A 47,356-nucleotide genomic window follows, 5' to 3' on the forward strand; every position below is an offset into this window, starting at 1 on the left:
GCGCCAGCTCCCAGGTGTAGCGGGGCCCGCCACCCTGCCGGTGCCAGTCCCACAGGAGAAGTTTCGGCGCACTCATACCAGCGTCCCGGCCACGGCCATCGGATTTCTGTTGCCCCCGTTCGAGATGATCGCGGCCCGACCGCGACTCCGCTGCCGAAACGGGCAGCGGGCGGATCGTGGCGGGCCATTTGGGCGGATCGATGAAGGCATGGCGCGTGGTACCAAAAAAACGGGCGAGCGGGCAGGCCCTACGAGGGCCGTTGCCGCCCCTCGTCGGCGAGCCTGCGCAGCGCCGAGGCGAGGCGCGGCCCCCAGGCGACCAGGGAATAGTCGCTCTCGACCCGCCGGCGGCCGGCCGCTCCCATCGTCGCCCGCAGCCGGGGGTCCGGCAGCAGCCGCTCGAGCGCCAGCCGCCACGCCTCGCCGTCCGCTGCCAGGAAGCCGGTGTCCGGCGTCACGATGTCGCGGTTGGCGCCGACCGGCGAGGCGACGACGGGCAGGCCGGCCGCCATATACTGGATCAGCTTGAAGCCGCTTTTGCCGCGCTCCCAGGGCCCGTCGCTGAGCGGCATGATGCCGAGGTGGCAGGAGGCCAGCACCGACTTCTCCGCCGCCTCCGACCACGCGACCCGCTCGATGGCGAGGCCCGCCTGCTCGACCGGCCCGGCGCCGATCAGCACGAGCGTCAGTGGCCGGCGCTCGGCGAGCTGCGCGAGCAGCGGCAGCACCGGACCCAGGTACTGCGAGGTCGTCGGGCTGCCGATCCAGGCGAGCCGGAGCGCGCCGTCGGCCGTGCCGTGGTCCGCCGGCGGGTAGGCCTGGTGGTCGACGACCGTGGGCACGAGCAGCGTGGCGCGCGCGCCCTGGCCTTCGGCCCAGTCCTGCAGGTGCCGGTTCGCCGCCACGATCAGGTCGGCGCGGCGCACGAGGGCGCGGAACTTGTGCCCCAGGAGCCGGCGCACCGCCGCGCGGGGGTGCTCCTCGTAGCGCAGCATCCAGGCGTCGTCGAGGTCGAGCACGACCGGGCGGCGGCTGCGCGCGAGCAGCGCCTCCTCGATAAACGGCAGGAAGGGCAGCAGCTCCTTCTCGATCCAGAACAGCCGGGTCTCGCCGGGCCGCAGCAGGGCGGCGACGCGCTGCAGATAGCGCCCGGCAAGGCCCGAGGCCGACTTCTCGCCGGAGCCGTAGAAGCGCCGCAGGTAGCCGTCGTCGAGCAGCGGCCGGTAGCGCGGCGCCAGGCCGGCGTCCCGCAGGTATGGGTCGAAGTCGTAGAGGCGCAGCCGGCTGCTGGCGCCCAGGCGGCCGTAGCGGGGCAGGGCGAGAATCGGCAGGCCGGCCTCCACCGATGACCCCTTCCGCGCGCCGGAGCCGCCGCCGGTCACACGCGGGCGCGCGCCGCGCCCTGTCCCGCCGGCCGTCGCCTCACGCCTCCGCCGGCACGCGCTTGGCCAGGCGGTCGAAGTTCATGAGAGTCTCGATCAGGGCCGGCAGCTCGGCCAGGCGCACCATGTTCGGGCCGTCGCTAGGCGCCTTGTCCGGGTCCTGGTGGGTCTCCATGAAGACGGCGGCGACGCCGACCGCGACCGCGGCCCGCGCCAGCACCGGCACGAACTCTCGCTGCCCGCCGGAGCGGCCGCCGAGGCCGCCCGGCTGCTGCACCGAATGGGTCGCGTCGAAGACCACCGGCCAGCCGGTCTGGGCGAGCACCGGCAGCGCGCGCATGTCGGAGACCAGGGTGTTGTAGCCGAAGCTGACGCCGCGCTCGGTCAGCAGGATCCGCTCGTTGCCGGTGCTGGCGACCTTGGCCGCGACGTTGGCCATGTCCCAGGGCGCCAGGAACTGCCCCTTCTTGACGTTGACCACGGCGCCGCTCTCGCCGGCGGCGATCAGCAGGTCGGTCTGGCGGCAGAGGAAGGCCGGGATCTGGATGACGTCGACCGCCTGGGCCGCGCGCACCGCCTGCTCAGCGGTGTGGACGTCGGTCAGCACCGGCAGGCCGACCGAGGAGCGGACCTCGGCCAGGATCTCCAGCCCGCGGTCGATGCCGAGACCGCGCTCGGAGTCGAGCGAGGTGCGGTTGGCCTTGTCGTAGCTGGTCTTGTAGATCACCCCGACGCCGAGCTTGGCGCCGATCTCCTTGAGCGCGTTGGCGGTCTCCAGCGCGTGTTCCCGGCTCTCCAGGGCGCAGGGGCCGCAGATGAAGGTCAGCGGGCGGTCGTTGGAGATCTCGAGGGCGCCGACGCGAACGGTCTTCGGCGAGGTCATCGCTGGCTCCTGATAAATGGCCGCGGAGCCCGCTCGGGATGCAGCGGCTCACGGGGCTCGCACGGCGGGGGTGCGTCTCCGGGCAGAGCTATCGCAAAGACGACGCGGCCGACAAGCGCAAAGTTCCCCGGCCTCACTCTCGCCCGCCACGTCCGGGAAGCCCTCTCAGGCAGGCATCGCGGCGCAGCAGCCGGCGCGGCGACCAGGTGAAGGAGCGGGCGAGCGTCCCGAGGCCCACCTGCCGCCCGGCCTGGACCGCCCGGCGCGTGCGCCAGAGCGCGGCCAGCCCGCGCGCCGAGTCCCGCAGGCCGCGCGCGACCGGGCGACAGCGCCGGCGACGCAGGCTGCTGGCCAGCTGCAGGGCGACCAGGGCGAGATGCACCGGCAGCAGCGGCACCAGCAGCGGCAGGGGCATGTTCTTGAGGAATACCCAGCTCTGGTTGCGGGCCAGGTGGTAGAGCGAGAAATCGCTGTTCTCGCCGATCGTGGCGGAGCCGGTGTGCCGGACCAGCGCGTCGGCGACCAGGACGCAGTCGCCGCCGAGCAGGCGCAGGCGGAAGGCCAGGTCGACGTCCTCGAGCAGGCAGAAGTAGCGCTCGTCGAAGCCGCCTGCCGCGCGGAAGCGCGTGGTGCGGAACAGCGCGGCGGCACCGCAGGGGGCGAAGACCCGCCGGTCCGCGGCCGGTGGCTCGAAGGGCTGGCCGAAGCCGCCACGCCAGGCGACTCCGCCGGCGAAGTAGCAGTCGCCGAGGCCGTCCAGACGACTGGGGTCGTCCGCCTTCAGCTGGACCGAGGCGAACATGTCGGCCCAGGGATGGCGCTCGGCGCCGGCGAGCATCCGGGCGAGCCAGTCCGGCTCGGCGAAGGCGTCGGGGTTGACCAGCGCGACGAACGGCGTCCTAGCGTCTTCGACCGCGCGGTTGTTGGCCGCGGCGAAGCCGAGGTTGGCGGGCAGCCTGACCAGGGTCACGCGGGCGTCCGCGATCTCCAGCGCTTCGACGGCGCCGTCGGTCGAGGCGTTGTCGATGACGACGATCTCCAGCGCCGTGACGCTCTGGGCCAGCAGGCAGTCGAGGCAGCGCCGCAGGTCGCCGCCGGAGTTGTAGGCGACGACCACGAGACGCACCAGGGGAGCGGCGGGCGCGCCGCCGTCGCCGGCGGCTTTCGGCAGGGCGGCCACGCCGCGCTCAGTAGACTCCACTGCGCAGGCAGTCGTGCAGGTGCAGGAAACCCACCGGCACCCGGTCGTTCCCGGAATCGACGACGAAGAGGCCGTTGATGCGGCTCTCGGTCATCAGCTTCAGGGCCTCGGCGGCGAGCGCGCCGGCGGCGATCGTCTGGGGGTGCGGGCTCATCACCTCCTCGACCGCCAGGTCGACGAAGTCGGGCGACATGTGGCGGCGGAGGTCGCCGTCGGTCACGATGCCGACCAGGACCTCCTGCCCGTCGAAGACGCCGACGCAGCCGAAGCCGCCGGCCGACATGCGGATCAGCACCTCGCCCATGCGCTCGCCGAGCTGCGCGACCGGCATGCGCTCGGCGCTATGCATGATGTCGCGCACGCGCTGCAGCACGTTGCCGAGACGCCCGCCGGGATGGAAGTCGCGGAAGCCCTCGTGGGTGAAGCCCTTGTGGCTGAGCAGCGCCACCGCCAGGGCATCGCCCAGGACCAGGGTGAGCGTCGTCGAGGTCGTCGGGGCCAGGCCCAGCGGGCAGGCCTCCTCCATCTTCGGCAGCACCAGGGCGACGTCGGCCCGTCGGCCAAGGGTGCTCTCGGCGCGGGAGGTGATGCCGATGAGCGGGATCTCGAAGCGCCGCGTGTAGACGACCAGGTCGGACAGCTCGGAGGTCTCGCCGGAATTGGAGATCGCGATGACGACGTTGGAGTGCGTGACCATGCCGAGGTCGCCGTGGCTGGCCTCGCCCGGATGAACGAAGAAGGCAGGCGTCCCGGTCGAGGCCAGGGTGGCCGCGATCTTCCGGCCGATATGGCCGCTCTTGCCCATGCCGGTGACGATGACATGACCTGGCGCGCCGGCGATCATGCGCACGGCCTCTTCGAACTTCGCGTCCAGGCAGCCGGCCAGCTGGCGCACGGCGTCGCTCTCGATCTCGACCACGCTCCGGGCAGCCGTCAGGATGTCGCGGTCGTTGCTCTCCTTGCCCTGGGCGCGGGCGGTACTGCTGCGGTTCATTTGCCTCTTTCCTCTGGGCACCGGGTCACTGCTTCTACCTCCTCTGCCGGACGGTCGCGGTTCGGGGGAGTTGGCAGCAGAAGCAAGTCCGCCGTCTCTCCGCCGTCGTGCAGCCAGGACAGTCTACTCGCTGGATTCGTTGCATTCACGGACCGATTTCGGTCGCGAAGCCAGTCGACTGGCCTCCCGGCCGGCGCGTGTGGAGTCCCGACAGGGTGAACGTTCCAGCCGCCCGAACGTCCTTGTACACCTAGTCCTCGATCCGCTTCAGATAGCCGAAGGGGCTGGCGCTGAGGAGAAAGCGCCGATGCAGGTCGGTGATCTCGAACCGGCCGGGGCGGGCCTCGACGAAGGCGCGGATCGCCGGCAGCGGCCCGCCGTCCATCTCGCGCAGGCGGTAGCGCGCCGGATTGAAGACGTCGACGATGCTGTCCTCGACGATCAGGAATTGCCCGCGCGATACCAGGTCGCCATAGGCCTCCAGGTCGCGCCGCACGGCCGCCTCGCTGTGGTCGCCGTCGTGGACGACCATCGTCTTCAGCCCGGCGGTGCGCTCTCGGACCTGCTCGATGACCGCGCCGCTGCCGCTGTCGCCGGTGATCTCGCTGATCCGGGGATGCTTCGCGAGATAGACCTCGCGGCTGATGTCGATCGAGAGGATATCGCCGTGCCCGACCTGGTCCAGCAGATGCGCCAGGAACAGAGTGCTGCCGCCGAAATGGCTCCCGATCTCGACGACGATATCGGGTCGGGCTTGGTGGATGATCTCCTGGTAGATCCAGAGGTCGCTGACCATCTTCAGGGTCGGCACGCCCATCCAGAAAATGTTGCGCATGAAGGTCGACTGGAAATAGCGCTGGTGGTACTCGGCCACGGTCATGCGGAAGGGGTCCCGCAGGCTTGGCTCGCCCGCCAGCGGCTGCTCCGCCTCCAGTGCCGCGGCCAGGCCGCCGCGCAGGAAGGCGCGCCAGTTCCGCAGCGCGAGCCCCAGGGCCGACAGGCCCGCGGGCGCCGGCTCGCTGCGCCCGGCCGGCGGCACCTCGGTCAGCAGGGTCGGGTTCTCCAGGGCCGCCTTCAGGCGCGCCATCGCGCGCTTGCGCTTCTGCTCCAGGTTGGTTTCCGCACCGGCCATCTCTGCTCTCGCGCCGCTGGACGAAGACGAAGGCACCGTCGCCCGGATCAGGCGATTCGCTCCAGGAAGGACATCGGATTGTAGGTGACCGCGAACTTCTCCCGCTCGAGATCCGGCCGGAAGCGCTGGTCGTGCTCCAGGAACGCCTCGACGGCGACGAGCGGACCGGGATACTTCTTGCTCAGCTTTACGCCCTCTTCCTTGAAGAGGTCTATGATCCCGTCCGTGACGATGTAGTACTGGCCGGGCGTGACCAGGTCGCTGTAGGACAGGAGATCCTGGTAAACGGCCTCGGCGCGGTGGTTTCCGTCGTGGATGATCAAGGTCTTGCGCCCGCGGCACAGCTCGGCGACCTCCGAGACGGTCGACTCCGCCTCCGAGGCCGCCGTGATGCAGTGGATCAGCGGGCTGCTGGCCTGGAAGTTCACGCGCGAGATATCGATCGAGACGACCCGGCGCTCGCCGCCGAGCAGCGACAGCAGGTCGGCCAGGTACTGGGTCAGGCCGCCCGCAGCGGAGCCGATCTCGACCACCACCTCCGGCTGGCGCTCCATGAGGATCTCCTGGAACGTCCAGAGATCCTGGGGCGCCTGCACGATCGGGACGCCGCGCCAATGGATGTAGCCGTAGCCGCGGACGACCTGGGATTGGTAATCGTTAACCCAGTCCGATAGGGATTGCTTCCAGGCGGAGCGGTACTTCTCGACGACCGCTCGAGACGCTTGTGCGCTCTTCTCGAACTTCATGGGTGACTTTTCCGGAGACTGGCGCACGGCATCGGTGCGGGGGGACGCGGCGGGATCGTTAGCGCCTCTGCCGCTGCTTGTCGAGGGTTGGGTAGGGCCGAATTCTAGAAGCAGGTCCCCGAGCCGGACCAGCTGAGGGTGACGCCCTTGCCGTCCGCCTCGGGCTCGAGGATGCCGAAGCCGGCGATCTTGACCGTCTCGCTCTTCGCCGGTTGCGCCCCTCCGATGCCGACCTGGAAGGACAGCCCGAAGTGCTCCCGGGTCAGCTGCGGGATGGTGATGCTTCCCTGGACCTCTATGTGCTGTCCCGCGGCCAGCTGCTGCCGGCCGGTATCGGACGCAAGGGACAGCCCCGAGATCTCGACCGGCGACGTGCCGATCGGCGGCTCCAGCCCCGGTCGGTGCAGGGCGATCCAGGCGCCGTCGAACTCGATCTTCCTCAGGGCGCGGAGTCGGAAGGCGAGCTCGACGGTCTCTCCGCGCGAGAAGAGGAACCAGAAGCGCAGGTTCCGGTCGACCTCCATGCCGGCGACCTGGACGTGCTCGGTCTCGAACGAGGGGCCCTTGAACAGCGGCGGCCGCATCGCGCGGACGTAGGGCGCGCGTGCGGGGCCTTCGGCCGGCTGCTCGGCCTCCGTCTCCTCTCCGGTCTCGGATTCGAGGTCAGCCTCCTCGCCTTCCTCCTCGTCGAGCAGGCCCTGCGAGGAGTCGAGGGACGCCTCGAGGTTGCCGCTCATGCGCTCGTTCTCGCGCAACTGGTCGAGGGTCAGGATCGCCTCGTCGATCGGGCCGTCGAACACGATCTGGCCCCGATCGAGCACCAGCCCGCGTGTCGCGTAGGTCCAGAGCAGGTCGCGGTCCTGGCTGAGGATCAGGGCGCTGCGCCCCTCCAGGAGCGAGAACAGGCGCTGCTGGGCCCGTTCCCCCAGGACCGGGTCGCGCAGGGACAGGCTCTCGTCGAAAACGAAGGTGTCGGCCTCCAGGTGGAGGGCGATCGAGAGGCCCAGGCGCCGGACGTGGATCGGGTCGGCGTTGAAGGTCGGCCGCTCGGCCTGGTCCCGCAGGCCCGCGAACTCCAGCACCTCGTCGGTCCGCTCCCTCAGCCACGCCCGGTCGGCGCCGTAGAGGGCGGCGCGGAAGCGCAGGTTCTCCCGCAGCGTCAGCATCGGCCTGAAGCCGCCCGCCACGGCATTGACCAGCGCCGTGCGTCCCGGTACCGAGACCCTGCCGCGGTCCGGCGGATAGAGCCCCCCGACGACGTTCGCCAGCGTCGACTTGCCGCTCCGCCGCAGCCCCAGCACCCCCACCGTCTCGCCCTTGGCTACGGTGAAGCTGACGTCGCGCAGGGCGTAGAACTCTTGCGGCCTCAGTGGTTTGTCGGCCGTCCGGCGGCGTAGCGCCGCCGGCGTCAGCAGATCGAAGAGGGCGTAGCGGCTCGACCGCCAGAGATCGGCGCAGAAGACCTTGTCCAGGCTCTCGAGCGTCACCGCCGGCTGACTTTTCTCGGCGGCGGCAGGCTCGGCGCCCTCCGCGGTCGCAGGGGTATCGGAGTCGGCCTCGGAGGGCTGCGCGGGGGAATCGCTCGGCTCAGGCAGCATGCTGGTGATGGTGGATTTCCGCGAAATGTTGCTGGGTGCGCTGGTCTAGATGTGGACCACGCCCTTCGGCATGCCCCGGTAGTAGTAGAGCAGCGCCAGGGGGGCGAGCAGCAGGAGAACGCCCGCCGCGCTCGTGAAGGCCGCGAGCTCGAAGGTCGAGTTGCCGGTCAGCAGCAGGTCGCGCGCTGCGACGATGAGGTGCGCGAGCGGATTGTACTGCGTGATGACCTGCAGCAGGCCGGCCTCGGGTGGCGGGTAGAGGACCGGCGTCAGCACCAGCAGCAGGATCAGCACGAAGGGCAGGCCGTAGCGGACGTCGAAGTAGACGAGGCTGAGCGGCGCCACCAGCGCGCCCAGGGAGAGCCCCAGCAGCCACAGCGCGACCAGCAGCGGCAGGACCAGCAGCGCCTCGAGCGTCGGCACGATTCCGAACCAGACCATGACGCCGATCAGGATCGGCAGCTTGATCAGGAAGTTCAGGACGACGTAGCCGGTGGCGCCGACCAGGATCGCCCCGTAGTCGATCGGCGCCTTGCGCAGGAAGGTCCGGGAGCGCCGGCACATCTGCTGCGGCCCGCTCACGGCTTCCGAGAAGACGCCCCAGAGGAGCAGGCCGGCGATCAGGGTCACCGGGTAGGGCACCCCCTTGTCCAGCATCTCCAGGTCGAGCTCGCGCGCCACGACGTAGGCGGTGCCGGCGATCATCACCATCGGCGCCAGCACCCAGATCAGGCTGAGCATCGCGCGGCGATAGCGCGCGCGGAAGTCGCGCACGAAGATCTGCCATCCCAGGAAGAGCGGGGTGGCCAGCCGCTCTGAGAGCGTGCGTCTGCTGTGGGCTTCCATGCCTGGCGGTGTCCGGAGCGTTTGAGAGCGGCAATCTACATGGCCGGGCGCAGGAGCGCCAAGCCGCCTCTGGCAGGGCTGCTCCTGCAAGGGCAGCACCCATGCCACGACGACGTGGCCCTCCTCGCCCAGGAGTCGCGGGTCCGCCGTCAGTCGAGGAGGTACTGCTCCCGGTAGTCGGCGAAGGAGGGCAGGGCGGCCAGCGTCGCCGCCCGGCCTCGGAATGCCTCCAGATAGGGCGTGGGCACGACGAGCTGCTGCGCCGAGCGCGCCAGCGCGGCCGAGGCGGCCACGGACCACTGGGATTGCAGCCATGCCCGCCTGTAGGCCTTCATGAATCGCTTGCCACGACGGGGGCCCAGCGCCCTGGCCAGTCTGATCGCGTGGCGGTTGGTGGCGGCGAAGACGGCGATCTGCCCCGGCGTGAGGCTGGGGTTGACGCTCTGGTGCGGCGCCTTCCGCACCTCGAGACCCAGGATTTCGCCGACGGCCCGGAAGAAGACGTCGGGCCGGTCGCCCAGAAGCTCGAACGGCAGGATCGTGAGGTTTTCGGCGTCGAAGGCCTCGCGGTAGGTCCGCACGAGGTAGTCGAAGTCCAACACGTCCAGGAACAGCGCCCGGTAGCGATCCAGGAATTCGGCGAAGGACAGCGTGCCGCCCTTCTTGACGTACTGCGAGTACATCGAGGGCAGGAAGCCGGCGAAACCGCGCGTGACGAGCAGGATCCGGGCCTCGGGAAATAGGTTCCTGAGCTGGTGGGCGGCCGCGCGCTGGAAGGTCTTGATCGGGATCGGGGCGGTTACCTCGCCGGTGTCGCCCTGGAACTCCAGGCCGAGGGACAGGTGCTCGTCGCTCAGCCAGTAGCCGGCGATCTCGCGCCGCCCGAAAGCGGCCCGGTAGATGTCGCGGGTGTTGACGGTGGCCAGGTCCCTGCGGCCGGCGAGCCAAGCCTGCAGCAGGCTCGAGCCGGCCTTGCCGATGCCGATGTGGATGAGCAGGCGCTGGGACGTCATCGCCGCTTCTCGATCCTGTCGTGTCCGGCCGGCGGGCGGCACCGGCCATTGCGTCGCCCGCGGCGTACCCGCGGGCGACTGGCTCAGGCGCTCTCGCTGCGCTTCCGCCCGATCATGTTAATCATCGTCGGAGCCAGGGAGTAGCCCGGCACCTCGACGTCCTGGCCCTCGGCGTTTTGCAGCTTCATCGCCTTGCGCTCCTGCCGGGCCTCGGTCTCCTTCGGCCGGTGCATGAAGCGGTTGCGCTTCTCGAAGCTCGCCGGCAGCCGAGTGCGGTCTCCGGCCTCCAGCGTCGAGATCCAGGCCCGCTCCGCCAGTTCCTTGCTCTCGAAGTCCAAGTCCCGGAACAGGAAGCGCACGGCTTCCGCCGTGAAGCGCCAGTAGTCGCTCGGGTAGCCGTGGTGCCGGAACACGAAGGGCACGGAGATGAACAGGTGGCCGCCCTCCTCGAGCAGGCGCGAGGTGTTGCGCGCGGCCGTGAAGATGTCGTCGACATGCTCCATCACGCTGATCGAGAAGATCGTGTCGAAGCGCTTCCCCTGCACGGCCGCGTCGATCTCCTCGAAGGGGCTGCGCAGGTCGCAGACGACGTCGACGCCCCCTCCGTCCTGGAGATCCATGCCGACGAATCGCTCGACCTTTGGGAACATAGCGCGCAGGTCGAGGGTGCTGTGGTCCTTGTAGTGCTTGGCTCCCTGTTCGAGCACGCGCGATCCCACGAAGCGCCAGTTCTTCTCGATCCAGTCCTTGATGTTCTCGGAGGCCATGCGTGCCTTGCAGCCCAATCGTTGCGGGGGAGTCGCCGGTCGGGCAGCCCTGGGTCGGGATCAGTCGCTGTCCAGTACCGCCCTCAAGTGGCGGCCATAGTCGGTCTTCGAGAGCCCCTCGGCAAGCCGGGCAAGCTGCTCTGCGTCGATAAAGCCCTGGCGGTAGGCGATTTCCTCCGGCGCCGAGATCATCAGGCCCTGGCGGCGCTCGATGGTCCGTACGAACTCCCCGGCCTCCAGCAGCGATTCGTAGGTTCCGGTGTCGAGCCAGGCGAAGCCGCGCCCGAGGCGCTCGCAATGGAGGTCGCCGCTCTCCAGGTAGGCCCGGTTGACGTCTGTGATCTCGAGCTCGCCGCGCGGCGAGGGCTTCAGGCCAGCGGCGATGTCGAGCACCCGGTTGTCGTAGAAATAGAGGCCGGTGACCGCCCAGTGCGACTTGGGATGGCTCGGCTTCTCGACGATCTCGACCGGCCGCTCTTCGGCGTCGAAGGTGACGATGCCGTAGCGCTGCGGGTCGTCGACCAGGCAGGCGAAGACGGTGGCGCCCGAGGGCCGCTCGGCCGCTTGGCGCAGCTTCTGGCCGAGGCCGGTGCCGTAGAAGATGTTGTCGCCCAGCACCAGGGCGCAGCCGCCGCCGCCGACGAAGTCCCGGCCGATGATGAAGGCCTGGGCCAGCCCCTCGGGGCGCGGCTGGGCGGCGTAGCTGAAGCTGACGCCCCACTGGCTGCCGTCGCCGAGCAGCTTGACGAAGCGCTCCTGGTCTTCCGGCGTGGTGATGATCAGGATGTCGCGGACGCCGGCCAGCATCAATACCGAGATCGGGAAGTAGATCATCGGCTTGTTGTAGACCGGCATCAGCTGCTTGCTGGTCGCGATGGTGACGGGGTGGAGCCGCGTGCCGGAGCCCCCCGCCAGAACGATGCCCTTCACCCGCTTCTCTCCCCTGTCTGCTGCTCGAGCAGCGCCACGACGCACTGCCGCAGGCTGTCGGCCAACGGCGGCGGCTGGATGCCGAAGACCCGGCCGAGATTTGTCGTGTCCAGCACCGAGTAGGCGGGCCGCGGCGCCGGCGTCGGATACTCCGGGGTCGTAATCGGCGCCAGCGCCGGCACCGGACGGCCCTCTGCCCGCGCCAGCTCGAAGATCCGCCGGGCGAAGCCGAACCAGGTCATGCGCTCGGCACCGACGAAGTGATAGGTGCCCCAGTCCGAGAACCCCGGGCGGACGACCGCCTCGGCGATCGTCAGGACGGCCGCCGCGATGTCGGCGGCCGCTGTCGGGCAGCCGAGCTGGTCGTCGACGATGCGCAGCTCCGGCCGCTCGGCGCCGAGGCGCAGCATGGTCTTCACGAAGTTGGAGCGGAAGGGGCTGAAGACCCAGGCGGTGCGCAGGATCACGTGCCGCGGGCAGACCTCGCGGACGGCGCGCTCGCCCGCCTCCTTGCTGCGGCCGTAGGCGCTCAGCGGGCTGACCGGAGCGTCCTCGCGGTAGGGCTCGCGGGCGCTGCCGTCGAAGACGTAGTCGGTGGAGAGGTGGACGAAGGGCAGGTCCGCCGCCGCGGCCGCCGCGGCCAGGGTCGCGGCGCCGTCGCGGTTCACGCGCAGCGCCTCCTCCTGCTCGGACTCGGCCTTGTCGACGGCGGTATAGGCCGCCGCGTTGACGACCACGGCCGGGGCGTCGCGGCGCAGCTCGGCTTCGACGGCGGCGCGGTCGCAGAGATCCACGGCCTCGCGTGCCGGCGCGACCAAGGGAACGCCGCGCGAGGCCGCGAGGGCCGCCAGTTCGCGCCCGACCTGCCCGGCCCCGCCGAAGAGAAGAACGGCTCCGCTCATGGGGTGTGGATCCAACTCCCGAGAATGGCTGGCTGGTGGTGGTTTCGCCGCTGCCTGGGTGCCTGCGGGGCGTGCCGGCTGCGGTACCTTCGCCTGCCGGGCCGCCAGGTCGGGGCCGGCAGCAGGCGCGAGGGCCAACACCAGGCGATCCGGCGGTGCGCCGTCTATAGCCACTCCGGCGGCGAGGCACAAGGTACCGGGCGCCGCCTGCCGGGCTCGGGCCGTCCGCCGTTCAACCGCGCCGGGGCGGCCGGCTCAGCAGCTCGGCCCATGCCAGGCGCATGCCCGTCAGGGCCGACCCGACCTCGCCGGTGCGGCCGAGCGCGAGGCCGCGCAGCGCGCGCACGAGCGGCTCCAGGATCAGGGCCGAGGCTGCGACCAGGGCGGCCGGGAGCAGGGAGAAGTGCTTCGCCGCATAGCGCACCCGGCTGGCGAGCAGGTAGCCGAGGCGCCGCGCCGGGATCTGCCGCGTCGTGCCGCCGCCGACGTGCCTAACCGCGGCCTCCGCGACGTAGTCGCTGCGCCAGCCGGCGTCGGCGGCGCGCTTCGCCAGGTCGACGTCCTCGTAGTAGAGGAAGAACCGGCGATCGAAGCCGCCGAGCGCCTCGAAGAGCGGGCGGCGGATCACGAAGAAGGCGCCGATCACCTGGTCGACCGCGCGGGTCTCGCCGTGGTCCCACTCGGACAGGAAGTGCGGCGGGAAGGCCCGCGGGAACAGCCGGTCGAGTCCCAGGCTCTGGGCGAGGCTGCGGCCGGGCGTCGGGAAGCGGGCGCAGTGCCGCTGCACCAGGCCGGCGGCGTCGAGCGTGCGCGCGCCGGCCAGGCCGACCCTGGCGTTGCCCGGCTTCTCCAGGTGGGCGACCAGGCTCGCCACCGCGCCCGGCAGGATCTCGACGTCCGGGTTGAGGAACAGGATGTAGGGCGCGCTGCCGGCCGCCGCCCCGACGTTGCAGCCGCGCCCGAAGCCCAGGTTCTCGGCGGGCGTGAGCAGTTCCAGCGGCAGCTCGCCCTCGGGCAGGGCGGCGGTCGAGCCGTCGGACGAGCCGTTGTCGACCACGACCAGGCGGCGCAAGAGGACACGATCGGCCGGGCTGGCGCCCAGGCTGGCGAGGCAGCGGCGCAGCAGCTCCCCGGCGTTCCAGTTGATCACGACCGCATCGACGCGGGCAGTCGACTCGGCCGTTCCCACTGGGCACGTGCCGGGGTGGGCCGGCCGCGCGTTCGGCTCGTGCGGCATGAATGACGGCTTGATCACTGGGCGGTTCTGTTCCAATTGGGGGCCGAACTTCGGATCGGACTCCATGCGCCTGTACCAGCAGTTCGTCAACGAACCCGACGACCGCTTTCCCTTTTCGCACGGCTCGCAGCTGACCGATCTCGGGGCCTCCGGCCTTGCCTGCGTCTGGTTCAGCGGCAGCCTGGAGGGCCATGGCGACGTCGTCGGCCGACTGTCGCGCCTGCATCCGGGCACGGACCCCCTGCTCGGCCCGCAATGGCAGGCCGGCGAGACGATCGCGGCGCACCCCGGCCGCGCCGTCGGCAACCCGGTGCTGCACCTCGGAGGCGACGGCACCTGGCATCTCTTCTACGTCGCCTTCCCGCCGCGGCAGGCGCGCGAGACGCAGCTCCTCCACCGCCGCTCCCGGGACGCCGGGTGGACCTGGAGCGAGCCTGTCGAGCTTGCGCCCGCCGGGTTCCCGCCCCGGCCGGGTCTCTGGCCGCGGCACCCCCTCCTCGTTCACGAGGGCGCCTGGTTGCTGCCGCTCTGCGAGATCGACCGGCGGCCGCCCCGTTCGCTGCTGTGGCGATCGAGCGACGAGGGCGCGAGCTGGCGGGAGCTGGCGCTGCCGAAGACCGACTCGCTGATCCAGCCGGTGCTGATCGGCACGCCGGGCCACGGCCTGCAGGTCTACCTCAGGGACATGCGCTGCCGCGCCATCTACCGGATGGTGTCGAACGACGGCGGCACCAGCTGGTCCCGGCCGCGCGCCCTGGACCTGCCCAACAACAACTCGGGGATCGCGGTGGTGCCGCTGGCCAGCGGCCGCCTGGCGCTGGCCTTCACGGACCAGCAGCGGCGCGACCGGCGCTCGCCGATCGTCGTGGCGCTGTCGGAGGACGGCGGCGAGACCTGGCCGCTGCGCCGCACCCTGGTGCCCTTCCTCGACGTCGCCGCCGCGCGCGTACAGTACTCCTATCCCTCGATGGTTCAGCGGGCCGACGGCAGGCTCCACCTGACCCTGACCTGGCGGGCCGAGCGCGTCGCCCATTTCGTCTTCGATGAGGACTGGATCCGGCAGGGCGAGCCGCGCCTGGCGAGCGTCTGGCCGGCGACGGCAGAGGCGCCGCTCGCCGCTCTGCGCCGCCTCGATCTCGGCGAGACGGTCTATCTCGCCGACAAGACGGTGCAGCTGGTCGAGGCGCCCGAGACCTTGCGCGGCGCGCTCGCGCTCTGCCCGCTGAACGACGAGCTGCGGCGCGAGGGCACGGGGCCGGAGGCCGAGATCGCCTTCGAGCTGCATCGCCCGGCACGGCTCGTGCTGGCGGTCGACGCGGAACTCCGGCGCCTGCCGAAGTGGATGGCGCGGATGAGCCCGCTGGCGGGCGAGCTGCGCACCGACAGGGCCCGCTTCCGGCTGCTCACGACAGCCCTGCAGCCGGGCCGCCACCGCCTGGGCGCCAACGCGGCACCGCCGGCCGGCGGCGGCCACGCCATGTACTTCGCCTACCTTCTGGAAGAGCCAAGCTAGCCGCGGCGGCCGAGCGCCGCCTGGGCCTTGCGCAGGACGATGCCGGCGAACTGGCGCGGGTGCCCGACGGCGAGACGGGCGGCTTCCTGGGCTCTCTGCCCCAGGCCGCGGGATGCCGGATCGCCTGGCGAGGCCGACGGCTTCGTCCCGTTTCGACGCGCGCGCTTCTGTGCCGCGCCCGCCTGCTTCCCGGCCAGGCGCTCCTGCTTGAGGGCCTGGTCATTCTGCTTGAGGCCGCGCCGTTCCTGCAGCTGGGCCGGGTCCTTTTTCTTCTTCGCCTTCTTGTTCTTCTTGCCTTGCGGCGTCTTCCGGCCCTGCGCGAGCGCCCGGACCTTGGTGCGGGCGATGCCGGCGAACTTCCAGGGATGCAGGATCGCGAAGCGCCCGACGTCGAGGGCCCACAGCACCAGCTCGCCGTCTGTCCGGATACCGCGCCGGGCGCGGAAGCTCTCGCCGCTCGGCAGCTCCCGCGGCCGCTCGGGCGCGTTTCGCTTGCGCGGCAGCGCATAGCGCACGGTGGCGATCTTGTGCAGCCGGTCGTCCGACAGGCGCACCTCGGCGAAGCGCGTGGCGGTATCGATGTCGAGGACCGTGCGCGGCAGGTCCCCGGCCGGAAGCAGGTCGTTGTCCAGCTGGAACAGCGCGGAGGGACGCAGCAGCCCCTCCACCACGTCGGCCTCGACGGCGGCACGCTCGATCTCGCCGCTGCGGACGGCCTCGCGGAACCGCTCGTCCCAGGCGCCGGCTCCCGGCGCGGTCGCGCAGTACCAGGGTCGCGCGGTCAGGCGCCGGCAGTCCACGATCCCGCCGCGCTCCGGATGGTTGTAGGGCAGGGGGCGCCAGCCGGTCAGGGCGGCGCCCTCGATCTGGGCGTCGGCAGCCTCATGGAAGTCGCTCGCCAGCAGCGCCATGGCCTTGGCTGCCAGCGCAGCGTATTCCGGAGCGCCCGGGTCGACGGCGAGCGCCGCCTGCAGGCCGAGGCGCACGCCCGGAGACAGGCGGAGCGCGGCCGCCGGCCCCTCGAAGGGATCGCCGGGGGCCGCCAGGACCATGGACTGCGCCGAGAGCCAGACCGTCGGGCCGCCGGCCGCCTCGCCGCTCAAGACCGAGAGCAGGGTCGCCAGGCGCCGTCCCGGAGCGGGTTCGACCTGCCAGCGCGTCGGCGGCGCCTTCGGCGGCAGCGTCGACAGCAGGCGGATCTCCTGCCGGTCGCCGAGGGCCTGGCGGAGCTCCTTGCCCACTAGCCTTCGCTGGACCCGACCGACCCCCAGGTCATCCACCAGGAGCGAAAAAGGGTTCATCGTCAGGCTGCGGCCTTGAGGCTGTAGACGTGCTTCAGGAAGTGCTTGTCCAGATGCCCGGCGGCGATCTCCCGAAGCAAGCGGAAGCGCGAGAGGTAGCCGGCCCGCATCGCGCGCACCAGCCAATCCGACCAGAGATCGGTCAGCGGGTGCTCCGGGCTCTTCCAGGGCTGCGAGCGGACGTGACTGAAGTGCACCAGCTTGGTGTCGTCGCGCACGATGTTGTAGTGGTTCCAGCGGGGATCGAGCGGCTGGATGCGCGACTGGTCCATGTGGTCCAGCTTCATGAAGTTGCGATAGTGGATCTGGCCCTCCGCGAGCGGCGTGCGGTTCGGCACGACCTTGTCGAACATCGTCTCGGGGTCCCAGTCGCGCAGCTTGTCGCAGTTCAGGACCATGACGCTGGTCTGGTTGGCTCGCTCGATGACCTTGCCGCCGAAGGTGCCCTCGGCGTCCTGCACGCAGGCGATGGCGTGGCTGTCGTCGATCTGCTCGAACAGCTCCTTGATGTCGGTGAAGACCAGCTGGTCGGCGTCCAGGTAGACCGCGCGACCCTGGTAGCCGCACATCGAGGGCACCATGAAGCGCACGAAGCCGAAATTGGTGCCGCCAATGCGCTGGGCCTGCTGGGTGGTCGGCAGAATCTCGGCGTCGAGCGACATCGACTGCCGGATCGAGTAGATCAGGACCTGCTGAGGCACGTACTGGTTGGCCTCGGTTCCGATGACGATCTTCATGTCACTCGCGCCCCCTCGTCAAAACGTCGTCTAGCGGCACCTCTCCGCGCAGGACGTCGTACTGGTAGTCGACCAGGTGGTAGCCGACGATGCCGGAGAGGCTGATGACGCGCACGCCCTTCTGGCGGAGGAACTCCTGGATGACCAGGCCGCCGTAGACGTAGGCGTCGTAATTCCGTTCGTTGCCGCGCTTCAGGACCTCGTCGTCGCGGAACTGGTCCTTGTCGTAGGCGGCGTAGTGCTTGCCGCCGAGCGTGCGGCTGTCGCAGCCGATCGTGAAGATCGTCGAGGCGCCGGCGATCCAGGCGATCTGCAGGGCGGCGTGAAGAGAGCAGCCCTCGCGCATGTAGATCAGCTCGTCGGTGTCCTTCGTCTGCGTCCAGATGTCGTCGATCTCGTGGGACCAGTCGAAGTAGTAGAAGAAGGGGTGATCCCAGTCCGCCACTTCGGCCCGGTTCCGGCCCGACGCCTTGACGATCGGATAGCGGATGCCCTTCAGGTTCTCGTGGTAGGGCGCGGTGATTGATCGCCCCTTGTGCGCGTAGAGCTGGTGGTGCATCAGCGCCATCGGCGTCACGGCCGGGTGCGCCTTGTAGGCGTCGTTCAGCGACAGGCAGATCTTGTCTTCCAGGAAATCCATCGGGAAGACGTTGATGCTGGGTCCGGTGCCGACGATGTAGATGTCCTGGCCCGCATAGACGTCTCGAAGCTCGCGAAGCCGCATCGCTATTCCTCGTTCGGTTTGACTGCGACGACCCGCATGTCCCGCGGATTGCCGCGCTTGAACAGCGCCGGCTCCTCGCGGACCTCGACGAAGCCGGCGCGCTCGAGCTCCGCCCCCAGCGTGCGCGGGGTCCAGCCCCAGCGATGGCACATCAGGGGATCCTTCCAGGCCGGGTCGCCGTAGAGCACGAACATGGTCGTCCGCCAGCCGTCGCTGGCGTCGGCCAGCCGCCCCTCGTCCTCGACGATCTGCTGCGCCGCGTAGGCCAGGTTCGGGCATTCCAGCTCGATACGGCCGCCAGGCTTGATGACACGGCGCCACTCGGCCAGCAGCTCCTGGACCTCCCAGTAGTAGAAGTGCTCGATGACGTGGACCGACAGCAACTCGTCGGCGTAGCCGTCCTCCAGCTTCAGGGAGCGTAGGTCGCAGAGCAGGTCGGGCGCGGCGCCCTTGCGCGAGGGCGCGACGTCGACGTTGACGTAGCCCGGCAGGTTCTTGTCGCCCGATCCGAGGTTGAGCCGCACCTTGCCGTCGTCGGGCGGCGCCTGGAACCTCGGCCGGGCGGCCTTGCCGGCCCCGGTCTTGGCCTTGCCCGCCGCCTTGGCGGCGCGCCGGGCGGTCTTGTCCTCGGCGGGTTCACCCTTCGCGGCCGCGGATGTCGCCTCGGGCGCCGTCCTGCCGACCAGTCTCTTGACCATCGTTAGCATCAGATCGCTCTCTATCCTTGCCGATCGCCCCTAGGGGTGCCGCAAGCGGCGCAGAAGCTCCAGGAAGAAATGCTCGTACACCTTGGTGATCCGCTCGATCGAGAATAGCGGAGCGGCCGAGCAAAAGCACTCGTGGATGGCCTGGCGGAGGTCGTAGTCCAGAAGGCGGTCGAGTTGCCGTTCGAGCTGCTGCTCGGTGGCGAAAAAGCGCACGCCGCCGGGGTCCGTCTCCTGGTAGGAGACGTCGGCGCTGCTGACGATGCAGGGCGTGCCCAGGGCCAGGAAGTTCGCCAGCTTGACGTTCGACTTGTAGCGGTTGGGCAGGTAGCCGGCGCTCTCGCCCTCGCGCGCCGCGAAGCCGATATCGATCTCCGCGTAGTCCGTGGGATTGACGAGGAAACGCAGGCCGCGCGCCGCGCACAGCCGCTCGATGACCTCGCGCCAGGCGCCCAGGTAGCTCTCGTTGCCCTCGTATGCGACGGTGCTCACTTCCGGGCGAATCGGGTGCGGGGCCAGGATGGGGTTCGAGTGGTGGTAGATGTAGGTCGCGTTGCGCGTCAGCGGCCGCAGGTCTGTGTACATCGCGCGGTTCGCCAGGATATGCGCGTGAAAGGGCAGCAGCTCCTGCCAGCGCTCACGGAACACCGCCTGCGCGTCGGCGCGGCTGTGCACGCGCAGGGTGTCGTCCGGCTGCGCCCAGCCGTCGACGACGTCCAGCACGAGAATCTTGCCGGCCTGCAGCAGCCTCTCCTGGACCTCGAGCAGGGGTCGCTTGACGAAGCAGAAGATGTCGTAGGCGTCGAGGTCGAGATCGGAGATGTCCTGGGCACCGTACCAGTTGGCGCGCTGCCGGCTCATCTGGGCGCCGCGCACGATCCAGGAGCCCGCGCGATTGCGGCCGGTGAAGCAGACTCGCACCGGCGAAAGGGGGGCCTCCGCCGGAGGCGATGCAGCGAGCGCAGCGGTCACGCCGAGAGGATTTCCTTGTCGTGCCGGATCGAGCGCCCGACGGGTGAAACGGAGCCGGTCAACACCCCCTGTCCTCGCCGTCGCCTACCGCGGGAGCGCCTGTCGGCCGCTCGGGTTCAGGGGCCGAGCGGCGCTCGGGAGGACGGGCGGCGATGGTGGCGGGGGCGCTGCCCTTTGATGGCGGTCCGTCTAGCATCCCGTCCGGCCGACCGCAATCGCGATTGACAGCTTGTGAGCCCCTCTGCATCAGACCCGCCAGGGCGCGCGGGCCGGCCTCCCAAGTGCCAGCGCGCACTGCGCCGAACGACAGGAACGAAGTGACCGCGATCGGGCAGGGCCTCAGGGAGAACCTCAGCCGGGCTGCCGTCGCCGGTGGAGTCGCGGCCGCGCGGCTGCGCCGCCTCCTGCGCCCGGCGCGCGGGGAGGGGGCGCCGCGGGTGGTCTTCTTCGCGCACCTGAGCCAGGACGTCGCCGTGCTGGCGCCGCTGCTCGCCGAGGCGGCCCGGCGGCGCGACCTTGTCGCCGAGGCCTGGGCGACCGCCCGCCTGCAGCAGACCCACCCGGCGTCCCTCGAGTTGCTCGGCGCCGCGGGAACCCCGGTCCGTATCGTCGGGCACCAGTGGCTGCTCCTCGGGGCGGCGCCGGGCCTTGCGGCCTTCGACGCGCTGGTGACCGCCTCGGAGTCGAGCGCGCCGCCGCACCGCGTCGGCCACGCCCTGACGCGCGTCGCCGAGGCCGCCGGCCTCGCCACCTTCACGCTGCAGCACGGACTCGAGAACGTCGGCCTCACCTACTTCGACGCCGTCCATCGCCAGGTGCGCTTCGCTTCCAGGACGGTGTTGACCTGGGCCGAGCCGGATGGGCTGCCGGCGGAGGTGCCCGAGGCGACGCGGGCGAAATGCCTGGCGGTGGGGCGGCCGGATTCGCTGCCCGCCCGAGGGCTCTTGCCGGGCGGGGACGGGCGCCCGCTTGTCTGCGTCTTCGAGAACCTGCACTGGCACCGCTACGACGAGGCCTACCGCGCGGCCTTCTTCGACGATCTCGAGCGGGCGGCGGGCGAGCGGCGGGACCTGCGCTTCCTGCTCCGCCCCCACCCGGCGATCGGCGCGCGCAGCGCGGACCACGCGCGGCGCCTGGGCGCACTTCAGCGCGTCGAGGTCCTGGAGCCCGGCGATCCCGACCTGGGGCAGCTCACGGCCGCCGAGCTGGCCGCCGGCGCCCTCGCCGTCGTCACCACCCCCTCGACCGCCGCCCTCGATGCCGCCTGCGCGGGCCGGCCGGTGGCCGTGGCGGCCTACGGCCTCGCGTTGCCCGCCTACCGGCCGCTGCCGCTGCTCGCACGATCGGCGGACTGGCTCGACTTCCTCGAGGGCGCGGCCGAGGGCCGAGAGGAGCTCCAGGCCGCGGGACGCGAGTTCCGGGACCGCGTGCGCCTGCCGGGAGACGCCGCGGCGCGGGCCCTCGACCGGATCGTCGAGGGGGCCCGGGGCTAGCGCGGCGTCACCACTCCGGGATGCCGCGCAGCCGGTCCCGGATGCGGTGGAACCAGGGCGCCCAGGTGGTGCGGCGGCGCAGGGCGCAGCGCAGCTTCCAGGACCTGTCGCTGCGCTGGTTCTGGAGCCGTCGCAGGTAGGGCGGCAGCCAGGCGCGCCGGGCGACGAGGATGCCGGCGATCGGGTGCCCGATCCAGCGCGGCAGGTCGGGGCTGACGTGTCCGGCGTTGATCTCCTGGGCGACCGTCGCCTCCGCGATCTCGCCCGCCTCCAGCGCCTCGCGCAGCGCGGCGTACCAGAGGCCGCCATTGCGGTTGTAGGGATAGACCCAGGGCTGGCGCGGCATGTCGGTATAGTGCAGCAGGGCGGTTTCGCCGGGCTGGTAGCGCTCGAGGCTGTTCCAGCGCCGCGGCAGGCTCTCGCCCTTCTTCTCGTCCGGCACGAAGCCGAGCTCGTAGACCAGCTTCTCGTAGCTGTAGCGGCCGGCCTCAAGGTCGGCGATCAGGGCCTCGACGTCCCAGTCCAGCCGCGCGCAGTCCATCAGCAGCACGGCGTAGCGGGCCAGCCGGCCGCGCGCGGTCTCCTGTGCCGTACCGAGCACGCCGAGCGGCCCCGGCATCGGCCAGCGCCACAGCTCGCCGATGTCGCTGAACACCAGCATGTCGGCATCCAGGTAGATGGCGCGGCCGCGGTAGCCGCAGTGCGCCGGTATCGCGAAGCGGTGGAAGGTAAAGCCGGTGCGCGAGCGCAGGGCGGGGTCGCGCGGCTCCGGGACCTCCAGGACGTCCAGCGGCGTGATCTCGACCGCCCGGCCGGCGTGGCGCCGGATACTCGCCGCCAGCACCTGGTAAGCAAGCACCTGATTCTCGTCGGTGCCGACGAAGACGCGCACCCGCCCCCCCGGATCGTCGTTGCCGCGCTCGGCCGGGGAGGAGGGCTGGCTCGCCACTGGCTTTTCCGCAACCACTCGGTTTTCCGCGACCACTGGGTTTTTCCGGGCTGCCAGGACTTTCCGGGACTCCTGGGCTTTTCCAGGAGGATGCCGTCCTGGCCGGCTACTGCTAGCGGCGGCACCCCCGCCGGTCAACCGGCTTGCCCTGCCCCGAAATGGTCACGACCGAGGCGGGTCCCGTTCGTTGACGGCCTGACGGATCGGGTGCATAGGGCGCCGCCTTCGCTTCGCGGCCGGAAATCCGCCCCCATGGTGTTCAGTTCGGTCAGCTTCCTCTTCTATTTCCTGCCTGCGGTGATCCTCGGCTACTACCTGCTTCGGGGGCGCAGGCTGCGGAACGGCTGGCTGCTCCTGGCGAGTCTCGTCTTCTACGTCGCCGGCGGCGGCGCCTTCGTCTTCGTCCTGCTCGCCTGCATCGCGGTCAACTACCTGCTGGGCCTGCTGGCGGGCCAGGCCCGGGACCGGCGGGACGCCTGGATCGTCGGCGGCCTCAGCGTGGCGACCAACCTCTCGATCCTCGGCTACTACAAGTATTCGAACTTCCTTCTCGACCAGTACAACGTCGTCGGCGGCGTCGTCGGCCTGGCGCCCGAGTCCTTCGCCGCGGTCGTGCTGCCGATCGGCATCTCCTTCTACACCTTCCAGGCGATGAGCTACGTCTTCGACATCCTGCTCGGCGTCTCGCGCCCGAAGCGCAACCCGCTGGACTTCGCGCTCTATGTCGCCATGTTCCCGCAGCTGATCGCCGGCCCGATCGTGCGCTTCCGCACGGTCGAGGAACAGCTCGGCCACCGCCGAGAATCCTTCGACGACTTCGCCCGCGGCGCGCTGCGCTTCTCCTGGGGCCTGGCCAAGAAGATCCTGATCGCCGACCAGGTCGGGCTGATCGCGGAGGCGGGCTACGGCGGCGAGACCGAGTGGACGAGCGCTACCGCCTGGCTGGTCGCCGTCGCCTACACGGTGCAGCTCTACTTCGACTTCTCCGCTTACAGCGACATGGCGATCGGGCTGGGGCGGATGTTCGGCTTCCGCTTCCCCGAGAATTTCGCCCGCCCCTATTCGGCGGTCTCCATGACCGACTTCTGGCGGCGCTGGCACATGACGCTCTCCACGTGGTTCCGCGACTACCTCTACATCCCGCTCGGCGGCTCGCGGGTCTCGTCGCTGCGGATGTACGCCAACCTCGCCCTGGTGTTCCTGCTGACCGGCCTGTGGCACGGCGCCGCCTGGACGTTCGTGCTCTGGGGCGCCTACCACGGCGCGTTGCTGATCGCCGAGCGGGTCACCGGCCTGCGCGTCCTGGCGCCCGAGCGCCTCGCCGGGCTCCGGCGCCCGGCGACCCTGCTGCTGGTGATCCTGGGATGGATTCTCTTCCGGGCCAACAGCATGGAACAGGCGGAAACGATCTACGATAGCCTCTTCGCCTTCTCGGGCTGGAGCCTCTCGCCCAACGTCGCGGCGGTGCTGACCAACCAGGTCCTCGCGATGCTGGCGCTGGGCGCGGCGTCGGTCCTGCTGCCGGGGGGCTTCGTCACCGGCCTGTGGCTCCAAGAGGCGAGCGGCAGGACCGCGACGCTGGCGCGAGGCCTTCTCGTCTTCGGATTGCTGCCGTTCGTGCTGATTTACGCCATGGTCCAGACGTTCAGTCCCTTCCTGTACTATCAGTTCTGAGGGAGGGCCCGATGGCCCGCCGCAATCTGAAGCGTGTCCTGGGCGGCCTCCTGGTTTCGGCTGCCTTCGTCGGCCTGCTGTCGCTGCCGCTGGCCGCGCGTCTGGCGGGGGTCCCGCCGGCGGAGGTCGAGAACCGGCCCCTCGCCGAGGCGCCGCCGCTCCAATCCGAGGATGTGCTGGAGCCCAACTACCTCGACGGCACCTGGGGCACCTTCCTTCAGGACCAGCTGGCCTTCCGGGAGTGGGCCCTGCACGCCAGGGCGCTGGTGTCGCTCCACCTCTTCGGCGAGAGCACCAGCCCGCGGGTCCTCGTCGGCGAGGAGGGTTTCCTGTTCTACGACCAGGAGATCGACCGGGGCTGCACGGAGAAGATCGCGCCGGCGGAGCAGCTCGTCGCCAACGCGCGCGTCTGGGCCGACTACTTCAGAAGCAAGGGCGGCGAACTGCTGCTCGTGATCGTCCCGGACAAGGCGATGGTCTACCGCGACAAGCTGACGCCCGGCCAGCTCCAGCGCTACGCCTGCGTCGACCGGAAGAACGAGGCGGTGCGCGCGGGCCTCGCCGCGATCGAGAGCCTTGCGCTCATCGACCTCTATGCCGAGTTGAAGGCAGAGGCGGGGCGCAGCCCGGAGCCCATCTACTTTCGCACCGACACCCACTGGAAGTGGCGCCATAGCCTGACGATGGTCGAGCGCATTCTCGAGCACCTGAAGCCCGGGCTCTTCGACCCCGCCGACATCGTCCCCATCGACTCGCAGGCGCAGACCGATCTCGCGCTGATGCTGGGCCTCAGCAAGCGCGTCACGGTCACGGAGTTCGAGGCGGAACGACCCGGCGTCGAGCTGGATGTCGTCTTTCCCTCCGATTCCGTTCCGCGCGTGGCGCGCGGCAGGGGGCCGCCCGGAACCGACTTCGCCGAGCCAGCCATCTTCCTCGCGGATTCCTTCTTCAACCGGTCGAGAGCGGCGCTCGAGCCCTACATGGCGGAGCTCGTCCATCTCCGCCTGGAAGAGATCCAGTCGCCGGATGCCGCGGCGGCGATCCGGCGGAGCCGCTCGTTCATCGTCGAGGTCGCGATGCGCAACGTCTATGAGCTCTTCACCGAGGGGCTGACCCCCGAGACGCTCGAGCGGGTCACGGCCCGGCAGGAGGCCCTGCAACCTTAGGCGCAGGCTCGCGCAGCGGCCCCATCCCTGTTGACAGCGCCGGTCGCTTCGACCACGTTCCCGGCATCCTGCACCGGCTGTGCGCTGCGCCTCGCGCCCCGCGGATCCGGCGCAGCGCCGCGACCGCCCGGAGTGCCCTCGCAATGACGATCATCGTAACCGGCGGCGCCGGCTTCATCGGTTCGGCCGTCTGCCGGCACCTGGTCGCGCAGGCGGGCCGCCAGGTCGTCAACTTCGACAAGCTGACCTACGCCGCCGACCTCGGCACGCTGGCCTCGATCGAGGAAGACCCGCGCTATCGCCTGGTCCGGGGCGACATCGCCGATCGCGCAACGGTGCGCCGCCTGATTGAGGAGTGCCGTCCCTCCGCGATCATGAACCTGGCTGCGGAATCCCACGTCGACCGCTCGATCGACGCCGCCGACGACTTCGTGCGCACGAACGTCCAGGGCACCTTCGTGCTGCTGGAGGAGGCTCGCCGCTACTGGGCGGCCCTCGAGGGCGACGAGCGGGAGGCGTTCCGCTTCCTGCACATCTCGACCGACGAGGTGTACGGCTCGCTGGGGCCGGAGGGCCTTTTCACCGAGACCACGGCCTACGATCCCTCCTCGCCCTATTCGGCGACCAAGGCGGCCTCGGACCATCTGGTGCGCGCCTGGGGGCGCACCTACGGCCTGCCGGTCCTGGTCACGAACTGCTCGAACAACTACGGGCCCTACCAGTTTCCCGAGAAGCTGATTCCGCTGATGTGCCTGAGGGCGCTGCACGGCCAGGAGCTGCCGGTCTACGGAACAGGCGAGAACGTCCGCGACTGGCTGTTCGTCGAGGATCACGTCGAGGCCCTGGTGGCCGTGCTCAGGGGCGGTCGCGTCGGCGAGACCTACAACATCGGCGGCGGCTCGGAGCGCCGCAACCTCGAGGTCGTCCACGGCCTCTGCGACCTGCTCGACGAGCTGGCGCCGCCGTTGCCGGCCGGGCCGAGGCGGGAGCTGATCCGCTTCGTCGAGGATCGGCCGGGCCACGATGCCCGCTACGCTATCGACGCGACCAAGATCCGCGAGCAGCTCGGCTGGCAGGCGCGCCACGACTTCGCCGCCGGCCTGCGCGCCACGGTCGAATGGTATCTGGCGAACGAGGCCTGGTGGCGGCCTCTGCTCGAGAAGACCAATGCCCTGCAACGCCTCGGCGCGGCCAGGCGGCAGGCCTGATCCAGCCGGCGCCGGGGTGCCGTGGCCGTCCCGTAGCTTCGCCGCGGGCGCCCGGACCTCCCGCAAGGGGGGCCGTTTCGGGGATCGACCGGAGGCGGATCGAACTTCCTCGTCAGCCGCGCCGCGGCGCCAAATCACTTCGGCATCGCAATTTCCTCGCTTCCCGGCTAAGTTCGCCCGTCCTCGGCGTAGCGTTCTCCGCGGATGATCCGGTCAGGAGGGTGGCTGCGGCGGCGGACCATGTTTTTCCGACGCTGGCCGCGGAGTCACCATACGCGAGGGGCTTGATGACTCTGCCTTGGGGAGCCACGTAGGATGCTCACCCTGCGCCAAGCGGCAATGCCGGGACTCGCCCGGCCTCTCCTTTTGTCGGCGACGATCGCCCGTTGGCGCGGGGGCCGTCGGACATGAAACTGCAAAGTGGCCGTCGGTCCGCCCCTCCGAAAGGAGCAGATCGCGCCGGGAAACGAGGACGACCCATGAAGCAAGCCGCCCAGGTTGCGGAACTCGAAGATGGCCGGGGCGACGAGCACGACTCCTCCCGCGACGCCGTCCAGACCGAGATCCGGAAGCTCGTTGCGCGCGGGCAGGAGCGGGGCTACGTCACCTACGACGAGCTGAACCGTGCGCTGCCGCCGGAGCGCGTCTCCCCGGAGCAGATCGAGAACGTCATGTCGATGCTCTCGGGCATGGGCGTCGAGGCGGTGGAGGCGGAGGAGGCCGAGGAGGCCGCCGAGGTCGATCTCGAACCGAGCGAGACCGCCGCGGCACCGGAAGCCGGCAACATCAGCGACGACGCGGGACGCAGCGACGATCCCGTCCGCCTGTACCTGCGCCAGATGGGCGCGGTGCCCCTGCTGTCGCGCGAGGGCGAGATCGCCATCGCCAAGCGCATCGAGGCGGCGCGCGAGCAGATGATCGGCGGCCTGTGCGAGAGCCCGCTCACGATCCAGGCGCTGCTGGCCTGGCGCGAGGCCCTGCTCGAGGGCCGCATCATGCTGCGCGACATCATCGACCTCGAGGCGACGATGGCCGACAGCGACGGGCCGGCGAAGGGCACCGACGCCGGCGCCGCCGAGTCGACCGCCAAGGGCACCGACAAGCCGGCTGCCCAGGCCGGCAGCGACGAGGGCGACGAAGAGGAGGAGGACGAGGAGGTCCTCTCGATCGCGGCGCGCGAGCAGCAGGTGCTGCCCGAAGTCCTGGAGACCTTCGACCGGATCGCCGCCGCCTACGCGGCGCTGGTCGAGGTGCAGAGCGCGCGTCTCGGCCACATCGAGCGCGGCGAGAAGGTGCCCGAGGAAATCGAGGCGCTCAACAGCGAGTACCGCAGCAAGGTCGTCGGCATTCTGCAGGGCGTCCACTTCAGCAACGCGCGCGTCACGCAGCTGCTCGACCAACTCTATCAGCACAGCCGGCGCCTCACGAGCCTCGAGGGTCGCCTGATGCGCCTTGCCGAGGCCCACGGGGTGCAGCGCGAGGACTTCCTGAAGCGGCACCAGGGCCGTGAGCTCGATCCGCGCTGGCTGTCGAAGGTCGCGCGCCTCTCGCAGCCGGGGTGGGCCGCCTTCGCCGCGAAGGAAAAGGCCGCCGTCCAGGAGCTGCGCGCCCAGATCATCCAGATCGCAGAGGACACCGGCCTGCCGATCAGCGAGTTCCGCCGTGTCGTCACCACCGTCCGCCGGGGCGAGCGCGAAGCCGAACGGGCCAAGTCCGAGATGGTCGAGGCGAACCTGCGTCTGGTCATCTCGATCTGCAAGAAGTACCGGAACCGCGGCCTGCAGTTCCTGGACCTGATCCAGGAGGGCAACATCGGCCTGATGAAGGCGGTCGACAAGTTCGAGTACCGCCGGGGATTCAAGTTCTCGACCTATGCGACCTGGTGGGTGCGCCAGGCGATCACCCGCTCGATCGCGGACCAGGCGCGTACAATCCGCGTCCCCGTCCACATGACCGAGAGCGTCAACAAGATGCTCCGCACCAGCCACCAGCTGCTCCACGAGCTCGGCCGCGAGCCGAGCCATCAGGAGCTGGCCGAGCGTATGGGCATGTCGGTCGACAAGGTCCAGAAGATCACCAAGATAGCGCGCGAGCCGGTCTCGCTCGACTCGCCGATCGGGCAGGAGGACAGCGACGCCACCCTCGGCGACTTCATCCGCGACGAGAATGCCGTGGCGCCGCTCGACGCCGCCATCTCGTCCGGCCTGCGCGAGAGCACGACACGCATCCTCGCCAGCCTGACCCCGCGCGAGGAGCGCGTGCTGAGGATGCGCTTCGGCATCGGTATGAACGCCGACCACACCCTCGAGGAGGTCGGCAAGCAGTTCTCCGTGACCCGCGAGCGCATCCGCCAGATCGAGGCCAAGGCGCTGAGGAAGCTCAAGCATCCGACGCGCAGCAGGCAGTTGCGGACCTTCCTGGACGTCTGAAGCCTCGGGCGAGGGGACCGAAGCTCCCCGCTCCAGGCTTGCCCGCACTTGGGCACGCCGCGGCCACAATCGTCCTCCACATTGGCTACTCAGGAGCGGTCCGTGACAGAAGCGCCGGCCAGAGTGGCTTGGCGCAGGGCCAGCGGACCGCTCGGGCCGGGAGAACGAGCATGGTCATCGGCGAGCAGGCGGAGGCGGGGGGCAGCAGGGCGGTTGCGCGCCGCGGCGCCACGCCGCTGCCGTTGCCGGCCGGCCTCCACGAGCGGGTGGAGCGCGTGGCGGCCGACCTGCTGAGACCGGACGGCGAGCCCCCGGTCGACTTCACCGAGCCCTACGGCGAGCCGGCACTGACCCGACCCGACTCGGTCAGCTGGCAGATCTTCCGAAATCCCGTCTCGCTGATGATCGGTGGTGTCGCGGCCGTGATCCTGGAGCTCGCCGAGCCCCGGGTCCGTACGGCGATCTGGGACCAGAGCAGCTTCCGCAGCGACCCCCTGGGGCGCCTGAAGCGCACCGGTCTGGCGGCCATGATCACGGTCTATGGCCCTCACAGCAACGCCGAGACGATGATCGCCGGAATCCGGCGGATCCACGAGCGGGTCCGCGGCAAGGCGCCCGATGGCCGCGTCTACCGAGCCAGCGAGCCGGAGTTGCTCGGCTGGGTGCAGGCGACGGCCTCCTACGGCTTCCTGCAGGCCTATCACCGCTATGTCCGGCACCTCGAGCCGGCGCAGCGCGACCGTGCCTACGCCGAGGCCGCGGTGGCCGCCAGGCTCTACGGCGCCACCGAGGCGCCGCGCAGCGAGGCTGAGAGCGAGGCGCTCTTCGCCCGCACCGCCAGCACGCTCTCCGCCTCGCCCATTGTCTTCGAGTTCCTCGACACCGTCGCCCGCACGCCGGTGCTGCCGCGCGGCCTGCGCGCCTTCCAGCCGCTGCTGATTCGCGCTGCCGTCGACCTCGTCCCGGCGCCGATCCGGCAGACCCTGGAGCTGGGTCCCCAGCACGGCCTGGCCGCCTGGCAGCGCCTGACGGTGCGGGTCGCGGCGCGCACGGCCGACCGCCTGCTGCTGCGCAGCCACCCGGCGGTCCAGGCCTGCCGTCGTCTCGGCCTGCCCGACGACTACCTGCTCGGCCGCTAGCCGGAGGCGGCGCTCAGACCTCGTCGACCTCCAGAACGTAGTCGCCCTCGGGGATGGCATTGCCGATCAGCGCGCGGATGCGCGGCTCGATCTCCGACTCCTCGAAGATGTCGGCGCCGGCCAGGGCGCGGCGCAGGTCGACCTCGCGGCCGATGAACTCGAGCAGCACCCGCGAGGCCGCCGGCTTGCGGCCGCGGCGCACCGGGCCTCCGGTCTGCACGCCGATCAGCTGGTCGATGCGGCTGCTGTAGGAGGGGAAGAGCATGACCTGGGTGACCGAGTTGCGCAGCATCGTCTCGTACTCGATCACCAGGATGCGCTCGGCAAGCAGCAAGGCCGCGCCCAGGTACTTCGAGACGTCGCTGTGGCCGTCGCGCGAGCGGGTGACCTCGATGTTCTTCCAGTAGGTCAGGCCCTGATGGCCGAAGATCTGGACCAGCGACTTGATGATCTGGCCGGGATAGCCGAAGGAATAGAAGTAGCGGTAGTAGAACCCGTGGTAGCGGTCCAGGGAGCCGCTCTCGCGGTAGAGCGCCTCGAGGTGGCGCAAGGGCTCGCGCAGGGGGCCGTTCTCGAGCGGCCGGCGGCGCAGCGAGACCAGCTCGGCGAAGCGCTCGGGCTCGAGCAGCATCTCCGACTCGGTGACGCCGAAGAAATCGCAGATCCGCCGCATGTTGTGGCGCGACGGGCGCGACGTGCCGCCGAGGTACTTGTTGAACTGCTGGCGGTTGAAGCCGAGCTTGCGGCAGGCCTCGGCGATCGAGGGATGGTAGCTGCAGAGCTGGCCGAGGTTGGCCGGAAAGGGATCGGGGGAGGGGCGGTCGCTCATCGCCCTACCGCATACCGACGCCCGATCCGTGTCAAGTCGCGAAGCTTCGCGCAATTGCCAGCGGCCTCGCCGCTCGCCTCTGATGTCGGCAGAAGCTCCGCGTCCCCTTCGGGCCATCGGGGCAGCAGAGCAGAAAGGGCAGGGGCCATGAAGACGGTCAGCACGTTTCCCAGGGCGGTGCGGGAGCTGGAGCACGTCGAGGTCCCACTGTCCGACGGCTGCCGCCTGGCGGCCCGGATCTGGCTGCCGGAGGACGCCGAAGCACAGCCGGTGCCGGCGATCCTGGAGTACATCCCCTACCGCAAGAACGACGGCACGATGGCGCGCGATTCGGTCAGCCATCCTTACACCGCCGGCCACGGCTACGCGGTGGTACGCCTCGACCTGCGCGGCTCCGGCGAGTCCGACGGCGTGCTGAGCGACGAATACACCGCCCAGGAGCTGCAGGACGGCGTCGAGGCGATCGCCTGGATCGCGGCGCAGCCCTGGTGCGACGGCTCGGTCGGCATGATCGGCATCTCCTGGGGCGGCTTCAACGGCCTGCAGATCGCGGCGCTGCAGCCGCCGGCGCTGAAGGCGGTGATCACGCTCTGCTCGACAGACGACCGCTATGCCGACGACATCCATTTCATGGGCGGCTGCCACCTGATCGACAACCTGTCCTGGGCTTCGGTGATGCTCGGCTACAACACGCTCCCGCCCGACCCGCGCCACCGCGGCGAGGCCTGGCGCGAGCTGTGGAAGCTACGCCTCGCGCGCAGCGGGCTGTGGCTCAAGACCTGGCTGGAGCACCAGACGCGCGACGCCTACTGGAAGCACGGCTCGATCTGCGAGGACTACGGCCGCATCCAGGTGCCGGTCTTCGCCGTCAGTGGCTGGGCCGACGGCTACTGCCGGTCGGTCTTCCGGCTGATGGAGCATCTCGAGGTGCCGCGCCTCGGCCTGGTCGGCCCCTGGGCGCACAAGTACCCGCACCTCGGCCGGCCGGGTCCGGCAATCGGCTTCCTGCAGGAGGCCCTGCGCTGGTGGGACCACTGGCTGAAGGGCGCGGCCACCGGGATCATGGAGGAGCCGCAGCTGCGGCTCTTCCTGCAGCACGCCGCCGAGCCCAGGAGCGCCTACGAGAGCCGCGCCGGCGAATGGATCGCCGAGCCCTCCTGGCCCTCGCCCAACGTCGAGCGCCGGCACTTCCGGCCGAGCGCGGCCGGCGGCCTGGCGGAGGCGATGCCCGAAGCCGGCGAGACGCTGCGCACCATCCGCTCGCCGCTCGGCGTCGGCCTGGCGGCGGGCAAGTGGTGCTCCTATGCCGTGCCGGGCGACCAGCCGGTCGACCAGCGCGCCGACGACGCCGGCAGCCTGGTCTTCGAGACGGCGCCGCTGGAGCGGCCGCTCGACATCGCCGGCGACGCCAGGCTGGAGCTTTCGGTCGCCGCCGACCGGCCGGTCGCGATGGTCGCGGCGCGTCTGGTCGACGTCGCGTCCGACGGCCAGGCGACACGGGTCAGCTACGGCCTGCTCAACCTGACCCACCGGGACGGCCACGAGCAGCCCGAGCCGCTCGAGCCCGGCCGGCGCTATACGGTGGTGGTGAACTTCAAGCACGTCGCGCAGCGCTTCGAGGCCGGACACCGCCTGCGGCTGGCGATCTCCAGCAGCTATTTCCCGCTCGCCTGGCCGTCGCCCGAGCCGGTCACCCTGAGCGTCGAGTTGTCCGGCACCGCGCTGGAGCTGCCGGTGCGCAGGGCGCCCGAGGGCGAGGTGGTGCCGCGCTTCGCTGAGCCGGAAGGTTCGCCGGCCCAGGTCCGCGAGCGGATCGCAGAGCCCGAGGTCTACTGGCGGGTCGTGCAGGACCACGCCGCCGGGACCACGACCCTGGAGCTCGCCGAAGGCGGCGGGACCTTCCGTATCGTCGACAACGACCTTACGATCAAGGACCAGACCTGGGAGCGCTACGGTTTCGCCGGCGACGACCCGGCCAGCGCCTTCGGCGAGGTCCGCTCGGAGCACGCCCTGAGCCGCGGCGACTGGAGCGTGCGCTCGGTCACCGAGACCCGCCTCGCCTGCGAGCGCGACCACTTCGTGATCGAGGCGCGCCTGCGGGCCTGGGAGGGCGAGACGCTGGCCCACGAGCAGCGCTGGAGCGAGCGCATCCCGCGCAAGTTAGTTTGACACCCCTGCGCTCACAGACGCGGAATTCGCGCCAAGTCGCGCAGGGGTGCGAAGTTGCACCGAAGGTTGGCGATCCCGTCTAATGGTGCGGGACAAGCAAGAGAGCAGTCGCGATTCCAGCAGCGGCGGCCAGACAAGGAGGCGAGAGCAATGACCAGCAAGCAGCAGCAGAATCATTTCGGCGCGCTCAGCCGGCGCAGCCTGCTCAAGGCCGGCGCGACGGCGGGCGTCGTCACGGCGACCCTGCCGATCACTGGCGCGATCTGGGCACAGAGCGGCACGGTCCTGAGGGCCCGCGCCTATGCCGACCTCGACGCCCTCGATCCGGGCTTCTACCAGAACGCCTACAACGTCGACGTGATGAACTGCATCTACTCCAAGCTGGTCCGCTACAAGCCCGGCCGCGAGTGGGGCTGGGAGCTCGAGGCGGCCGAGGAGATCGAGCAGGTCGACGAGACCCACATCCGCTTCAAGCTCCGCCCCGGTATCCAGTTCACCGGCGGCTACGGCGAGATGACCGCCGAGGACGTCAAGTTCTCCTTCGAGCGCGTGATCGAGCACGACTCGCCGATCAAGGGCGACTGGGGGCCGCTCGACCACGTCGAGGTCACCGACACCTACAGCGGCGTCATCGTGCTCAAGGAGCCGTTCCAGCCGCTCTGGAACATCACGCTGCCCTACGGCGCCGGCCACATCGTCTCCAAGAAGGCGGTGATGGAGAAGACCGGCGACGGCAGCAGCTTCGGCATGGAGCCGCCCTGTTTCTCGGGCCCCTACGTGCTCGAGGAGTGGAAGCCCGACCAGTACGTCAAGCTGACCCGCAACCCCGAGTGGGCCGGGCCGGCCCCGGGCTTCGACGAGATCCGCATCATCCCGATGGACGACGACAACACGGCGGAGATCGCCTACGAGGCCGGCGACATCGACTACACCCAGATCAGCCTCGCCTCGCTCGACCAGTACAAGGACCGGATGCCGGCCGACACGGCGATCGACGAGTACCCCTCGCTGTATTACGTCTGGCTCGGCATGAACCTGGACAACCCGGCCCTGGCCAACCCGGACCTGCGCCAGGCGATCCAGTGGGCGGTCAACGTGCCGCAGGTTCTCGACGCCGCCTACTTCGGTCAGGCGAAGCCCTCGACCGGGATCATCGCGCCGGGCCTGATCGGGCACCGCGAGCAGTCCCAGATCCCGCCCGAGGGCGACCCCGACCGAGCGCGCGAGCTGCTGAAGAAGGCCGGCGCCGAGGGCACCCGCCTGACCCTCGACACGCTCAACGCCTCGACCTGGAAGACCGTGGCCGAGGTGATCCAGGCCCAGCTCGCCCAGGTCGGCCTCGACATCCAGATCAACGTGCAGGATTCCGGCTCCTTCTGGACGCTCGGCATGGAGAGCGAGGGCGACCGCTGGAAGAACATGCAGCTGATCATCAATCGCTTCTCGATGGTCCCGGATCCCTACTACGCGACCGAGTGGTTCACCTGCGAGCAGGTCGGCGTGTGGAACTGGGAGCGCTTCTGCAGCGAGGAGTTCGACCGCCTGCACGCCGAGGCGGTGGGCGTGACCGACGAGGCGGAGCGCGGCGCCATGTATCGCAAGATGCAGGACCTGATGGAGGAGAGCGGCGCCTACCGCTTCCTCACTCACGAGGGCACCCCGATCATGCACCGACAGAGCGTGGTGCAGCCGGCCGAGCGGCCCGACGGCCGGCCGCTCTACCGGCACTTCGAGCCGGCCTGAGCCGGGCCGGAGGCGGCAGGGGGCCCGGACCCGGTGTGGATCTACTTCGCGCGGCGGCTGATCCTCTCGATCCTCGTGATCGTGATCGCTGTCACGCTGCTGAACGTGATGCTGCACCTGGTGCCGGGCGACCCGGCCGTGATGATCCTGGGGCCGCGCGCGACCCCGGAGCTGATCGAGGCCTTCCGGATCAAGATGGGCCTCGATCAGCCCTTCCACGTGCAGATGGCCACCTTCTTCTGGCACCTGCTGCAGGGCGACCTCGGCACCGACGTCTTCACCAACCGCTCGGTCGCCGACATCGTCTTCGACCAGCTGCCCTTCACCCTGACCCTGATCAGCGTCTCGATCCTCTGGGCCTCGGCGATCGGCATCCCGCTCGGCTGCTTCTCGGCGATCCGGCGCAACAGCCTGCTCGACAAGGTCGCCGGCGTGCTGTCGGTCAGCGTCATCTCGATCCCGGCCTTCGTGATGGCGCTCTACGCGCTGCTGATCTTCGCGGTGGCGCTGAAGTGGCTGCCCGCGATCGGCGCCGGTGAGGCGGGCCTCGGCAACCGCCTCGAGCACCTGATCCTGCCGGCCTTCACGGTCGGCGTCTCCTGGGTCGGCTACATCGCCCGGGTCGTGCGGGCCTCGATGCTCGAGGTCCTGGGCGAGACCCACGTCAAGATGGCCCGGGCCTTCGGCCTGACCGAACGGCGCATCGTCTTCGGCTACGCCCTGCCGATCGCGATCCTGCCGACCGTCACCCTGCTTGGCGTCGGCGTCGCCTACCTGGTCTCGGCCTCGGTCTTCGCCGAGGTCATCTTCGCGCGCCCCGGGGTCGGCGCGCTGATCGTCAACGCGGTCGACTCGCGCAACTACCCGATCGTGCTCGGCTGCGTCCTGGTGACGACGGTGCTGTTCGTGCTGGCAACCCTGGTCTCCGACCTGGTCAACGCCCTGCTCGACCCCCGCGCCCGGGAGCAGCTGTGATGGAGGGGGCGGCCGTGCCGGCCCGCCGGCGCCTCGGCGAGAGCGCCCTGGCGCAGTACCTGGGCCAGCTCTGGCGCAACCCCATGGGCATGCTCGGCCTGACGCTGGTCCTGCTGGTCGTGCTCTCGGCGCTGCTGGCCGACTGGATCATGCCCTACGACCCGCTGCAGATCTATGCCGGGCCCCGCTTGGCCGCGCCCTCCTGGGAGCACTGGTTCGGCACCGACCAACTGGGCCGCGACATCCTCTCGCGGGTCATCGCCGGCGGCCGGGTCGCGCTCCAGGTCGCCGCCGCGACCATCGCCGCCGCGCTCAGCCTCGGCATCGCGCTCGGCCTGGTCGCCGGCTACGGGCCGCAGTGGCTCGACAACCTCCTGCTGCTGCTGTTCGACGCCGTGCGCTCCTTCCCGGTGATCATCTTCGCTCTGGCCCTGGTCACGCTGCTCGGGCCGAGCCTCTACACCGTCATCCTGGTGGTCACGATCTCCTCGGTGCCGATCTACGCGCGCATCGTACGCACCCAGACCCAGGCGCTGAAACACAACGAGTTCATCCTGGCCGAGCGCGCCATGGGCGCCGGCCCCTTGCGCATCCTCGGCGTCCACCTGCTGCCGAACGTCGTCGGGCCGCTGCTGATCCTGGCTTCCATGGACGTGCCGCTGGTGATCGCGGTCGAGGCCGGCCTGTCGTTCCTGGGCATGGGCGTGCGGCCGCCGACGCCGAGCTGGGGCACGATCCTCAACGACGGCTACAGCTACATCCGCAACTCGCCCTGGCCGGTGATCGCGGGCGGTGTCCCGATCGTCGTGGTGACGCTCGGTTTCACCTTCCTGGGCGAGGCGCTGCGCGACATCTTCGATCCCAAGCTGAGGCGCGACCTGTGAGCGGCGAGGTCGGTGCCAACGTGCTCGAGGTGCGCGATCTCTCGCTCGACTTCGGCAGCCCGCGCGGCCGCATCCACGCCCTGCGAGACGTCTCGCTGACGGTGCCCAGGGGCCGTATCGTCGGGGTCGTCGGCGAGAGCGGCTGCGGCAAGTCCTCGCTGGTCTACTCGATCATCGGCCTGCTCGCCGGCAACGCCGAGATCACCGGCGGCACGCTGCTGTTCGAGGGCCGGGACCTGCTCGGCCTGTCGGAGCGCGAGCTGAGGGCGATCCGCGGCCAGCGGCTCTCGATGATCTTCCAGGACCCCATGACCGCGCTCAACCCGGTGCAGACCATCGGCCGGCTGATGACCGACATCCAGTATCGCAGCGGCCGCTCGAAGGCGGAGCGGCGGCGTCAGGCGGTCGAGATGCTGGAGCGCGTCGGCATTCCCGACGCCGAGAGCCGCCTGTCGGCCTACCCGCACCACTTCTCCGGCGGCATGCGCCAGCGCATCTGCATCGCCATGGCCCTGCTGGTCGAGCCGGCGCTGCTGCTCGCCGACGAGCCGACCACGGCGCTCGACGCGACCCTCGAGGTGCAGATCGTCCACCTGCTCAAGCGTCTGCAGCAGGATATCGGCTGCGCGGTGCTGTTCGTCTCGCATCATCTCGGCACGGTCGCCGAGCTGTGCGACGACGTCGTCGTCATGTACGCCGGCGAGGTCGTCGAGAGCGGGCCGGTGCGGGAGATCTTCCACCGCCCCTCGCATCCCTACACCCGGGCGCTGCTGGCCTGCGATCCCGGCCGGATCAAGGAGGCGACCCGCACGCTGCCGACGATCCCGGGCGAGCTGCCCGACCTGCGCGAGCCGCCGGCCGGCTGCATCTTCAAGGGGCGCTGCCCCGAGCGCTTCGAGCCCTGCGACACGATCAAGCCGCCGCCTTTCGCGCTGGAGCGCGGCCACCAGGCGGCCTGTCACCTGTGCGACCCCGCGCGCCGCGACGGTGAGGCGCTGCCGTGAGCGCCCTGCTCGAGATCGAGTCCCTGCGCGTGCGCTTCCGCACGCTCGGCCCGCTGAAGGCGCGCCTGACCGGGGTCGCCGATCCCTTCATCGACGCAGTCTGCGACGTCTCGCTGGCGATCGAGGAGGGCGAGACCCTGGGCCTGGTCGGCGAGTCCGGCTCCGGCAAGTCGACCCTGGCGCGCGCGGTCATGGGCCTGGTGCCGGTAGCGGAGGGCAGCATCTCGGTCGCGGGCGAGCGCATCGACGGCCTGGGCGCGCGGGCACTGGCGCCCTACCGCCGGCGCATGGCGATGATGTTCCAGGATCCCGTCGGCTCGCTGTCGCCGCGCCTGACGGTGCGCTCGCTGCTGGCCGAGCCGTTCAAGATCCACGGCGTCGGCGGCCGCGACCTCGACGCCGAGGTCCGGCGCCTGCTCGGGCTGGTCGGTCTGACGCCGGATTTCGCCGGCCGCTTCCCGCACCAGCTCTCCGGTGGCCAGGCGCGGCGCGTCGGCGTTGCGCGGGCACTGGCGCTCGAGCCCCGGCTGATCATCGCCGACGAGCCGACGGCCGGTCTCGACGTGTCGGTCCAGGGCGAGGTGCTCAACCTGCTGGCGCGCCTGCAGGGCGAGCTCGGCCTCTCGATCCTGATCATCACGCACAACCTCAACGTCGTGCGCCACGTCACCGACCGCATGGCGATCATGTATCTCGGCCGCTTCGTCGAGCAGGGTCCGACCGAGGAGGTCTTCCACCGGCCGCGGCACCCCTACACCGAGGCGCTGCTCTCGGCGAATCCGGAGCCTGACCCCGACGCCGTGCTGAACCGGGTCGAGATCCGCGGAGAGGTGCCCAGCCTGCAGCACCGCCCGCCCGGCTGCGAGTTCCACACCCGCTGCCTCTATGCCCGGGAGCGCTGCCGCCTCGACCCGCCCGGCGTCAGCATCGAGGGCCCGGCGCACCGCTACACCTGCCACTTTCCGCTCGGCGGATAGGCTCGTCAGCGCCTGAGCCGGTGTGGGGCGAGGAACGCCGGCGCCCTGCCTGACGTTTTCCGCCTATCTGCCACATCAACAGATCGAACGAGGAAAACCCCGATGTCAGGCGCCACCGACAAGGCCAAGGGCAAAGTCAAGGAAGTCGCGGGCAAGGTGACCGGCGACCGCAGGACCGAGAGCGAAGGCAAGACCGACCAGGCCAAGGGCAAGGTGAAGGAGGCGGTCCATGACGCCGACCAGCGCGCGAAGGGCGTCGGCGACTCGCTGAAGAAGGAGTCGCGCGACGACGCCAAGAAGAGCGGCTAGCCCGCCGGGGCTGACGGACGGCCCGACTCCGGCAGCGGCCTGCCTCTCAGGCCGCCGCCTGCAGCCTATTGCCGGCAGGCGTTGCCTTCGGCGCGCCAACCGGTCACCCGGCCCTCGACCAGCGCGAAGGTGGTCTTGCAGCGGCTGGTAACGAGGTGGCCGGGCATCCCGCCGTAGGGCACCGTGTAGACCCGGTTGCCGACGACCCGCGAGCGGTAGTGCGGCGGCGAGCCTGGCAGGTAGTTCTGGTACTGGACGTTCCAGGTCAGGTAGCGGGCGTCCTCGCCTTCGTAGACGCTGTCGGGCGGTCCCCAGGCCTGGACCAGTTGCCGCTCCTCGACGCCGACCCAGGATTCCAGCATCGTCTGGTACTTCGCCTCGGTCGCGCAGGCCGCCAGCAGGACCAGGGCGATCAGCGCCCAAGCCTTTCTCATGAAGAACCTCCGGTCGCTCGACGAACAGCAGGCATCTGCCGCTCACAACGCCCGGCCGCGCCTGCGGGTTCGTTGGCCGGCCGAGTACAGGTCTCCGCTCCCGCCCAGGCGCCGAGCCGGTTGCGAGCGCCCCGCCTCGGCCAGCGTTTTGCCCAGACGGTCCATCAGGTCGCCGGCGGTGACGATTCCGGAGGGCGAAACATCGAGCCCGGCCGCACGCAGCTTGCGCGCCACCCAGGTGTTGCAGGTGTTGAACAGGTGGAACTCGCCCCGAGCCTCGTAGAAGTGGCTGTCGGGGTAGAGACCCGGGGCGACGGGCACCGCCCGCGCCTGCTCTCGCACGAAGTCGTCGGCAATGGCGCCGACCAGCCGGCGGAAGCCGGCGTCCGTCAGGAAGACCCGCAGGATCTCGCTGTCCGGATCCTCGGGCGCGGGCGCGCGGGCGAGCCCGGCCAGATGCATCACCGCGGGCGTCGGGACCAGCGCCGCCTCGAGCGTCATGCCGAGCGTCTTCTCGCGCGCCGGATAGTACTCGCGGTCGCCCCAGCCGAACTCCAGGAAGGCCGCCTCGGGGAAGTCATCGACCTCTGGCAGCAGCCCGGTGGCCGCTACCTCGGCGCGGTCGGCCACGATCGCGCCGTGCCAGCCGTTGCTGACGACCTCGACGGCGTGCACGCGCGGGCCTTCGTCGGCCGGCACCGCCTCAAGCGGCGCCCCGTCGGGCGGTGCCGCGCAACCGAGCAGAGTCGCGACGCAGGCGAGCCAGCAGAGGGTCCGGAGCCGGCCGGCGGGATGGGGGCGAGGGCGGGTCATCGGCCAAGGCTAGCACCGACCTGCGTCCGGCACGAGATCGCCGATTCCACCGAACGGCCGCCAGGGGCCCGGGCGATTCCGCTGGACAGGCGCGGAGCGGCGACGCTTTTCTCTGACATGCGGGGGGCTGGGGCGGTAAGACCGACGGAAAGAGGCGGCATGACCGACCACTGGCGACTCACTGCCACGGCGATGGCCGCCGGCCTGCGCCACGGCAGCATGACCAGCGAGGCGCTGGTGGCCTCCTGCCTGGCCCGCATCGCCGAACGGGAGGCCGCGGTCCAGGCCTGGGAGTGGCTCGACCCGGAAGCCGCGCTGGCCGAGGCGCGGGCGCGAGACGCGGCGCCCGCCAAGGGGCCGCTGCACGGCGTGCCGGTCGGCATCAAGGACATCATCGACACCTGCGACATGCCGACGGCCTGCGGCTCGCCGATCTACGCCGGCCGGCGGCCGGAGCGCGATGCCGACTGCGTGGCGCGGCTGCGCGCCGCGGGCGCGGTGATCCTGGGCAAGACGGTCACGACGGAGTTCGCCACCTTCCGGCCCGGCAAGACCCGCAACCCCCGCGATCCCGACCACACGCCGGGCGGCTCCTCGAGCGGCTCGGCGGCGGCGGTAGGGGCCGGCATGGTGCCGCTGGCGCTCGGCAGCCAGACCGTCGGCTCGGTGATCCGGCCGGCCTCCTACTGCGGCGTCGTCGGCTTCAAGGCGAGCCAGGGCCGGCTGTCGCTCGAGGGGGTCAAGCCGCTGGCCGTCGATCTGGATTCCCTCGGCTGCTTCGCCCGCACGGTCGCCGACGTCGCCCTCTGGTTCGCGGCGCTCGCCGGCGAGCCGCCGCCCGCGGCCGACGCCGCGCCCCGCCGGATCGCCCTGGTCCGCACCGCGCAGTGGCAGGAAGCCCGGTTGGAGACGCGCCAGGCGGTCGAGGCCGCGGCCGAGGTCCTGGCGCAGGCCGGGGCCGAGGTGGTCGAACCGTCGCTGCCGGCGGAGTTCGAGCGGCTGGCGGCGTTGCAGGACGTGATCTTCTGCGCCGGCGCGGCCGCGGCCCTGGCCCCCGAGCGGGCTGCCCACCGGTCGCTGCTCAGCCCGCAGCTGCAGGCGATCCTGGAGCGCGGCGCGGCGGTGTCGGCCGATGAGCTTGCCCAGGCTGCGGGCGTCGCCCAGCGCTGCCGTGAGCGGTTCGACCAGCTGTTCGGCGAGGTCGACCTGGTGCTGGCGCCCGCTGCGCCGGGCGAGGCGCCGGCCGGCCTGGAGTCGACCGGCGATCCGCTGTTCAGCCGGATGTGGACGCTGCTGCTGGGACCCTGCCTGAGCCTGCCGGCGGCACGCGGGCCGAAGAACCTGCCGGTCGGCGTGCAGCTGATCGGGCGGCGCGGCGCGGACCGGACCTTCCTGGGTGACGCGCTCTGGGCCGAAGCCGCCCTCGGGCTGGCCTGAGGCGCCCGGCGCTCAGCCCGTCGCCAGAATCCGCTCGACCTGTTCCTGGATGCGCAGGGCGGTGCGGAAGTCGGGCAGCAGGTGGGGCCGGCCGTCGAGCAGCTTGACAAGCTCGTCGAGCTGCAGGCGGTAGGCGTCGAGCGCCGGGTTCTCGATCTTGGGCAGCGCCGGCTGCCAGTCCTCGCCGTCGCTGCGCCACAGCCGGTAGAAGTCGGTGAGCCGCAGCGACCGGCGCGCGCCCCAGAGCGTGAACTCCACGAGATCGGGCCCGGCGCCGCCGACCGAGCCGGCGAGGCTGACCGGCAGGCCGCCGCAGTCAAGCTGCGCCAGGACGTGGGTCTCGGCGGCCTCGGCTTCGCGCGGGTAGGCTGCCGAGGCGGATACCAGGCGGCCGGGCCCGAGCAGCCTGTCGGCGAGGTAGAGGAAGTGCGTCGCGACCTCCCGGGTGAAGCCGCCCTCGGCGCGCTTCGCCAGCCAGGCCGCGCTGTCCTGCCAGCCCCGTGGCCAGCGGCCGAAGTGCAGCCGGATGTCGGCGCCGGCGAGCGCGCCCAGGCTGCCGTCCCTCAGCGCCGTGCGCATCGCGGTGGCGCCGCGCGCCGAGGCCAGGGCCATGTTGACCGCCTGGGGCCGGCCGCTCGCCTCGACCAGCTCCGTGAGCGCGCGGCTCTCGGCCAGGTCGACCCCCAGCGGCTTCTCGCAGAATACCGCCTTGCCGGCGGCCACTGCCGCCCGGGCATAGACGGCATGGGCGCGCGGCGGCACGCCGACGTAGACGAGGTCGCAGTCGGCCGAGCCGATCAGGGCCTCGGCGCTCTCGGCGACGTGCAGCCACGGAAAGTCCGCGACCGCCGCGGCGCGCGCCTCGGCGCTAAGGTCCCAGCCGCCGACGACCTGCAGGCGTTCCTGGGTCGGCATGTTGGCTAGCATCCGGCGCCCGATCACGCCGAGCCCGATCACCGCCACCCGATAGACGCTCGCCATCGCCCGACTCTCCCACTAGCCTGCCGACGCGCAGACAAGAAAACACCCCGGCGCAGCGACCAGGCCCGGTCGGCGCGGCGGCAGCTTAGCGAGGAGACCCCGCCGATGACCAGCGCGCTTCCCGAGACCATGACCTTCATCGACCTGCCGAGCTTCGGCGGCCCCGAGGCGTTGGTTCCGGCGACCGGACCGCTGCCGAAGCCGGGGCCGGAGGAGGTTCTGGTCAAGGTCGCGGCGGCCGGCGTCAACCGCCCCGACGTCATGCAGCGCCAGGGCAACTACAACCCGCCGCCGGGCGCCTCGCCGGTGCCGGGCCTGGAGATCGCCGGCGAGGTCGTGGCGCTCGGCGCGGGCGTCGCCGACCTGAAGACGGGCGACCGGGTCTGCGCCCTGGTCGGCGGCGGCGGCTACGCCGAGTACTGCGCGGCGCCGGGGCCGCAATGCCTGCCCGTGCCGGAAGGCCTGAGCCTGCTCGAGGCGGCGGCGCTGCCCGAGACCTACTTCACGGTCTGGACCAACGTCTTCGAGCGCGGCCGTCTCAAGGCCGGCGAGACGCTCCTGGTCCACGGCGGCTCGAGTGGCATCGGCACCACCGCGATCCAGCTCGCCCGCCAGTTCGGCGCGCGCGTCTTCACGACGGTCGGCAACGCCGAGAAGGCACGCGCCTGCGAGGCGCTCGGCGCCGAGCGGGCCATCAACTACCGCGAGGAGGACTACGTCGCCGTCGTCAAGGAGCTGACCGGCGGGGCCGGCGTCGACCTGATCCTCGACATGGTCGGCGGCGACTACCTGCCGCGCGACGTCGAGGCCCTGGCGGTCGAGGGTCGGCTCGTCCAGATCGCCTTCCAGAAGCCGAGCCGCATCGAGTTCGACTTCCTGCCGATGATGCTCAAGCGGCTGACCCTGACCGGCTCGACCCTGCGCCCGCGCACGGTCGAGCAGAAGGCGGCGATCGCCCGGCAGCTGCGGGAGAAGGTCTGGCCGCTGCTGGCCGCCGGCGCGGTCCGGCCGGTGATCTTCGAGACCTTCCCGCTGCGCGAGGCGGCGAAGGCCCACGCCCTGATGGACAGCAGTCGGCACATCGGCAAGATCATGCTCGACTGCGGGTGAGGGGGCGCCGCCGCTACCCGAGGGGAGGGTCTCGGCCACGGCGCATTCATGGTTCGACAAGCTCACCATGAAGCGAGGGGGTGGGCTGGCGCCGGCCTCTCCGGGCGCTTCATGGTGAGCCTGTCGAACCAGGGAGCGACCCTTGCGCCGGCGGCGAGGCTGGGCGACGCGGCAGTGGCGCAGGGACGGTGCGCTTGCATGGTTCGACAAGCTCACCATGAAGCGAGGAGGTGGGCTGGCGCCGGCCTCTCCGGGCACTTCATGGTGAGCCTGTCGAACCAGGGAGCGCCTCTTGCGCCGGCGGCGAGGCTGGGCGACGCGGCAGTGGCGCAGGCGGTGCGCTGGCATGGTTCGACAGGCTCACCATGAAGCGACGGGCCATGAAGCGACGGGCCATGAAGCGACGGGCCATGAAGTGACGGGCCATGAAGCGACGGGACGACCGGGGCGGCCGCCGCCGCTGCTGTCGCAGGCAGGGCACCGGGCGGACAGAAGGCCTCCGCCGCCCTCACATGCCCAGGTAGGCCTTGCGCACGCGGTCGTCGTCGAGCATCTCGCGGCCCTTGCCCTCGAACTCGACGCGGCCCTGCTCCAGCACCCAGGCGCGGTCGGACAGCGCCAGGGCGTGGCGGACGTTCTGCTCGACCATCAGCACGGTGACACCCTCGTCGCGGATCCGCCGCACCACCCCGAAGATCGTCTCGACCACGATCGGCGCCAGGCCCAGCGAGGGCTCGTCCAGCATCAGCAGCCTCGGCAGGCCCATCAGCCCGCGGCCGATCGCGCACATCTGCTGCTCGCCGCCCGACAGCGTGCCGGCACGCTGGCCCTCGCGCTCGAGCAGGCGCGGGAAGATCTCGAAGACTTGCTCCAGCGTGCGGGCGCGCGCCGCCTTGGCGCGGGCGTGCAGGGAGCCCAGCTCGAGGTTCTCGCGGACCGTCATCGAGGGGAAGAGCTTGCGCCCCTCGGGCACCAGGATCACCCCGGCCTCGACCCGCTTGCGCGGCGGCAGCCTCTCGATGCGCTCGCCGGCCAGGCGGATCTCGCCCTGCCAGGTCGGCAGGATGCCGGCCACGGCGCGCATCGTCGTGGTCTTGCCGGCGCCGTTGGCGCCGACCACTGCGCCGATCATGCCGGCCTCGATCGCCAGGTCGAAGCCATGCAGGATCGGCACGTCGCCGTAGCCGCTGTGCAGGCCGCTGATCGCCAGCATGGTCATGGCCGTGGCGCCTCCCCGGACGGGGCGGTGCCGGGCTCGGCCAGGAAGCTGTCGCCGAGGTAGGCCTTGGTGACCTCGGGGTCGGCGATGATCTGCTCGGGCGTCCCTTCGGAGATCGCCACCCCGTGGTGCAGCACGTAGATCCGGTCGGACAGGTTCATGATGACCTGCATGACGTGCTCGACGATGACCATGGTGACGCCGGCGTCGCGCACCCGCCCCAGCACCTCGATCATGCCCGCGACCTCCGAGGGGGTCAGGCCGGCCATGACCTCGTCGAGCAGCATCAGCTTCGGCTCGGTCGCCAGGGCCTTGGCCAGTTCGACGCGCTTGCGGCCGCCGACCGTGAGCTCGCTGCCGAGCTTGTCGGCCTGCGGCTCGAGCCCGACCAGGGCCAGGACCTCGCGGGCCTTCTCGCGGGCGCGGCCGGCGTCGCGGCGGTGGTTGAAGGCACCGACCAGGACGTTGTCGGTGACGGTCATCTCGGCGAAGGGCTTGACGATCTGGAAGGTGCGGGTCATGCCGCGCTTGCAGATGTCCGAGGGCTTGTGGCCGAGGATGCTGGCGCCCTCGAAGCGGACGTCGCCCTCGTCCGGCTTCAGGAAGCCGGAGATGACGTTGAAGAAGGTCGTCTTGCCGGCGCCGTTCGGGCCGATCAGGCCGACGATCTCGCCGGCCTCGACGCGGAAGTCGACGGCGGAGACGGCGGTCAGGCCGCCGAAGCGCTTGGTGACGCCCTCGGCCTCGAACAGGCTCATGGACGGCTCCCGCCGGTACCGCGGTCGGCGCGGCGATCCGCGCTCCGGCCGAACCGCTTGCGCAGGCCGGCGAGCCACGGCAGCACGCCGCCCGGCATGCCGAGGACGACCGCCATCAGCAGCACGCCGTAGAGGATGATGGCGAGGCCGCCGCCGCCGCCGGCGGCCAGGTAGTCGAGGTAGGTCAGGAACTTCTCGCCAAACGGCAGATCGCTGGCGATCAGCGCCGAGAGCGAGACGCCGGTGCCACCGCCCTCGAAGATCACGCGCGTCGCCTCGCCGACCGGGATCAGGATGAAGGCGCCGACGATCGGGCCCATCACGGTGCCGGCGCCGCCGATCACCGCGCCCAGCAGGATCTCGACCGAGACGCGGCCCACGACCATGTCGTCGGGCACGATGTACTGGGTGTACTGGGCATAGAAGGTGCCGCCCATGCCGGCGAGCGCGGCGGAGAGAGCGATCGCCTGGATCTTGCAGCGCTTGGTCGGCACGCCGACCGCCTCGGCGGCGTCCTCGTCCTGGCGGATGGCGTGCAGGTAGTAGCCGAAGCGCGAGCGCGCGATCCAGGCGACCAGGCCGATCGAGCAGAGCATCATGACCAGGGCGATGTAGTAGTAGGGCTCCTTGTCGCGGAACTGGAACTGCCAGAAGGTCGGCTCGGGCGAGAAGGGCAGCAGGATGCCGTTGGCGGCGCCGACATAGTCCCAGTGCAGCAGCACTAGGCGCGTGATCTCGGCGAAGGCCACGGTGACCAGGGCGAAGAACGGCCCCCTGAGGCCGTAGTGGAAGCTGACCAGGCCGAGGCCGGCGCCGAAGGCGCCCGTCACCGCCGCGGCGACCAGCATGCCGAACCAGGGCGACAGGCCGAACTGGACGTAGCAGACCGTCGAGACGTAGGCGCCGATGCCGAAGAAGGCGGCGTGGCCGATCGAGAGCTGCCCGGCGAAGCCGCCGACGATGTTCCAGGCTTGGCTCATGAAGCCGAAGAAGAAGATCAGCACGAAGACGTGGAGCAGGGCCGGGCCGGTCAGGCCGAGCGGCATCACCGCCTCGACTGTCTCGGACTCGGCGACCAGGGGCAGCCCCAGCAGCAGCGCCAGCACCACGAGGTAGAAGGGGTTGACCCGCAGGCGGCTCACCTCAGGCGCCCCTGCTGCCGAACAGGCCCTGCGGGCGGAACAGCAGCACCAGGATGAACAGCACGTAGACCGCGAGGTCCTTGAGCGAGGGCGAGGGCATGACCAGCGCGCCGACGCTCTCGACCACGCCGACGATCAGCGCGCCGGCGACGGCGCCGGGAATGTTGCCGAGGCCGCCGAGCACGACGATGACGAAGGCGACCAGGGTGAACTTCGGGCCGATCACCGGCGCCACGTAGAGGAAGGGCGTCATGGTGATGCCGGCGATGGCGACGCAGGCGATGCCGAGCCCGAAGGCGATCTTGTACATCCGGCGCAGGTCGATGCCGACGGCCAGCGAGCCCTCGTGCTCCTCCGCGCAGGCCCTGAGCGCCTTGCCGGTGTCGGTGCGCTGCAGGAACAGCCAGAGCGCGAGGCACAGGCCCATGGAGATGGCGAAGGCGGCGACCCGGGTCCAGCCGACGCGCGTGCCGGCGATCTGCATGGTGGCGGCGGCGTAGTCCAGTTTCAGGCTCTGGAAGTCGGCCGAGAAGAGGTACTGCGCCAGCGCCTGCATCAGCAGCGACAGCCCCAGGGTCAACAGGATCTGGATCGCGTGGCTCTTGCCGACGACCGGCCGGATCAGCGTCGCCTGGACCGCCCAGCCGAGCGCGAAGAAGAGCGGCAGCGCCAGCACTGCGGTCATGTAGGGGTCGACGCCGAGCAGCACCGAGGCGAAGTAGGCGGCGTACATGCCGAACATCAGGAACTCGCCGTGGGCGAAGTTGATGATGTCCATGACGCCGAAGATCAGCGTGAGGCCGACGGCGACGAGGGCATAGACGCCGCCGATCATCAGCCCGCTGATCAGGGCCTGCAGATAGACGTCGGACATGGGCTGAGACGGTCCCTAGGGCACTTGGCGGCAAGGAGGGAGCGGCGGGGGGGGGGGG

43 protein-coding genes are annotated in these 47,356 nt (G+C 70.7%); 16 read left to right on the top strand and 27 right to left on the bottom strand.

Features of this window, described 5'->3' with window-relative positions:
* Positions 1-248: 248 nt before the first annotated feature.
* From WD341_RS16745 to WD341_RS16805, 13 genes are all read right to left on the bottom strand, one after another.
* Positions 249-1,343 (bottom strand): glycosyltransferase, encoded by a 1,095-nt coding sequence (locus tag WD341_RS16745; RefSeq protein ID WP_368426625.1) that lies wholly within the window; start codon positions 1,341-1,343, stop codon positions 249-251.
* A 79-nt stretch (positions 1,344-1,422) separates the two neighbouring features.
* The gene (gene kdsA, locus WD341_RS16750; protein WP_368426626.1) at positions 1,423-2,265 is read right to left on the bottom strand and encodes a 3-deoxy-8-phosphooctulonate synthase; all 843 of its coding nucleotides are present in this window, start codon (positions 2,263-2,265) and stop codon (positions 1,423-1,425) included.
* A gap of 133 nt (positions 2,266-2,398) precedes the next feature.
* Complete coding sequence (locus tag WD341_RS16755; protein ID WP_368426627.1) at positions 2,399-3,445, bottom strand: glycosyltransferase family 2 protein; 1,047 nt, start codon at positions 3,443-3,445, stop codon at positions 2,399-2,401.
* 7 nt (positions 3,446-3,452) lie between these two features.
* Positions 3,453-4,460, bottom strand: a complete 1,008-nt coding sequence (locus tag WD341_RS16760; protein WP_368426628.1) for an SIS domain-containing protein — start codon at positions 4,458-4,460, stop codon at positions 3,453-3,455.
* Positions 4,461-4,710: 250 nt separating this feature from the next.
* Positions 4,711-5,592, bottom strand: a complete 882-nt coding sequence (locus WD341_RS16765; RefSeq protein ID WP_368426629.1) for a CmcI family methyltransferase — start codon at positions 5,590-5,592, stop codon at positions 4,711-4,713.
* Positions 5,593-5,639: 47 nt separating this feature from the next.
* Positions 5,640-6,338, bottom strand: a complete 699-nt coding sequence (locus WD341_RS16770; protein ID WP_368426630.1) for a CmcI family methyltransferase — start codon at positions 6,336-6,338, stop codon at positions 5,640-5,642.
* Positions 6,339-6,442: 104 nt separating this feature from the next.
* Entirely contained in the window at positions 6,443-7,936 is a 1,494-nt protein-coding gene (locus tag WD341_RS16775; protein WP_368426631.1) for an ABC transporter ATP-binding protein, read from the bottom strand.
* Between the two features lie 45 nt (positions 7,937-7,981).
* Positions 7,982-8,782, bottom strand: a complete 801-nt coding sequence (locus tag WD341_RS16780) for an ABC transporter permease (RefSeq protein ID WP_368426632.1) — start codon at positions 8,780-8,782, stop codon at positions 7,982-7,984.
* A gap of 149 nt (positions 8,783-8,931) precedes the next feature.
* The gene (locus WD341_RS16785; protein ID WP_368426633.1) at positions 8,932-9,795 is read right to left on the bottom strand and encodes a hypothetical protein; all 864 of its coding nucleotides are present in this window, start codon (positions 9,793-9,795) and stop codon (positions 8,932-8,934) included.
* 83 nt (positions 9,796-9,878) lie between these two features.
* Entirely contained in the window at positions 9,879-10,562 is a 684-nt protein-coding gene (locus tag WD341_RS16790) for a methyltransferase domain-containing protein (protein ID WP_368426634.1), read from the bottom strand.
* Positions 10,563-10,622: 60 nt separating this feature from the next.
* Entirely contained in the window at positions 10,623-11,492 is an 870-nt protein-coding gene (gene rfbA, locus WD341_RS16795) for a glucose-1-phosphate thymidylyltransferase RfbA (RefSeq protein WP_368426635.1), read from the bottom strand.
* A complete protein-coding gene (rfbD, locus tag WD341_RS16800; RefSeq protein WP_368426636.1) occupies positions 11,489-12,394 on the bottom strand; it encodes a dTDP-4-dehydrorhamnose reductase in 906 nt (301 codons plus the stop codon). Before rfbD ends, rfbA begins: the two co-directional genes overlap by 4 nt.
* Before the next feature lie 232 nt (positions 12,395-12,626).
* Positions 12,627-13,544, bottom strand: coding sequence for a glycosyltransferase family 2 protein (locus WD341_RS16805; RefSeq protein WP_368426637.1), 918 nt, complete (start codon positions 13,542-13,544; stop codon positions 12,627-12,629).
* Between the two features lie 151 nt (positions 13,545-13,695).
* Between WD341_RS16805 and WD341_RS16810 the strand changes: the two genes are divergently transcribed.
* Entirely contained in the window at positions 13,696-15,144 is a 1,449-nt protein-coding gene (locus tag WD341_RS16810) for an exo-alpha-sialidase (protein WP_368426638.1), read from the top strand.
* Here the strand turns inward: WD341_RS16810 and WD341_RS16815 are convergent.
* The 5 genes from WD341_RS16815 to WD341_RS16835 form a co-directional block, all read right to left on the bottom strand.
* Entirely contained in the window at positions 15,141-16,385 is a 1,245-nt protein-coding gene (locus tag WD341_RS16815; protein WP_368426639.1) for a hypothetical protein, read from the bottom strand. The genes WD341_RS16810 and WD341_RS16815 overlap by 4 nt on opposite strands.
* A gap of 62 nt (positions 16,386-16,447) precedes the next feature.
* Complete coding sequence (locus WD341_RS16820; RefSeq protein ID WP_368426640.1) at positions 16,448-17,182, bottom strand: glycosyltransferase; 735 nt, start codon at positions 17,180-17,182, stop codon at positions 16,448-16,450.
* 1 nt (position 17,183) lies between these two features.
* The gene (locus WD341_RS16825) at positions 17,184-17,906 is read right to left on the bottom strand and encodes a hypothetical protein (RefSeq protein ID WP_368426641.1); all 723 of its coding nucleotides are present in this window, start codon (positions 17,904-17,906) and stop codon (positions 17,184-17,186) included.
* A gap of 2 nt (positions 17,907-17,908) precedes the next feature.
* Entirely contained in the window at positions 17,909-18,604 is a 696-nt protein-coding gene (locus WD341_RS16830; RefSeq protein ID WP_368426642.1) for a methyltransferase domain-containing protein, read from the bottom strand.
* Positions 18,605-18,643: 39 nt separating this feature from the next.
* Positions 18,644-19,531 carry a hypothetical protein gene (locus WD341_RS16835; protein ID WP_368426643.1) on the bottom strand — a complete coding sequence of 296 codons (888 nt, stop codon included), beginning with the start codon at positions 19,529-19,531 and terminating at the stop codon, positions 18,644-18,646.
* A gap of 368 nt (positions 19,532-19,899) precedes the next feature.
* Between WD341_RS16835 and WD341_RS16840 the strand changes: the two genes are divergently transcribed.
* On the top strand, positions 19,900-21,075 hold the full coding sequence (locus WD341_RS16840) for a hypothetical protein (RefSeq protein ID WP_368426644.1): 1,176 nt from the start codon (positions 19,900-19,902) through the stop codon (positions 21,073-21,075).
* A 7-nt stretch (positions 21,076-21,082) separates the two neighbouring features.
* Here the strand turns inward: WD341_RS16840 and WD341_RS16845 are convergent, their stop codons facing one another.
* Positions 21,083-22,024, bottom strand: coding sequence for a hypothetical protein (locus WD341_RS16845; protein ID WP_368426645.1), 942 nt, complete (start codon positions 22,022-22,024; stop codon positions 21,083-21,085).
* A gap of 252 nt (positions 22,025-22,276) precedes the next feature.
* Here WD341_RS16845 and WD341_RS16850 point away from each other — a divergent pair, with 252 nt between their 5' ends.
* The 5 genes from WD341_RS16850 to WD341_RS16870 all read left to right on the top strand — a co-directional run bounded on the left by WD341_RS16850 (position 22,277) and on the right by WD341_RS16870 (position 29,640).
* Positions 22,277-23,698 (top strand): MBOAT family protein, encoded by a 1,422-nt coding sequence (locus tag WD341_RS16850; protein WP_368426646.1) that lies wholly within the window; start codon positions 22,277-22,279, stop codon positions 23,696-23,698.
* A gap of 11 nt (positions 23,699-23,709) precedes the next feature.
* Positions 23,710-24,864: a hypothetical protein gene (locus WD341_RS16855; RefSeq protein ID WP_368426647.1), complete on the top strand. Its 1,155-nt coding sequence runs from the start codon at positions 23,710-23,712 to the stop codon at positions 24,862-24,864.
* Positions 24,865-25,007: 143 nt separating this feature from the next.
* Entirely contained in the window at positions 25,008-26,072 is a 1,065-nt protein-coding gene (gene rfbB, locus WD341_RS16860; RefSeq protein ID WP_368426648.1) for a dTDP-glucose 4,6-dehydratase, read from the top strand.
* 479 nt (positions 26,073-26,551) lie between these two features.
* Positions 26,552-28,501, top strand: a complete 1,950-nt coding sequence (gene rpoD / locus WD341_RS16865) for an RNA polymerase sigma factor RpoD (protein ID WP_368426649.1) — start codon at positions 26,552-26,554, stop codon at positions 28,499-28,501.
* Between the two features lie 170 nt (positions 28,502-28,671).
* Complete coding sequence (locus WD341_RS16870; protein WP_368426650.1) at positions 28,672-29,640, top strand: oxygenase MpaB family protein; 969 nt, start codon at positions 28,672-28,674, stop codon at positions 29,638-29,640.
* 13 nt (positions 29,641-29,653) lie between these two features.
* On the opposite strand, the gene WD341_RS16875 is transcribed toward WD341_RS16870, so the two are convergent.
* Entirely contained in the window at positions 29,654-30,469 is an 816-nt protein-coding gene (locus WD341_RS16875) for a helix-turn-helix domain-containing protein (RefSeq protein WP_368426651.1), read from the bottom strand.
* 147 nt (positions 30,470-30,616) lie between these two features.
* Here WD341_RS16875 and WD341_RS16880 point away from each other — a divergent pair, with 147 nt between their 5' ends.
* The 7 genes from WD341_RS16880 to WD341_RS16910 all read left to right on the top strand — a co-directional run bounded on the left by WD341_RS16880 (position 30,617) and on the right by WD341_RS16910 (position 38,530).
* Positions 30,617-32,638, top strand: a complete 2,022-nt coding sequence (locus WD341_RS16880) for a CocE/NonD family hydrolase (RefSeq protein WP_368426652.1) — start codon at positions 30,617-30,619, stop codon at positions 32,636-32,638.
* A gap of 150 nt (positions 32,639-32,788) precedes the next feature.
* The gene (locus WD341_RS16885; protein WP_368426653.1) at positions 32,789-34,381 is read left to right on the top strand and encodes an ABC transporter substrate-binding protein; all 1,593 of its coding nucleotides are present in this window, start codon (positions 32,789-32,791) and stop codon (positions 34,379-34,381) included.
* Between the two features lie 33 nt (positions 34,382-34,414).
* Positions 34,415-35,356 (top strand): ABC transporter permease, encoded by a 942-nt coding sequence (locus tag WD341_RS16890; protein WP_368426654.1) that lies wholly within the window; start codon positions 34,415-34,417, stop codon positions 35,354-35,356.
* A complete protein-coding gene (locus tag WD341_RS16895) occupies positions 35,356-36,240 on the top strand; it encodes an ABC transporter permease (protein WP_368426655.1) in 885 nt (294 codons plus the stop codon). Before WD341_RS16890 ends, WD341_RS16895 begins: the two co-directional genes overlap by 1 nt.
* Positions 36,237-37,244: an ABC transporter ATP-binding protein gene (locus WD341_RS16900; RefSeq protein WP_368426656.1), complete on the top strand. Its 1,008-nt coding sequence runs from the start codon at positions 36,237-36,239 to the stop codon at positions 37,242-37,244. Before WD341_RS16895 ends, WD341_RS16900 begins: the two co-directional genes overlap by 4 nt.
* The gene (locus WD341_RS16905; RefSeq protein WP_368426657.1) at positions 37,241-38,221 is read left to right on the top strand and encodes an ABC transporter ATP-binding protein; all 981 of its coding nucleotides are present in this window, start codon (positions 37,241-37,243) and stop codon (positions 38,219-38,221) included. Before WD341_RS16900 ends, WD341_RS16905 begins: the two co-directional genes overlap by 4 nt.
* A gap of 102 nt (positions 38,222-38,323) precedes the next feature.
* The gene (locus tag WD341_RS16910) at positions 38,324-38,530 is read left to right on the top strand and encodes a CsbD family protein (RefSeq protein WP_368426658.1); all 207 of its coding nucleotides are present in this window, start codon (positions 38,324-38,326) and stop codon (positions 38,528-38,530) included.
* A gap of 65 nt (positions 38,531-38,595) precedes the next feature.
* On the opposite strand, the gene WD341_RS16915 is transcribed toward WD341_RS16910, so the two are convergent.
* Positions 38,596-38,964, bottom strand: a complete 369-nt coding sequence (locus WD341_RS16915; RefSeq protein ID WP_368426659.1) for a hypothetical protein — start codon at positions 38,962-38,964, stop codon at positions 38,596-38,598.
* A gap of 42 nt (positions 38,965-39,006) precedes the next feature.
* Positions 39,007-39,777, bottom strand: coding sequence for a DUF2459 domain-containing protein (locus WD341_RS16920; protein ID WP_368426660.1), 771 nt, complete (start codon positions 39,775-39,777; stop codon positions 39,007-39,009).
* A gap of 159 nt (positions 39,778-39,936) precedes the next feature.
* Between WD341_RS16920 and WD341_RS16925 the strand changes: the two genes are divergently transcribed.
* Positions 39,937-41,214, top strand: a complete 1,278-nt coding sequence (locus WD341_RS16925; RefSeq protein WP_368426661.1) for an amidase — start codon at positions 39,937-39,939, stop codon at positions 41,212-41,214.
* A 12-nt stretch (positions 41,215-41,226) separates the two neighbouring features.
* Here WD341_RS16925 and WD341_RS16930 read toward each other — a convergent pair whose 3' ends face one another.
* Positions 41,227-42,195: a Gfo/Idh/MocA family protein gene (locus WD341_RS16930; RefSeq protein ID WP_368426662.1), complete on the bottom strand. Its 969-nt coding sequence runs from the start codon at positions 42,193-42,195 to the stop codon at positions 41,227-41,229.
* A 105-nt stretch (positions 42,196-42,300) separates the two neighbouring features.
* On the opposite strand from WD341_RS16930, the gene WD341_RS16935 reads away from it, so the two are divergent.
* Positions 42,301-43,305, top strand: a complete 1,005-nt coding sequence (locus WD341_RS16935) for an NAD(P)H-quinone oxidoreductase (protein ID WP_368426663.1) — start codon at positions 42,301-42,303, stop codon at positions 43,303-43,305.
* 508 nt (positions 43,306-43,813) lie between these two features.
* Here WD341_RS16935 and WD341_RS16940 read toward each other — a convergent pair.
* The 4 genes from WD341_RS16940 to WD341_RS16955 are packed head-to-tail and all read right to left on the bottom strand — an operon-like array spanning position 43,814 to position 47,298.
* Entirely contained in the window at positions 43,814-44,524 is a 711-nt protein-coding gene (locus WD341_RS16940; RefSeq protein ID WP_368426664.1) for an ABC transporter ATP-binding protein, read from the bottom strand.
* The gene (locus WD341_RS16945; RefSeq protein WP_368426665.1) at positions 44,521-45,282 is read right to left on the bottom strand and encodes an ABC transporter ATP-binding protein; all 762 of its coding nucleotides are present in this window, start codon (positions 45,280-45,282) and stop codon (positions 44,521-44,523) included. The genes WD341_RS16940 and WD341_RS16945 overlap by 4 nt, the downstream gene beginning before the upstream one ends.
* A complete protein-coding gene (locus WD341_RS16950) occupies positions 45,279-46,424 on the bottom strand; it encodes a branched-chain amino acid ABC transporter permease (RefSeq protein WP_368426666.1) in 1,146 nt (381 codons plus the stop codon). The genes WD341_RS16945 and WD341_RS16950 overlap by 4 nt, the downstream gene beginning before the upstream one ends.
* Before the next feature lies 1 nt (position 46,425).
* Positions 46,426-47,298, bottom strand: a complete 873-nt coding sequence (locus WD341_RS16955; protein ID WP_368426667.1) for a branched-chain amino acid ABC transporter permease — start codon at positions 47,296-47,298, stop codon at positions 46,426-46,428.
* Positions 47,299-47,356 lie beyond the last annotated feature (58 nt).

The organism is Tistlia sp. (assembly GCF_040905785.1).
Taxonomy (GTDB): domain Bacteria; phylum Pseudomonadota; class Alphaproteobacteria; order Kiloniellales; family DSM-21159; genus Tistlia.

Bases quoted from the DNA above. Each gene is read 5' to 3' on its own strand.
- kdsA (WP_368426626.1), bottom strand. From the start codon at position 2,265: ATGACCTCGCCGAAGACCGTTCGCGTCGGCGCCCTCGAGATCTCCAAC.
- WD341_RS16760 (WP_368426628.1), bottom strand. From the start codon at position 4,460: ATGAACCGCAGCAGTACCGCCCGCGCCCAGGGCAAGGAGAGCAACGAC.
- WD341_RS16765 (WP_368426629.1), bottom strand. From the start codon at position 5,592: ATGGCCGGTGCGGAAACCAACCTGGAGCAGAAGCGCAAGCGCGCGATG.
- WD341_RS16770 (WP_368426630.1), bottom strand. From the start codon at position 6,338: ATGAAGTTCGAGAAGAGCGCACAAGCGTCTCGAGCGGTCGTCGAGAAG.
- WD341_RS16775 (WP_368426631.1), bottom strand. From the start codon at position 7,936: ATGCTGCCTGAGCCGAGCGATTCCCCCGCGCAGCCCTCCGAGGCCGAC.
- WD341_RS16780 (WP_368426632.1), bottom strand. From the start codon at position 8,782: ATGGAAGCCCACAGCAGACGCACGCTCTCAGAGCGGCTGGCCACCCCG.
- WD341_RS16785 (WP_368426633.1), bottom strand. From the start codon at position 9,795: ATGACGTCCCAGCGCCTGCTCATCCACATCGGCATCGGCAAGGCCGGC.
- WD341_RS16790 (WP_368426634.1), bottom strand. From the start codon at position 10,562: ATGGCCTCCGAGAACATCAAGGACTGGATCGAGAAGAACTGGCGCTTC.
- rfbD (WP_368426636.1), bottom strand. From the start codon at position 12,394: ATGAGCGGAGCCGTTCTTCTCTTCGGCGGGGCCGGGCAGGTCGGGCGC.
- WD341_RS16810 (WP_368426638.1), top strand. From the start codon at position 13,696: ATGCGCCTGTACCAGCAGTTCGTCAACGAACCCGACGACCGCTTTCCC.
- WD341_RS16820 (WP_368426640.1), bottom strand. From the start codon at position 17,182: ATGAAGATCGTCATCGGAACCGAGGCCAACCAGTACGTGCCTCAGCAG.
- WD341_RS16825 (WP_368426641.1), bottom strand. From the start codon at position 17,906: ATGCGGCTTCGCGAGCTTCGAGACGTCTATGCGGGCCAGGACATCTAC.
- WD341_RS16830 (WP_368426642.1), bottom strand. From the start codon at position 18,604: ATGGTCAAGAGACTGGTCGGCAGGACGGCGCCCGAGGCGACATCCGCG.
- WD341_RS16850 (WP_368426646.1), top strand. From the start codon at position 22,277: ATGGTGTTCAGTTCGGTCAGCTTCCTCTTCTATTTCCTGCCTGCGGTG.
- WD341_RS16855 (WP_368426647.1), top strand. From the start codon at position 23,710: ATGGCCCGCCGCAATCTGAAGCGTGTCCTGGGCGGCCTCCTGGTTTCG.
- rfbB (WP_368426648.1), top strand. From the start codon at position 25,008: ATGACGATCATCGTAACCGGCGGCGCCGGCTTCATCGGTTCGGCCGTC.
- rpoD (WP_368426649.1), top strand. From the start codon at position 26,552: ATGAAGCAAGCCGCCCAGGTTGCGGAACTCGAAGATGGCCGGGGCGAC.
- WD341_RS16870 (WP_368426650.1), top strand. From the start codon at position 28,672: ATGGTCATCGGCGAGCAGGCGGAGGCGGGGGGCAGCAGGGCGGTTGCG.
- WD341_RS16875 (WP_368426651.1), bottom strand. From the start codon at position 30,469: ATGAGCGACCGCCCCTCCCCCGATCCCTTTCCGGCCAACCTCGGCCAG.
- WD341_RS16880 (WP_368426652.1), top strand. From the start codon at position 30,617: ATGAAGACGGTCAGCACGTTTCCCAGGGCGGTGCGGGAGCTGGAGCAC.
- WD341_RS16885 (WP_368426653.1), top strand. From the start codon at position 32,789: ATGACCAGCAAGCAGCAGCAGAATCATTTCGGCGCGCTCAGCCGGCGC.
- WD341_RS16895 (WP_368426655.1), top strand. From the start codon at position 35,356: ATGGAGGGGGCGGCCGTGCCGGCCCGCCGGCGCCTCGGCGAGAGCGCC.
- WD341_RS16910 (WP_368426658.1), top strand. From the start codon at position 38,324: ATGTCAGGCGCCACCGACAAGGCCAAGGGCAAAGTCAAGGAAGTCGCG.
- WD341_RS16915 (WP_368426659.1), bottom strand. From the start codon at position 38,964: ATGAGAAAGGCTTGGGCGCTGATCGCCCTGGTCCTGCTGGCGGCCTGC.
- WD341_RS16920 (WP_368426660.1), bottom strand. From the start codon at position 39,777: ATGACCCGCCCTCGCCCCCATCCCGCCGGCCGGCTCCGGACCCTCTGC.
- WD341_RS16925 (WP_368426661.1), top strand. From the start codon at position 39,937: ATGACCGACCACTGGCGACTCACTGCCACGGCGATGGCCGCCGGCCTG.
- WD341_RS16930 (WP_368426662.1), bottom strand. From the start codon at position 42,195: ATGGCGAGCGTCTATCGGGTGGCGGTGATCGGGCTCGGCGTGATCGGG.
- WD341_RS16935 (WP_368426663.1), top strand. From the start codon at position 42,301: ATGACCAGCGCGCTTCCCGAGACCATGACCTTCATCGACCTGCCGAGC.
- WD341_RS16940 (WP_368426664.1), bottom strand. From the start codon at position 44,524: ATGACCATGCTGGCGATCAGCGGCCTGCACAGCGGCTACGGCGACGTG.
- WD341_RS16945 (WP_368426665.1), bottom strand. From the start codon at position 45,282: ATGAGCCTGTTCGAGGCCGAGGGCGTCACCAAGCGCTTCGGCGGCCTG.
- WD341_RS16955 (WP_368426667.1), bottom strand. From the start codon at position 47,298: ATGTCCGACGTCTATCTGCAGGCCCTGATCAGCGGGCTGATGATCGGC.